Below are 56,364 nucleotides of genomic sequence, written 5' to 3'. Positions count from 1 at the left end.
CGCCGGAGATCGTGGCGGCGGCGGGAGTGACGCGTGGCGCGCTCTATCATCATTTTGAAGACAAGAAGGCGCTTTTTCGCGCGGTTATCGAATGCGAGGCGAAAGCGGTGGGCGAGGCCATCGAGGCGCGCTCGGCGTCTTACGACGCGCCGCGTGCCACGCTGATCGCCGGTGCCTCGGCCTATTTCGATGCGATGAGGGCGGAAGGGCGCACGCGGCTGCTGCTGATCGAGGCACCTGCCGTTCTCGGCTTGTCGGCGACCGCGGCGATCGATGCAGAGAATGCGGAAGCGACGCTGCGGGCAGGGCTTGCAGCCATGCTTCCGAAGGCCGGCGCTATGCTCGAACCGCTGACGTCGCTGCTATCGGCGGCCTTCGATCGCGCGGCGATCGCGATCGAGGCGGGCGCTGAGAGGCGGCATTACGAACAGGCGATCGCTGTTCTACTCGACGGCCTCGCCGATCATCTGTGGCGGTAGCTCGACGAGCGGCGCCGGCACATCCCAACTCTTCTCCGGCGATTTGCAGAGATCGGCAATGACGCAACGCTCGCATTCGGGCCGGCGCGCCTTGCAGGTGTAGCGACCATGCAAGATCAGCCAGTGATGGGCGTGATAGAGGTAATGCTTCGGGATCACCTTCATCAGCCGCGCCTCGACCTCGTCTGGCGTCTTACCGGGGGCAAGCCTGATGCGATTGGCGATGCGGAAGATGTGCGTATCGACGGCCATCGTCGCCTGGCCGAAGGCCATGGACAGCACGACATTGGCGGTCTTGCGGCCGACGCCCGGCAATCTCACCAGTTCGTCGCGCGTCTCCGGCACCTTGCCGCCGAACTGGTCGACCAGCATCTGCGAGAGCGCGATAACGTTTTTCGCCTTGTTGCGGTAGAGGCCGATCGTCCTGATGTAATCGCGCAGCCGCTCCTCGCCGAGATCGAGCATTTTTTCCGGCGTATCGACAGCCTTGAAGAGCGCGCGCGTCGCCTTGTTGACGCCAACATCGGTCGCTTGCGCCGAAAGTGCCACGGCGACGACGAGCGTGAAGGGGTTGGTGTGCTCGAGCTCGCCCCTCGGTTCCGGCCGCTGCACCGAGAAGCGACGGAAGATTTCCTCTCGCTCGGCCAGTGAATAGGCGGTGCGCACCGCTGCGGCCGATTTGCGGCTGACGATCACTTTCGTATCCTGGGGCGTCTTGGTAACGGATTTGAGTTTCGGATTTGCCATGGAAACTCTATACTCAGCAGCCATGATGGAAAGCAACGCCGACAGCTCCAACGAGCAGCCTGTTTTCGCTGCCGAACTCTTTCCCCACCGGTCACTTGGCCGCCGGGGCTTCAAGGTGCTGCTTGCCCTGTCCGGTGCCGTCTGCTTCCTCTACGGCATGTTCTTCATCGCGACAGGCGCCTGGCCGATAGGCTTCTTCTTCGGACTGGATTTCGTGCTTCTCTACGGCGCCTTCTGGCTGAATTACCGCTCCGGAAAAGCGCGCGAACAGGTGACGGTGTCGCGTATGGACGTGTCGGTGCGCAAGTTTACGCCATCCGGACGGATGGTAGAGCATCATTTCAATCCGTTCTGGGCACGCTTCCTCGTTCGCCGGCACCAGGAGATCGGCATTCTTTCCATGCATATCTTCGGTGAGGGCCGGCGCACGGATATTGGCTCCTTCCTCAATCCCGACGATCGCGAAAGCTTCGCCAAGGCCTTCAAGGGAGCACTGGCGACGGTCAAGCAGCGGATCTGAGCTAGAGCGGTTCAGCTTTTCACGGAAGCGCAGAACCGCTCTAGCTTTTGCTTTTACGCAATTCCGGACGGAAAACCGCTTCGCACTTTTCCTGGAATTGCTCTATCCAGCGGCTACGCAAGAATCGGGTGGTTTGCTCACCCCCTATTGACTATCTCCTTGTGACAAGGAGAAAGACGATGAATATGATTGCCAACCTGCAGACAGACATCACGCCTGACGGCCCTGATTATGACATTGTCCGTCGGGTAATCGAACTCATCACCGAGGATTACCGCGACCAGCCTTCGCTGGAGGCGATCGCGGCACGGCTCAACCAGTCGCCGACCCAGCTGCAGAAGACCTTCACCCGGTGGGCCGGCCTGTCGCCCAAGGGCTTCCTGCAGGCGGTGACGCTCGACCACGCCAAGCGATTGCTGCGTGGGGAAGACATGCCGTTGCTCGAGACCTCGATTGAGGTCGGTCTCTCCGGGCCGAGCCGCCTGCACGACCTCTTCGTCACGCATGAGGCGATGTCGCCCGGAGAATGGAAGGCGAAGGGCGGTGGTCTCACCATCCGCTACGGCTTCCACATCTGCCCCTTCGGCGTGGCGTTGATCATGGTGACCGACCGCGGCYTTGCCGGCCTTGCCTTCAGCGATTCCGGCGACGAGCGGGCCTGCCTCGAGGATATGACTTGCCGCTGGCCGAATGCCGAATATGTCGAAGACCTGCAGGCGACGGTTCCCTATGCCGCCCGCATCTTCGAGCCCGGCAAATGGTCCTCGGACCAGCCGCTGCGTGTCGTGTTGATCGGCACCGACTTCCAGGTGCGCGTCTGGCAGAGCCTGTTGAAAATCCCGTTCGGCAAGGCGGTCACCTATTCCGATATCGCCAACGATATCGGCCGGCCGACGGCGCAACGCGCCGTTGGTGCGGCGGTCGGGGCAAACCCGATCTCCTTCGTGGTGCCCTGCCATCGGGCGCTCGGCAAGAATGGCGCGCTGACGGGCTACCATTGGGGCCTCACCCGCAAACGGGCGATGCTCGGCTGGGAATCGGCGCACGCCTGAGCGGGTTTCCTGGGCGGAGGCCGGTCGTTCGCCGCTTATCGCTCCGGCAGTTCTCCCTGCTGGGGAGAAGTGGCAGACGGTGATGTCTCGGCCAGTTCCAGCAATGCCCGGGCAGCACTTTCGTCGGTGATCAGCGTGTTGCAGCCGATGCGCTTGATCGTCGCACGGATTGCCACGGCCCGATGGGCGCCGCCGGAGGAGAGCACGATGTGCTTGGCCTCCTTCAGCGTGTCGAGATCGACGGACATGACGCGCCGATTGATCGAATGATCGACCGAATTGCCGTCCTTGTCGAGGAAGTTGAACATCGTGTCGCAGACGCAGCCGGCATCGATCAATTGCTGCAACTCGGCCTTTGATATCCAGCCCTCCGACAGCGAGGTCGAATGCGGGCCGATATCGCCGCAGCTGACGATCGCGAGATCGAGGTTCTCGGCGAGGCGATAGATCGTGTCCAGCCCGCATTTCTCGATCAGATTCCGCTTGGTCTCGATGGAATCGACGAGAAGCGGCGCCAGGAACATGTAGCATTCGGCGCCGAGCTGGTTTGCCAGCCGCCATGTGTAATCGATCGGGTTCGTCTGGTGCACGGCGACGATGCCGCCGAGCAGCGAGACGACCTTGCAATTGGCGCGGCGCGGCGGCCGGAAGCTCGACAGCGAGGCGGTCATGGTGCGGCCCCAGCCGACGCCGATGGTATAGTCGTCGGGGATGGCTTCGGAGAGGAACTGGCCAAGCGCCAGGCCGACATTTTTAGCCAGCGAATTGACGTCACCATTGACCGGCGCAGGGACGACGATCGCCTCGTCGAGGCCATAGGCACGCTCCAGCTTCACCGAAAGTTCAACGCAGTCCCCGATCGAATCGTTGATCCAGATCTGGACTTCGCTGCGCTTCATCGCCTCGTCGAGCAGGCGGATCACCGTCGTGCGGCTGATGCCGAGCTGTTCGGCGACGTCCTTCTGGGTCAGGCCCTCGTTGTAATAGAGCCATGCCGCCCTTAGCCGCAGCGAGGATGCCTCCGAATAGGCCGTGTGCGTGCCGCGTTTGAGCTTGACCACATCTCCTCCGCACGATTTCCTGCCCTAGATCCCTCATGGGATGAAAGGCCTTAGCGACGCTTTTGTTGCCGGGGATAATGACGGGTGTGACACTTATGTCAATTGAAATGCACAAATGTCCTTGACTTTTCGTTAGGCGAATGGCGATAGTCCGGGTGACACACGTCGTTCTTGTCCGTCCGAGGAGGACATAGTGCGGGCATGCCGAAAGTCACGACCGGCCTTCCAGCCGCAAGCGGCGTCGCTTGCGTTCGGGAACACGGCTACCGTCCTTCACGTTTGTGAATCATCCGTGACGGATGCGCGCATTTTCGCCTGCAGCATGCAAACAACCTGTCGGTAGATCACCTTTGCCCGGCGGAACTCGCGCCGGTCGCAGCCCAAGTTCAACAAGGATTATTGACCATGACATCCAAGCTTGACCAACTCCGCGAGATTACCACCGTTGTCGCCGATACCGGCGACATCGAAGCCGTCGCACGCCTGAAGCCTGTGGATTGCACGACGAACCCGAGCATCGTGCTCAAGGCTCTCGGCACGCCGATGTTTGCTGACGCCATCAAGGAAGCCGTCGCCTGGGGCAAGAAACAGGGCGGCAATCCCGAAGCCGTTTCATCAGCCGTCGCCGATCGTCTCGCCATCTCCGTCGGCGCAGCCCTGGTGAAGCTCGTCCCAGGCCGCGTCTCGACCGAAGTCGACGCCGATCTTTCCTTCGATACCGAGGCTTCGCTTGCCAAGGCGCGCGCAATCATCGCCGCCTACAAGGATCGCGGCATCGGCCAGGACCGCATCCTCATCAAGCTCGCTTCCACCTGGGAAGGCATCCGCGCCGCGGAAGTCCTGCAGAAGGAGGGCATCGACTGCAACCTGACGCTTCTTTTCAGCAAGGCCCAGGCGATCGCTTGCGCCGACGCCAAAGTGTTCCTGATCTCGCCCTTCGTCGGCCGCATCCTCGACTGGTACAAGAAGTCGACCGGCAAGGACTACACTGCCGAGGAAGATCCGGGCGTCATCTCCGTCCGTGAAATCTACAACTACTACAAGGCGAACGACATCAAGACGATCGTCATGGGCGCCTCCTTCCGCAGCGCCGGCGAAATCGAAGCCCTTGCCGGCTGCGACCGCCTGACCATCAGCCCGAACCTGCTCGACGAACTGGCCAAGGATGAAGGCAAGCTGGAGCGCAAGCTCTCGCCGGACAGCCGCAAGCCGGATCCGAAGGTCTCGGTCGACGAGAAGACCTTCCGCTGGATGATGAACGAAGATGCGATGGCGACGGAAAAACTCGCCGAAGGCATCCGCGCCTTCGCCAAGGATCTGGGAACGCTGCGCACCATGGTGCAGAAGGAACTGCAGCTCGCCGCCGCCTGATAAGGCACGGCATGCATTCGGAGGCGCGGCTGCCGGCTGGCAGGCGCGCCTTTTTCGTGGTGTTATCAAGCGCATATGCTGTCGGAGACCGATATGGCGGATGAGGAACGAGCAAATTCGCTGGCGGCATTTGCCTACAAGCATGYGAGCTTCATCATCGCCGCCCTTGCCGGACTGGTGGTCTTCCTGCTTCTGACGTCGCGCGACGTCAGCGCCGGCAACATCCTGTTCGGCTGGAATGTCAGCGCTGGCGTTTTTGTCGCTCTCAGCTGGCGCAAGATGCTGCGGGCGACGGTCGAAAGCATCCGGAAACGCTCCGCGGATCTCGACTTCTCCGACACCGTCCTCTTGGCTCTTTCGATCGGTGCGGCACTTGCCAGCATCGCGGGCATCGGCTTGGAGCTCCACTCGATCAAGGAGGCGGCCCCTGACGTCGCGCTGGCGCGGGCAGGTGCCGCGGTTCTGACGATCCTGATCTCCTGGATCTTCCTGCATACGCTCTTCACCATCCACTATGCCCATTATTTCTATGGCGGGGCGGACGAGGAGGGCGGGCTCAAGTTTCCCGACGGGATTGAAGAGCCCGGTTACTGGGATTTCCTCTATTTCTCCTTCACCATCGGCGTTGCCGCACAAACGGCGGATGTCGCGGTCAGTTCGACCAGCATGCGCAAGCTGACGCTGTTGCATGCCGTGCTATCGTTTCTGTTCAATACGACGATCCTGGCGCTGGCGATCAATGTAGGGGCGAGCCTGCTTTAGACATCAAAAAGCAGAACACGATGCCATGCGAAAACCGCTCACACTTTTAGGCATCATGCTCTCGCCGCCGCCCTGAAGAAGGACTCGAACTCGGCCAGGTCGCCGGCGGCGACATCCGAAATCGCCCAGAACACGAGCCCGCCATCCGACCATTGCATCATGTTGTAGCCGTCATGCACCGTCGTCGTCTGCGCGGCCGATGCCGCCGGCCAGATGAACAGGTTGATGACATGGCCATGGCGCCGGTAGACGAGGGCCGCAACGGCGCGATCACCGATATAGTCGACACGTCCGCCGACCAGCGGAAAGCCATCCTTGGCGAGATCGCTGACCGGCGGCGAGAAATCGATCTTGCCGTTAAACCAAGGTTTTACTGTATGCTGATCCGAGGTCAGCACGTCGGTCAGATGATCGGCCATCATCGACCTGACATGGCTTGCCATGATCTGGTCCTGCAAAAGCACGGTCTGCGACGGCGCGTTGACAAATAGGATGGCGCCTGCCGCCAGGACGGCGAGCGAAGGCACGAAGCTCCATTGCCGAATGAAATCCAAGGCACGGCGCCAGACAGGCGCCTGGCGCGGCGGGGACAGGCTGGACGCCGCCGCTGCCTGTTCGAATGACAACATCGACAGGACCTGCGAACGCAGTGCCTCCGGCGGTCGCCACTTGACGCCATCCTGATCGATGATCTCTCTCACGGCACGGACCCTTTCCATCTCCGCCCTGCAATGCGCGCAGGTGGCAAGATGATCCTCGAATTGCGCTGCATGGGCGGAATCCAGCTGGCCATCGACAAAGCCGTGCAGCATGACGCGCCATTCCGGGCAGCTTTTCCGTTGGGCTTCACTCATCCTGCGGTCTCGCTCTTGTTGCATGCATCCCAGGCTTCGCCAAAGTCACGCCGCGCCCTGGCAAGCCGCGACATGACAGTGCCAATCGGCGCATCGATGATCTCGGCGATCTGCCGGTAGGAGAGATCCTCAAGCTCGCGCAAGACAAGAATTTCCCGCATCGCCTCGGGCAACCGGCTGATAACAGCGCGCACGCGCTGCTGCTCGCTTCGCCGGATCGTTTCTGTCTCCGGCGAATCCTCCTCCGAGGCGATCTGGTACTCACCACCCTCATCAGGGTCAGCGTAGCCATCATTGCCCATAGGCTGCTCGAACCGCGCCTTGCGGCGATCCTGCTGGCGCCAGACATGGCAGCAGTTCCTCACGATGGCAAAGAGCCACGCGCGCGGATCGCCGCCACGATAGGTTTCGAAATTGCGGTAGGCGCGCAAGAACGCTTCCTGCACAATATCCTGTGCGGCATCTGCGTCGCGGCTGAGGAAGCGGGCAAAATTATAGGCCGCGTCAAGATGCGGAACGATCATGTCCTGAAAGCGCTGCATGAACTCGTGCTGCATGGTCGCATCCGCCGTCGAAGCGATCGGATCGCTGCTCGATTTTTCCGAGACCATGAGGTGCAATAGGCGGCCCACGCCGCCGAGAAACTCCGCTAGCGTTGATGGCCGAATGCGGGTTCTTGACGCGTGCCGGGCCAACAGCAGCGTCCAATCGGTCGATCCGACGGGATAGGTGATCTGAGCGTTTGTCATCATCCTCCCTGCCTCAACAGCAGCCGAATTTAGGCGTGAGACCGGCAGGCATGCAATGCGGTCCCTTGCCGTCTAGACCGATCGGCACGCGGTTTTATTCCACGCCGGCGCCGATTTTTCTGCACGCAGCGGGATACCGGTCGCGCGCGATAGAAATTACGTTTGTTTTTCAATCACTTGAAGAAATAGCGCTGGAGATCGGGAATAAGCGTTCCTTGCCGGCGATCTAGTTCGTCAGCGAGGACATATGAGCAATAGCCGTCTTCGCCACCAGAAATGCCATCAACAAGAGGAGGCATATTCATGTTTACCATGTCACGTCGCGCCGTCCTGGGGTCGGCTGCTGCGGCTGCTGCATTCGGGCTGTCGTCGAAGCTTGAATTCGTCATGCCGGCATTTGCTGCAACACCGCTGGAGCCGACGGTCGGCTTCTATAAATTCAAGGTCGGCGATATCGAGATCACGGCAATCTACGACGGCATCTGGAGAAAGCCGCATGACCCGGCCTTCATCAAGAATGCCTCGATCGAGGATACCAAGGAGGCGCTATCGAAAGCCGGGCTTACCACCGAGTTCATGCCGATCCCGCTGACTGTCGTGGTCCTGAAGCTCGGCAACCGCCTGATCATGATGGATGCCGGCTCGGGCGTCGGCCAGTGGCAGGAAAATGCCACCCATCTGCCGGCGAACATGGCCGCGGCGGGGATTGACTACAAGAAGATCGATACGATCATGATCTCGCATTTCCATCCCGACCATGTCTGGGGACTGATGGAAAAGGGCACCAACAATCCCGTCTTCCCGAATGCCGAACTCATCGTCAATGCCGACGAATACAATTGGTGGACCGCGCCCGGCCGCGTCGAAAAGCTCGCCGAAGGCCGCAAGCCGGCAGGCAAGCGCATCGCCGAGGTCTTTCCGAAATGGAAGAACTGGAAGCTCGTCGCCGATGGCGCCGAAGTCGCACCCGGCGTGCAGCTTGTCGCCGCGCCCGGTCACACGCCCGGCCATTCGACCTATCTTGTCGCCTCCGGCAGCAAGCAACTGCTCGTCTCGGCCGATATCATGTATGTGCCGGCGCTGCTCGCACCCCATCCTGAATGGCAGGGCAGCTACGACCAGGATGGGCCGACGGCCATCGACACGCGCCGCCGTCTTGTCGACCGCATCATTGCCGACAATATCGCGATTTGCGGCTCACATTTCCCATTCCCTGGCTCCGGCACCTTTGTCAAGGACGGAAGCGCCTATGGCTTCACGCCGACAATCCAGGCCTGAAAGGCCGAAAGGAGATCACCATGACGAAATATGCAATTCTCGGATACATCTGGCTTTGCGCTATATCCGCAGGCTTCTCCGCGGTGACGGCGCTTCCCGCCTTTGCAGTCGACAACATGCAATCGACAGACGCTCCCGACCTGACCTCGGTGCGGGCCAAGATCGATGCCAAGGACTATGCTGGTGCGTTGGCAGAGCTTCGCGGCCTTGCAGAAGACAACCAGCAGGCGGATGTCTATAATCTGATGGGATATACGCTGCGCAAGACGGGCGACTACAGAACGTCGCTGACCTACTATACCAAGGCGCTGGAGCTGCAGCCAGATCACAGGGCAGCGCGTGAATATCTCGGCGAACTCTATGTCGAGACGGGCGAGATGGCGAAGGCGGAGGAGCAGGTGTCATCGCTGAAGCAACTTTGTCCGAGCGGCTGCGAGGAACTCGAAGACCTGCAAGAGCTCATCGCGGCCAAGGGCGGCAATTGACCCGCATATGAACGCAAGAACAGGCGGGAGAGCCGCCTGCTCTTCTAACTGGAGGGTATGATGGAAAACGCGTCAAGCCGGCCCCGACTGGCTGATCTTATTCTTCTCCTGGGCAGGCTTCTGCTGTCACTGATCTTCCTGCACGAAGGTTGGTCACTCGCGGCAGATATCACCTCGACCATCGACACTTTCGCGAAACTGGGGCTGTCGGCACCGATCGCGCTTGCCACCATCGCCCTTCAGATCGGCGCCGGCCTTTCCGTTGCGACAGGGCTCCTCAGCCGGCTTGGCGCACTGGCGCTGGCGCTCTTCTGCCTGGCGACCGCCTTGCTCTTTCACACGAATTTTGAGAGCCAGAACGAGCTGCTGCATTTCGAGAAGGACCTGGCGATTGCCGGCGGTATGTTCGTCCTGGTAGTTTCGGGTGCGGGATCGATATCGATCGACAAGCTGCTGAGAACGCAGACAAACAGAATGCCTCCTTGGCTCAGGACGGTGTTGTCGTGAATGCGCACCGAAATCCGAAGGCGTAACGAATTTCGCGAGTACTCAGTGGCGCAATAAAACCGAATAAAACCGAACAAACAGAAGCGTCGATGCGGGCTACACTTTTGGCGACAGGTCAGGAGTGTGCCAGTGATGTCTTCCGCGCAAAACAATCAGCAAAAGCCAATTCTCGTCTTTCTCGCAAAAGACGCTGCCTGCGACATCGTCTCGAAATTGAATGAGAACGGATATGTCGCGGCGGCCGTGTCCGCGGTGCCGGAACTGTTCGACGCCTTGCGTTCGGACCGATATTTTCTGGTCGTAACGATGCGATCGGATATCGACATGGTCCGAAACATCAAGCCGATACCGGTCATCAATCTGGAGGTGTTCTTCCACACTGTCCAGTCGGCCACAAAGTCCGTCCGCTCCTCGAAGGAGTTCGACAGCGATGCATTTCTAAGAAGGATCGCGGCCCTCACGGAGTCAAGGACAGGCAGGGTTAGTGCAGTCCGAAGAGATCCGGCCGCAAACGAGACAGTGATTGCAAGCACGGCGAAGGCATCCCGGTGGCGGGCCGCCACATCTCTTTTGTTGAGTCGCCGCGCCGCGCCCAGCGCAGAACGAGCGGATTAGACGTGGGCGCATTCTCATCGCCGACAGACCGGTCTTCGCTCGATTCAGATCCCGATGACCCGGCGCGCGCGCTCTGGCCGGCCACGCTGGGCCACGTTGCCGACGGATCCTATGGGCATCTTTCTACCGGGTTTCGTCGGCTTGAAAGCGTCATTCCGAAACCAGAACTTCTGACTTGGTGCGGGTGTCTTCTCATGTTTCAGTTGCTCGGGGCAGCGTCAGCGAGCGGATATATCATCACGGCACTGTTCGTGCTCGTGGCGATCGGTCGTCTCGCCAGAAACGTTCTCCATAAGCTCACCGCACGGCTTCCGAAGCGCTCAGCGTTGAAGCATTACACGACGGCGATCGTCTCTCTGGTGTTCTTTTGCCTGCTGGTCGTTCGGATGTGTTTCATCGCCACCGTCATCATCGATAGCGCAATCCGAGGTGACCATGTGGAAGTCAGTGGCGACCCCGAAAGGCAGTTTTGACGGCGGACTCCGGGTCGGAAATCACGCAACATATCTCAACATTATCGAATATAGCATTGCACGATACTTGATATCCTAAAGGCGAAGCCGTGTCGGTGCGGCGACAGATCGTGTGGTGTCTGATGTCCGGGAGATTAACCACTGCGGTTGACAGTGGCCGAGGCCGCCTGATGTAGACACGGTGAAACGTGGTAATTTCGCGCCGAGAGACATCTCCCGGCAAGAGAACGAATGACGATGGCATATGAAATGGCAGTTCCCAATCAGGCTCATATCCTCATCGTCGAAGACGATCCCGCAATCGCAGATATGCTGGTGGACCTAGTTCGAACCAGCGGCTTCGAGGCCTCGTCGGTGGAGAGCGGCGCGGCTATGGATCGAATGATGGCGCGACAGCAATTCGATCTCATCGTCCTCGATGCGATGTTGCCGGGCGAGGACGGCTTCAGCATCTGCAGGCGGCTTCGTGCGTCGTGCTCGGTGCCAATCCTGATGCTGACGGCACTCCAGGAGGATATCGACCGCATTCTCGGCCTGGAGCTCGGAGCCGATGACTATGTCACGAAACCATTCAACTCCCGCGAGCTGCTGGCCCGGATCAAGAGTATTCTCCGCAGAGCGTCATATGCTCATCATCAGGAGGAAGCACTTGGACCGATGATGTTCTCGGGATGGCGCATCGATCCAAAAAGCCGTCAACTCCACGACGCCGATGGAGCGCAGGTTTCCATGACAACCGCGGAGTTCGATATCCTCCTGGCCTTCTGCTGCAATCCCAACAAGGTTTTGACTCGCGAACAGCTCTTGTCGATGACACATGCCGGATCAGCGGGGCCGGTCGAGCGTAGCATCGACGCCCACATCAGCCGGGTCAGGCAAAAGATAGAGCCAAATCTGAAAGATCCGTCGTTCATAAAGACGGTGCGGCTGGGCGGTTATCTTTTCGCATCCAAGGTAGAGCGTCTCTCTTGAGAAATTTCCGGCGGGCTTCGATCCAAAGCCAGATCCTCATATTGGCGACCTTCCTTGTCGTGCTCGTTTCCGTGGTGGCAACCGCCATGGAGCCCTATATCTACGGCCGTCATGATCGCGGCTTTCAAAACGGCCTGTTTGCTGCCAGAGCGGCGATGGTCGCGGAGCAATTTGCCCAGGCAAATTCAGCGCAAGATGAAGGCGCCGTTCTCACGAGAGCAGCAGCGCTCGGCGTTGGGGTCGAAAAATTGTCGCTAGACCGGCCGCTCGCCGGCAAACAGCAGATGGTATCTCCAGGCGAGCTGGTGGCGCGTATCAACACAATGCTCGCCGACAATATTTTCGCGGCATTTCATCGCTTCGTCATCGGTCAATCACACCCTGATGTCCTGACTGTCGGAATTGATGACAAGCGCGCCCTTGTCTTTCAACTGCCAGTTTTTCCCAGCTATGTGTGGTTTGTTCCAGCCGCGGCGAGCGGATTTTTAAAAATCGTCATCCCATTGGTGCTGCTCGCATATTTCAGCAGCCGGCTCATCACCGAACCTCTGAGGCACTTTGCCGCCGCTGCAAAACGAGCGAGCATGGAGGGCAGCTGGGAAAAGCCTTTCGAGCCGGACGGCGCATCCGAGATTCGAAGTCTGGCGGAATCGCTGAACGTTATGAGCGATCGAATCCAGAGCATGGCAGAGGATCGAACAAGAATGCTGAGTGGCGTGGGTCATGATCTCAGGACACCGCTGACGAGATTGCGGATGCGTGCCGAGCGTTCCGGCGAGCCCGAGCTTCGCAGCCTGATGCTGACCGATATCGCCACCTTGAGTTTCATGATCGACGAATGCTTGGCCTATTTCAAAGACGCATCCACTGCGGAGGCTGATCGAAAGGTCGATATCTCAAGCCTGCTGCAGACGATTGCGACAGACTTCTCCGACATGGGCATCGATGTGAGCTTCACCGGTCCGCGGCGACTGGCGTTTATCTGCAAACCTCAGGCCCTTACTCGGGCAATTACCAATCTGGTCGACAATGCGTCTCGTTATGCAAAGCAAGTCGAAATCGATCTGCGAGAGAGCGACGATGGCGGGATCAAAATATCGGTGGGCGACAACGGCCCTGGTTTGACCGATGAGGCCAAGGCGAAAGTTCTGGAGCCGTTCTTCAAAGTGGATAAATCCCGCCAGATCAGTGCCAAAGGCGGTTCTGGGCTTGGGCTCGGCCTTCCGATCGCCAAAGGGATCGTCACCAAAGCGCACAATGGACAATTGACGTTGTTGGACAGGAAGCCAACCGGCTTGGTCGTCGTGATCGATCTTCCCGCCCCTCAGGGGATCCAGCCCGGAGGCTCGCCGTCGATCCCTTCATCACATTGACTTACTGCCCGTCGTGGCGTCGTCACGCGTCGCGCTGCCTTCGCAGCAAAAGATGGCTCGCGAACATTTCCGCATATCATAGCAAACACAGCAACATTCGAATTCCATAAAACCGGTGCCAGCAGATCCCATGCCATTCGGCATTTCCAAAGCTGGAGCCAAGTCATTGATAAAAAATCTGAAAATCGGCGTTGCAGTGATGCTCGCCTGTTCGAACGTTGCCGCATGCACGACCCCTGACCCCACGATTTATTCCGGACTTGCTTCGGCATCACAGCTCCAGCCGAACACTGAGGATAAAACCGGCCGCGTGCCGTATCGCTATCGGACGAAAGTCAACTGGAGCCAATACAATCGGATCATCGTCGATCCCGTTACCCTCTATAGCGGTCCTGACAGTCAGTTCGGCAAGCTTGCGGAAAAAGACAGGATCTTCCTGGCCGACTACATGCAGGCTCAATTCACTGAAAAATTGAAGACGCGCTTTGCGATCGTCAGCACACCCGCTCCGGCAACGCTCAGATTGCATCTGACACTGACGGGGGCGAAGGCGACGACCGCGGTACTCGGAACGGTCACGCGCATCGATGTTGCAGGCGGATTGTACAACACCGTTCAGGCCGCTCGCGGCCGAGAAGGTTCGATGACCGGTTCGGTGAATTATGCCGTGGAGGTCTATGATGCTGCGAGCAATCGTCTCCTGTCTTCCTATGTCACCAAGCAATATCCCAATGCAATGAATATAGGCGCAAGCTTCACGGCGATGGACGCCTCCATGGTGGGCGTCCGCAAAGGTGCCGATGCTCTGCTTGCCGAGTTGAAATAGGGGATAGGAGCAAAAGACCTAGCCGTGTTCCATGCACGGCCGAACTAGCCGAGACGTTCGACAACAGAGAGGAAGGGCCGCATGCAGAAGTGATGCGGCCCCGATGTCTTCAAGCGGCTCCGCAACCGATCAGAGGATCGCCTGACCGGCCATCAGCGCAAGGACAAGGAAGATGAGGAAGATCACAAGCGCGATGCCGAAAAGAACGCGGGCGATCGTCGCGGAAGCTGCGGAGACGCCCGAGAAACCGAAGAAGCCGGCGATGATCGAAATCACGAAAAATATCAGAGCCCATTTCAGCATGACATCATCCTTTGCGTTTGCCTGGGAAAGACGCAGCAACCGGGAAAATGTTCCAGATCGCTTGAATGGAATGGCGATCTCTGTGAAGCACCTCCCGGTGCTACTGATGGGCATTGCGTCGAATTTCGTACCCTTGCTTTTCCCGCCGGTTCAGCCGTGATTGATCATCACGTGGCGTACGGCGGTGTAGTCCTCCAGTGCGTAGACCGACATGTCCTTGCCGTAGCCCGACTGTTTGAGGCCGCCATGCGGCATCTCGTTGACCAGCATGAAATGCGTGTTGATCCAGGTGCAGCCATATTGCAGGCGGGCGGCGGTCTTCATGCCGCGGCCGATATCCTTGGTCCAGACGGAGGAGGCCAGGCCGTAATCGCTGTCGTTTGCCCAGGCAACGGCATCATCGGCATCGGAGAAGCGGGTGACCGAGACGACCGGGCCGAAGACCTCGCGGCGGACGATTTCGTCGTCCTGCAGGGCGCCTGCGATGACGGTCGGCGTGAAGAAGAAGCCCTTGTCGCCGGAGACCTTGCCGCCGGCAGTGATCTCCATGTGCTTGTGCTCGGAAGCACGGGCGACGAAGCTCTCGACGCGGTCGCGCTGGCGCCTGGAGATCAGCGGGCCGATCTCGTTTTCGGTATCATCGGCCTGGTTGAAGCGGATGCTCGAGACGGCCGAGGAGAGGTCGGCGACGAAATTGTCGTAGACCTTGGCATCGGCATAGATGCGGCAGGCGGCCGTGCAATCCTGGCCAGCATTGTAATAGCCGAAGGTGCGGATGCCTGCGACGACGGCATCGATATCGGCATCGTCGAAGACAATGACCGGGGCCTTGCCGCCGAGTTCCAAATGGGTGCGCTTGACGGTCTTGGCAGCGGCCTGCAGCACCTTCTTGCCGGTTGCGACATCGCCGGTGATTGAGATCATGCCGATCTTGGCATGATTGATCAGGGCGTTGCCGACACTTTCGCCACGGCCGAGAATGACGTTGACGACGCCTTCGGGAAGGATTTCGGAGAGCAGCTTGGCCATCTTCAGCGCCGTCAGCGGCGTCTGCTCCGAAGGCTTGAAGACGACGGTATTGCTGCCAGCGATGGCCGGCGCCAGCTTCCAGGCCATCATCATCAGCGGATAGTTCCACGGCGCGATCGAGCCGACGATGCCGATCGGGTCACGGCGGATCATCGAGGTGTGGCCGGGCAGATATTCGCCGGCCGCCGGTGCGTGCAGGTTGCGCACAGCGCCGGCGAAGAAGCGATAACAATCGACGATCGCCGGGATTTCGTCGTTCAGCACGGCATTGATCGGCTTGCCGCAGTTCAAAGCCTCCAGTGTGGCGAAGCCGACGGCATCCTTCTCGATCGCGTCGGCGATCTTCAGCAGGTAGCCGGAACGCTCGCCAGGCGTCGTCTGCGACCAGCTTGTGAAGGCTTTTTCGGCGGCATCGATGGCGGCGTCGACCTGGGAGAGCGAGGCTTCCGGAAGGTCGATCACTGTCTCGCCCGTCTTCGGGTTCAGGATGTGCTCTTCCGTCTCCGTGCCTCTTTCGAAGCGGGAACCGATCAGCATTTGGATATCCATGATGTTCTCCCTGTTATTTGCCAGCGCCGGCGATCTGGTCGCCATCGCGGGTGAGGTAATAGGCTGCCAGGATTGGCAGGAAGGTGACGAGCACCACGACCATGGCGACCACATTGGTGACAGGGCGCTGGCGCGGGCGGATGAGTTCTTCGAGCATCCAGATCGGCAAGGTCGATTGTTGGCCGCCGGTGAAGGTGGTGACGATGACCTCGTCGAAAGACAGGGCGAAGGCAAGCATGCCGCCGGCAAGAAGAGCGGTGCCGATATTCGGCAGGATGACATGACGGAAGGTCTGSAAGCCGTCGGCGCCGAGATCCATCGAGGCCTCGATCAGCGAGCCGGATGTGCGGCGGAAGCGAGCGACCGCATTGTTGTAGACGACGACCACGCAGAAGGTGGCGTGGCCGAGCACGATGGTCCAGACCGAAAACGGAATGTCGAACAGGCTGAAGGCGGAGCGCAGGGCAATGCCGGTGATGATGCCGGGAAGGGCGATCGGCAGGATGACCAGCAGCGAGATCGCCTCGCGTCCGAAGAACTTCGTCTGGCTGACGGCCGCAGCACAGAGCGTGCCGAGGACCAGCGCGATCGCCGTGGCGATGACGGCGACCTGTACGGAAAGGCCGAGCGCCGACCAGACATCCGGCCGGTTCCAGGCGACGGCAAACCACTGCAGCGTCAGCCCGGGCGGCGGCCACTGATAGCTCTTCTCTTCGGTCGTGAAGGCATAGACGAAGATCAGCAGGATCGGCAGGTGCAGAAAGAGCAATCCGACGGCTGCGGCGATCTTCAAGGTCAGTGGCGATGTCCTGTGGTCAGAGCGCATCGAAAGCCCCCATTTTCCTGGCGAGCGACAGATAAAGCGCCATGATGATGATCGGCACGACGGAGAAGGCGGCGGCGAGCGGCACATTGCCGGCCGTTCCCTGCTGGGCATAGACCGCCTGGCCGATGAAGAGCCTGGACGAGCCGATGATCTGCGGGATGATGTAATCGCCCAATGTCAGCGAGAAGGTGAAGATCGAACCGGCGACAATGCCGGGGAGCGCTAAGGGCAGGAGCACGGTGCGGAAGGTCTGGCGCGGTGTGGCGCCGAGATCCGCCGAGGCCTCGATCAGGTTACCGGGCACCCGCTCGAGGGCCGCCTGCGTCGGCAGGATCATATAGGGGAGCCAGATATAGACGAAGACGATGAAGGTGCCGAGGTAGCTGACCGACAGTGAGTTTCCGCCGATGACGGGCAGGTTCAGGATGGCATCGAGCAGCCAGGAGAGATGGAGCTTTTCGAAGATCCAGGTGAGGATGCCCTCCTTGGCGAGGATCAGCTTCCAGGCGTAGATCTTGACGAGATAGCTCGACCAGAGCGGCAGCATGACGCCGAGATAGAAGAGCGCCTTCCATTTGCCTTGCGCATAACGCGCCGCATAGTAGGCGATCGGGAAGCCGATCAGGGCGGCAGCGATCGTGACCAGCGCCGACATCACCAGGGTGCGGATGATGATGTCGAAATTCGCCGGATTCAGCAGCTGCGCATAGGTCGAGAGGGTGAATTCGGTATTCACCAGCCCGGAGAAATCGTCGATCGAGAAGAAGCTCTGCAGAAGCAGGGCGATCAATGAGCCGATATAGATGATGCCGAGCCAGAGCAGCGGCGGCGTCAGCATCAGGAAGAGCAAGAGCTTCGGGTGCCGCCAGAAGGCATCCGACAGTTGGCCGAAGAAACCGCCACGCCCCGGAAGGATCGAAGTCTTGCCGCCTGTGATGGTGAGCGCCGTCATGCCGCATCATCCATGTAGTGGATATCTGCCGGTTGCCAGGCGAGGCGGATACCGGCGCCGAGATCCGGCACTGGCGCGCCGGCCGGCAGCATGACATGCAGCCGGCTGCCCTTGAGGTCGACGCTGAGACGCGTGGCCGCGCCGAGGAAACTTGCATTTTCAACTTTCGCCTCGACGCCATCGCTTGCCAGCCGGATCGCCTCGGGGCGGAGGCTCGCCCAGCGTTTCTCGCCGCCAAGCAAGGCCATCAAATCAGGCGCGATGACGTTCGACGAGCCGACGAAATCGGCGACGAAGCGGGTCCTCGGGCAGCGGTAGATATCCTGCGGGGTGCCTTGCTGGACGATGTTGCCATCGTTGAAGACGGCGACGCGGTCGGCCATGGACAGCGCCTCGCCCTGATCGTGGGTGACGAAGACGAAGGTGATGCCGAGCGCGCGCTGGAGGCTCTTCAATTCTTCCTGCATCTGCTCGCGCAGCTTCAGGTCGAGCGCGCCGAGCGGCTCGTCGAGCAGCAGCACCTTCGGCTTGTTGACGAGCGCGCGGGCGAGCGCCACGCGCTGCCGCTGGCCGCCGGACAACTGACCGGGGCGGCGGGCGCCGTAGCCCGGCAGCTTGACGAGTTCGAGGGCATCGCCTGCCGCCTTCATCCGCTCCGCCTTGCCGACGCCCTTGACCATCAGCCCGTAGGCAACATTGTCGAGGATGTTGAGATGCGGAAAGAGCGCATAGTCCTGGAACACGGTGTTGACGTTGCGGCGATAGGGCGGAACGCCGTCTGCCGTTTCGCCGAAGATCTGGATATGGCCCGCGGTCGGCTGCTCGAAGCCGGCGATCAATCTCAGGCACGTCGTCTTGCCGGAGCCGGATGGCCCGAGCATGGCAAAGAATTCGCCCGGCGCGATCTCGAGATCGACGCCGTCGACGGCGCGAACCTGGCCGAAATGGCGTGATACCTGTTGGAAACGGACGGCGGATGTCATGAGGGCTCCGGGTCTTGAGATGCACTGAACGGGTGAGATTCTTGCAGACGCAAAAACTCCTCCCCAACCCCTCCCCAGAAGGGGGAGGGACTTAACCTTCAGCACCCTCCGGATACAACCTTACTGCTGCATACAGCAGGGACGAGGCGGCGCCGCTGAAGCCCCTCCCCCTTGTGGGGAGGGGTTGGGAAGGGGTCCTACGCTACAACAGTCCCCTCAGTGAGAACGCAAGTCACCGTCCGCCGATCACGCCGATATAATCCGACACCCAGCGATGATAGGGCACGCATTCGCCCTGCGTCGTGCATTTGGCGACAGGGGTTTTCCAGAACTTGATCTTGTCGAAGTGATCGAAGCCGTTGGTGGCGCAGCCGGTATCACCCATCAGTTCATTGCCCTTGCAGGCCGCAGGAACGGAGGGCACGGCGCCGAACCAGGCGGCGGCGTCGCCCTGGACCTTGGCCTTCAGCGAATGTTCCATCCACATATAGGCGCAGTTTGGATGTTCGCTGTCGGCATGCAGCATGGTGGTGTCGGCCCAGCCGGTGACGCCTTCATCCGGAAAAGCGGAGGCGATCTTCTGCTTGTCGGCCTGCAGCAGGTTCACCTGGAAAGGCCAGGAGCCGGAGGCGACGACGCCTTCGTTCTTGAAGTCGTCGATCTGGATCATCGCGTCGTGCCAGTAGCGGGAGACGAGCTTGCGTTGGCCGCGCAACAGGTCGAGGGCGGCCTTGTACTGGTCCTCGTTCAGCTCGTATGGGTCCTTGATGCCGAGATCCGGCTTGTGGGCCATCAGGTAGATGGCGGCATCGGCGATGTAGATCGCGCCGTCATAGGCCTGGACGCGGCCCTTGTTGGACTTGCCGTCGGGCAGTGTCTGCTCCTCGAAGACGACGTTCCAGCTGGTCGGCGCCTTGTCCTTGAAGGCATCGGTATTGTACATCAGGACATTCGGTCCCCAGAGATAGGGCACGCCGTAATGCACGCCACCGACCGTATACCACGGTCCGTTCTGCAGGCGCTCGTCGACGGTCTTGAAGCTCGGGATCAGATCGGTGTTGATCGGCTGTACACGCTTGCCGGCGATGAGACGGAGCGAGGCGTCGCCCGATGCCGTGACAAGATCGAAGCCCCCTTCGTTCATCAGCGACACCATTTCATCCGAAGTGGCGGCGGTCTTGACGGAAACCTTGCAGCCGGTCTCCTTTTCGAAATCGGTGACCCAGTCGTAGTTCTTGTCGGTTTCGCCGCGTTCGATATAGCCGGCCCAGGCGACAATGCTGACCGCGCCTTCGCCCTTGCCCAAGGCCTTCAGCGGTTCGGCGGCGATCACCTGCGTCGCGAAGCTCAGGCAGGTGAGCGCCGCCGTGCAGGATTTCAACAGATTCGTCATCATCCGTCTCCCGGTTTGCCACTTTCTGTGGCGGTTTGTTCCCGGATGAAAAGGTGACGCGAAAAAGCCGCTTTCGCAAATTCATTTATCAGAAAGACGGTATCGGAAATTCCGATATCAGCGGATGCGGCCGGATCTTAAGGTTTCGGCGATACCGACGAAGTCGCGCGCCGCCTGCGGCAGGCTGGAGCCCTTGCGCCAGACCATGCCGACCTGCACGACCGGCAGCGAACCGGAGACGTCGCGGCTCTCGATGCGGTCGCCTTCCAGCGACCATGGACGGTAGACGAGATCGGGAAGCAGGGCCACGCCAGCGCCTGTTGCAACCAGGCTGCGCACCGCCTCCACCGAGCGGGTGCGGAAGGCGACATGCGGGCGAGCGCCGAGTGCTGAGAGCAGCTTGCCGGTATTCTCCTCGATTTCGTCGACCGTCAGCATGATCAGCGGTTCGCGGGCGATGTCGGCGACCGAGATGATGTCGGCCGATACCAGCGGATGGCCCATCGGTAGCCATAGTCGATAGGGCGAGGTCTCCAGGATCTCCGCCTGCAGCGCCATGCGGTCGCGCAGGTTTGATATCACCATGACGGCGACATCAAGTTCGCCGCCGACCAGGAGATGTTCGAGGTAACCACCATTGTCCTCGATGGCGCTGACCTCGATGCCCGGACAGGCGCGCCGATATCGCGCCAGCAGGTCGGAGAGGACGTAGCCGGCGACAAGCGAGGTGACGCCGATGTTCAGCGTGCCGGAGAGGGCGCTTTGCTGGCCGGAAAAGCTGGTCCGTGCATCGGAGACGGAGGCCAGGATCTTCGTCGCATGACGCAGGAACTGGTGGCCGTTATGGGTGATCGTCAGGCCGCGCGGATGGCGCTCGAAGAGTTCGACGCCGAGGTCGGTTTCGAGCTCCTTTAGTGCTTCCGTCACCGAGGATTGCGAGATCGAAAGGTTCTGTGCGGCTCGCGTCACCGAACCCTGTTCGGCGACGGCGACGAAATATTGAACCTGGCGAAGCGTGAAGGCCATGGGCGTTTAGAGCATGGCGGAATAGGCCGTGGCAAGCGGCCCAAAAAAGCGGACCTTTTTTGGTGTTTTCTCAAAATGGCGCAGGCTTCACACGCCCACTTAAACTTTCGGAAACGTCATTTCTTTAGCGTTCTCAACACTTGTCCTGCGTTGGAGTTTCAGATGGCGGAGCAGTTGGCGTGAAGGCCTTACTGCGCATCTTCCGGCCTTCCCGGAAATTGGCAATCATCATCGGTGGAGTCGCTCTTCTGGCGGGCGTTTCCGGCGGCGCGGCGGTCTATGTCGGCAAGGACAGGCTGATCGGTGCAACTGGTGGTGGCTACGGGCTCGAATGCAGCGACGTCAACCTGGTGACGATCCGGAAGCAGGACCACGTCTGGGTGCGCAAATACATCAAAACCGAACCGACCGACGGGATGACGCGCGTCAAGACCGCGCTTCGTGTCGCCCAAGCCGTTTATGCCGCGCAGAAGCCGGATCTGGTCCAGGTGGTGGTGCTCGACGAGAACGGCCCGACCTTGCGTGCGGATATTCGCGGCCGGGCGATCGGCGCCGATGTCGTCTATATCCCGCATCCCGACAAGACCGTTCCCGGCCTCGACGACAAGTCCTATACGGCGCGCTACTACGACGGCAAGGCCAGTGAAAACGGGCTGTTCTTCGGCGAGCGGATTGAGATGCCACTCGACGAGATCGCCATGATCAGCGCTGGTTTCAAGGACCCCGAGGATTGCGTCGACCCGGTCGCGGTTGGATCGACGAAGAACGGGGAAAAGGGCAAGGAAAAGAAGCCCGCAGGCGGCACACATGGCGCAGCACCGGCAGCCGAAAGCGAAGCGGCGCCTGCCGAGAACGCGGGTGCCGATGTGGTGGCGGAGGCGCCGGCCGAAGAGCCGCCGGCGGAAACTGCACCATCTGAGGCCCATTGAACGAACAGCATGAAAAAAGCGGAGTGCCGGCTACAGCGCCGCGCGTCTTTTCGGACGCGCAAAGGACGCTGTAGCACTTTGAGTTGCTGCATAATTTATCCTTAAATCGATCCCGATTTAAGGAATTATGCAGTTGCACCCCGCTTCGATTTTTTGCTTTTCTTCCGGTCAGTCGGCTTTGCTGCGGCGGGCCGGGAAGAGGATGACGTCGCGGATCGACGGCGCATTGGTCAGAAGCATGATGAGACGGTCGACGCCGATGCCGAGGCCACCGGCCGGTGGCATGCCCTGGTCGATGGCGTCGAGGAACTCCTCGTCCAGCTGCTTTTCCTTTTCGCCGCGGGCATGCGCCTGTTCGAGCTGCTCGACCATGCGGCGGCGCTGCTCTTCGGGATCGTTGAGCTCCGAGAAGGCGTTGCCCAGTTCCCAGGCGTTGCAATAGGTCTCGAAGCGCTCGACCAGGCGCGGCTCGCCCGGCACCTCCTTGGCGAAGGGCGAAATGTCCTTCGGGAAATGCGTGACATGCGACGGCTGGATCAGTGTGGATTCGACCTTTTCCTCGAAGATGAAGGCGAGGCATTCGCCCCAGGTCCAATCTTTCTCGACCGCAAAACCGGCAGCCTTGGCGGCAGCGCGCGCCTCTTCATCGGTCTTGATGGCGAGGAAGTCGATGCCGGTCGCTTCCTTGACGGCATCGGGCATCGGCACGCGCTTGAACGGACCCTTGAAGGACATGGTCTTGTCGCCGAAGGGGAATTCCGTCGCGCCGTGGATGGAGAGCGCCAGGTTTTCGAACAACCGCTCGACGAGGTCCATGATGTCCTCGTAATCGGCATAGGCCCAGTAACACTCCATCATGGTGAATTCGGGATTGTGCCGGGTGGAGACGCCTTCGTTGCGGAAGTTCCGGTTGATCTCGAAGACCTTGTCTGTCAGCCCCGACACCAGCGTGCGCTTGAGGAAGAGTTCCGGCGCGATGCGCAGGTACATGTCGAGTTTCAGCGTGTTGTGATGGGTCTTGAACGGCTCGGCGGTGGCGCCGCCATAGACCGAATGCAGCATCGGCGTCTCGACTTCCATGAAGCCGTCATTTTCCATGAAGCGGCGGATGCCAGAGAGGATCTTCGAGCGCTGCTGGAAGCGGAGCTTCGAATCCTCGTTGGTCATGATGTCGAGATGGCGCTTGCGATAACGCAGCTCGATGTCAGAGAGACCGTGCCACTTCTCGGGCATCGGCAGCAGCGACTTCGTCAGCATGGTGATCGTCTGCGCGTTGATCGTCAGCTCGCCACGCTTGGTGCGGCGCACGATGCCGGTGACGCCGATGATGTCGCCGATGTCGATCATCGGCAGCAGGGCGCGGGCTTCCTCGCCGGTGACATCCTTGTGCGAGAAGATCTGGATCTTGCCGGAGGCGTCATGGAGATCCATGAACATGCCGGAGTTGCGCGAGGAATAGACGCGGCCGGCGACGGTGACGATATCCTGCGTCTCGGTGTCCGGCTCCAGGCTCTCGTATTTCGCGGTAAGCTCGGCATTGCCCATCGTGCGGTGAAAATGCGCCGGATAGACCTCGCCGACCTGCTCGCGCAGCAGCTTCAGCTTCTGGGCGCGCACTTCCGTCGCGTCGGAGGAAAGGGTGTTTTCGGTCTTGTTGTCAGCCATTGTCGAAATCCTCTGACTGTTCTTATTTCGAGCCGACGAGGGCGGCGACCGCCTGCGAGGCGAGCTTCAGACGCTGACGCACGACGGACCGGCCGAGGATCGCCATGGAATCGAAAAGCGGCAGGGAACGCGATGAGCCGGATACGGCGACGAAGAGCGGCGAGACCACGACCTTCAGCTTCTTGCCCATGCGGTCGGCGATCGCGCGCAGCTCCGCCTCGATCGTCTCGACGTTCCATTCCAGGATCTTTTCGAGATCCGGCTGAACGGTGTTGAGGATCTCGAGGATCTCCTCCGGCGGTGACTTGATCTTGGCGAAGTCGGAAGGCTGCAGACCGAGATCGGACTTCAGCAGGAAGCCGGCGAGATCGGGCAGTTCGCCGAGCTTGGAAATGCGCGTCTGCGACAGGCGCAGACCTTCCTTCAGACGGTCGTTTTCCATCGCCCAGGTCAGCACACGCGCCTGGAACTCCTCTTCGGACAGCTTCTCGCGGATCCAGCGGCCGTTGAGCCAATCGAGCTTTTGAATGTCAAAGATCGCACCGGCCTTGGAGAGGTTTTCCGGGTCAAACTTCTCGGAGAGCTCGTCCATCGTCAGGAGCTCTTCGCCCTCGGCGATCTGGACGAAGAACAGACCGAGGAAGTTCATCAACGCTTCCGGAATGTAGCCAAGCGCGGAATAATAGGAGATCGAGGTCGGGTTCTTGCGCTTCGACAGCTTCGACTTGTCGGCATTGCGCATCAGCGACAAGTGCATGAAGACCGGCTGGTCCCAGTCGAAATAGCGATAGAGAAGGATGTGCTTCGGCACGGAGGCCAGCCATTCTTCGCCGCGTGCGACGTGAGTGATCTTCATCAGATGGTCGTCGATGACGTTGGCCATATGATAGGTCGGCATGCCGTCGGCCTTGATGAGGACCTGCATGTCGACCGAATCCCACGGAATGGAGACATCGCCGTAGACGCCGTCCGTGAAGTCGCAGGAGCCTTCGGCCGGAATCTTCATGCGGATGACGGTCGTCTCGCCGGCGGCCATGCGCGAGGTGACTTCCTCGGCCGTGAGGTTGAGGCAGAGACCATCGTACTTCGGCGGCTTGCCGGCGGCCCGCTGGGTTTCGCGCATCTGCTCCAGCCGCGCGGGTGTGCAGAAGCAGCGGAAGGCATGGCCCTTGTCCAGCAATTCCTGCCCGTAAGGCTGGTACATTTCCTTGCGGTCGGACTGGCGATAGGGGCCGTAGGGACCGCCGATATCAGGGCCTTCCTTCCATTCCAGCCCGCACCATTTCAGTGCGTCCAACACCTTCGTTTCGAATTCCGGGGTCGAGCGCGTCGCATCGGTATCCTCGATACGCAGGATGAACTCGCCGCCGTGCTTCTTGGCGAAAAGGTAGTTGAAGAGAGCGATGTAAGCGGTGCCGACATGCGGCTCGCCGGTCGGCGAGGGAGCGATGCGAACGCGGACGCCGGTAGCTGTCCCGGAAACTGTCATTGTGTGTGCCCGTCAATGATGCCGGACGGCTTTCATGGGGAAAGCGACGTTCGGCCGGAAGGATGCAGATATCTTCATCGGCAAACCGGCCGGAAAAGGGCATGCGCCCGCACTATCCGCCGATCGTCCGTTCGGCTGGCCTTAGGCCATATTCAACCGGGCGCGTCAAGAAAAACCACGCCTGCAAAGGCCTGATGGTGGTGCGTGAGGGCGCGTCGGTTCCGCCGCGCCCTCGTGCCCAAGCCTCAATGCGCGGCGTCGCGTTTTCGCTTGCGGGCGTTGCGTGCGATCATGTTCAGCACCTCGACCAGCGCCGAGAAGGCCATGGCGGCATAGACGTAGCCCTTCGGCACATGGAAGCCCATGCCTTCGGCGATCAGCGTCGTGCCGATCATCAGCAGGAAGGCGAGCGCCAGCATGACGATCGTCGGGTTCCTCTCGATGAAGTTGGCAAGCGGGGTCGCGGCAACAAGCATGACTGTGACGGCGGCGACGACGGCGACCACCATGATCGGCAGATGAGGCGTCATGCCGACGGCGGTGATGATGCTGTCGACGGAGAAGACGAGGTCGAGCAACAGAATCTGGCCGATGGCCGATGCAAAGCCTGTCGTGGCCGACTTGGCGATGAAATCCTCTTCATGGTCCACGGGGTCGACGCTGTGGTGAATTTCCTTGGTGGCCTTCCAGACGAGGAACAGACCGCCGGCAATCAGGATCAGATCCTTCCAGGAGAAGCCGTGGCCGAAGGCTTCAAACAGCGGTTCGGTCAGCTGCACGATCCAGGCGATGGTGCCGAGCAGGACGAGACGCATGACGAGCGCAAGACCGATGCCGATCTTGCGGGCCTTCTCGCGGTGTTCGGGCGGCAGTTTGTTGGTGAGAATGGAAATGAAGATCAGGTTGTCGATCCCGAGAACGACTTCCATCACCACCAGCGTGATGAGCGCCACCCAGGCGGCCGGATCCTGAATGAGCGTCATGATTTCCTGCATCAGCGTATATCCCTTTCGCGTCACATGCGTGAATGACGCTCGCAATGTAATGTTGCCGGCCTGCCAAGCAAGCGCAGCAAGGGGTATACGAAACCGATGTGACTTTTATTCCCTAGAACAGGATTTAAGGCCGGGTCGGCCTTAAATTTGAATCCTGTTCTAAATTAAAGAGTTGGAGCATGACGTCGTCCGAAAACCGCTCGCACTTTTCGGCATCATGCTCTGATCGGCAACCAGATTTCGGTGACGCCCATGCCCGTATAGGGGTCGAAGCGCTCGTCATAGCGTTCGAACATGTCGGGTGTCTCGCCGTGCTCCAGGCCCGAGGTCGGCCACCATGCGCCAAAAATCCGGTTCATCGTCGCCGGAATGCCGGAGACGTGGCCGCGATGGGCAAAGACGACGTAGCGCTGGCCTGGAAGTTTGAGCGTTGCAAAATCTCCCGGCAGATCGTCGGCATCGGAGATTTCGACCGCGGCCATATAGCGGAATTTCTCCGCTTCGCCGTCGATATGCGTGCAGATGCCGTAGGCGACATTGCCTTTCTGACCGGAGATATGACCGAAATGGGCATTGAACTTCTGCCAGAGAGAGGGAATGGCGGCGTTGCCGCCATAGGGGTAAATCTCCTGCAAGCCGGCAAACAGCATCGGTTGGAGGGTTTCGAAGCGGGGCGGTTCGAGGTCGTTGAGGTGGGCAGGGTCCATTCTGATCGGCTCCAGCAAGACAAGGTTACGGGCGTGCCCCTGTCTGCGCACCGCATCCGGCGTCATGCCGAACTGGTCGCGGAAGGCACGGGTGAAGGCCTCGTGCGAGCCGTAGCCCGCGCAAAGCGCAACCTCGAGAATGGTGGATGAACCGCCGACCAGTGTGGGCACGGCGCGGCTGAGGCGCCGCCCTCTTATATAGCCGCTGATCGAGTGACCGGTGACGAGCCCGAAGACGCGCGACAGATGGTAGCGCGACAATCCGGCTGCTTCCGATATCTCTTCCAGCGATATATCGCTTTCGAAATGGCTCTCGATGAACCAGATCGCCCGTCCGACGGCGCTCATCCTCACTCTCCTACAGCGCCGCGCGTCTTTTTGAGAGGCGCAAAGGACGCTGTAACACTTTGAAGTGCTGCATAATTTTATCCTTAAATCGATTCCGATTTAAGGAATTATGCAGTGTTGCAGCTTCTTCCTTAAAGAAATGCCGACAGCCGGATTTGATCGCTATTGCGGGATTTTGGCCGATGGAGTGCGGCGGTCTAGGGTGTGGTCAGGCGGTCTCGTGCCGGCGCACGCCATAGGCGGCCATGAAGACCCGGATGGCGCCGCGGATGACGCGCTCGATTTCGTCACGCGGCGGCGGCTCTTCCATGCTTCCAAACAGGCGGAGTTTGAAGAAACTACCGCTGGCGAGATCGAGAAACTGGCCGGCGGCGAGATCGATGTCGTCGATCTCCAGCCTGCCTTCGGCGATGTGCCGTTCCAGGAAGTCGCGCATGATGGTGCGCAGGTTTACCGGGCCCTTGAAGAAGCGTTGACAGAGCACCGGCATGCGGTCGCGAACGCCGAGAACGGTGCGCATCGCGTTGATGACCTTCTCATCGGTCATGTGGGTGACGAAGCTTATCCCGAATTCGTACAGGCCGGCTTCGGGATCGTCATGTTCGGCAAGCGCCGTGCGCACGGCCGCCACGAAGGCGGCGCGCTCGGTCTCGATCATCGCCGAAAACAGCTCTTCCTTGTTGGTGAAATAAACGTAGAGCGTTCCCTTGGAGACTCCGGCCTCGCGCGTCACGTCATTCATGCTGGCGGCGTCGAAACCCATCTTCATGAAGACGCGCTTGGCGCCGGCGAGAATCTGCTGGCGCTTGGCCGGATCTTCGCCTGCGGCAAATCGGCCTCCGGCAGCGGGAGGKCTGAATACAGCGGCGTGGTCGAGTTTCAGCGTCATGTCCTCTTAACCGTGTTTACGGTTTCGCATTTTCTTTAAAGAAATCGAACCGATTGGTTCTATACATCTTGATATGACGATAAAACAGGTTTAAGTCAACTGAACCGAACCGTTCAGTTCGATTATCTACTCCAAGATCGGTAAAGTGGTTATGTCGAGCAACCAGAAGAGCAACGTCGCGCGTATCGTCAGCGAAGACGCCGGGACTGAAGAGGTAAAGGCCGAGGTTGCGGCCGTTGCAGAAGCTCCGACGGCGGAAGCCCGCGAAGTACCTTCCGCTCCCGCGCAGTCGGCGCCGGCTTCGGTCGCCGCCGCACCTGCGGCAGCAAAGAAGCGCCGCAGCCCGGTGCTGCCGATCGTCGTGCTCGCCCTTCTCGCAGGCGGCGGCTGGTATGGTTACGAATGGTGGACGAACGGCCGCTTCATGGTGTCGACCGACGACGCCTATATCGAAGGCGATATCGCAACGATTTCGCCGAAGGTCACGGGCTACGTCGCGAAGGTGAACGTTGTCGCCAACCAGGAAGTCAAAGCGGGCGACGTGCTTGCCACGCTTGATAACGGCGACTATCAGAACGCCCTCGACTTGGCCCAGGCCCAGATCGTCACCGAACAGCTTTCGCTGCAGCGTATCGACGCGCAGATCGAAGGCGCGAATGCGAGCCTCGTGCAGGCGCAGGCGCAGAAGGTGGCACTCGAAGCGGCCGTTCGTGGTGCCGAGATCACGCAGAAGCGCCAGAGCGACCTTCAGGCGAAGTCGGTCGGCACCGCCGCCGATCTCGACAACGCCAATATCGCCCTCGACCAGGCCAAGGCCAATCTTGCCGGCGGCGACGCCAACATCACCGCTGCACAGGCCAACATCACCATCCTCCAGGCCCAGCGCAAGGAAGCGGAAGGCTCGGTCCGTTCGCTGGAAATCTCGCGCGACAAGGCCATCCGTGACCTTTCTTTCACCGTGCTCAAGGCGCCTTATGACGGCATTGTCGGCAACCGCTCCGTCCAGGAAGGCGACCTGGTCTCTCCCGGCCAACGCCTGATGGCACTCGTTCCAGTGCGCCAGCTCTACATCGACGCCAATTTCAAGGAAACGCAGATCCAGCATCTGGTGCCGGGCTCGAAGGTCAACGTCCAGGTCGATGCCTATAGCGATCATCCGGTTGTCGGCACCGTCGAATCGATCTCACCGGCCTCCGGCTCGGTGTTTTCGATGCTGCCGCCCGAAAACGCCACGGGCAATTTCACCAAGGTGATTCAGCGGGTGCCAGTGCGCATCGCGCTGCCGCAGGATGCGCTCGACAGCGGGCGTCTGCGCGCGGGCCTGAGCGTCGTCGTCGACGTCGACACCCGTACGGCGCCGAGCAAGTAAGCCTTTAGAGCAAGTCCAGCAAAAGTGTGCAGCGGTTTTGCACCCGGAATTGCGTGAAAACAAAGAGATAGAGCAATTCCGTAATTCGAAGAAAAACGGAATTGCTCTGGAAAGGCGGAGGTGGTCTGATGGCCGGGAGCGCGACAGCAACAGCGGGGACGATTCCGGCAGCGCCTGCCCATGCCGACGAGCGCATGGATCCGAAGAAGCTCATCGCCTTCTTCGCGATGGTGCTCGGCATGTTCATGTCGATCCTCGACATCCAGATCGTTTCGGCCTCGCTTGCGGAGATCCAGGCCGGCCTTTCGGCCGGCAGCGACGAGATAGGCTGGGTGCAGACGTCCTATCTGATCGCGGAAGTGATCATGATCCCGTTGTCTGGCACGTTGGYGCGCATCATCTCGACGCGTTATCTCTTCGCGATCTCGGCCGCCGGCTTCACCATGGCGAGCGCGCTGGCGGCGACGGCGACGAATATCGACCAGATGATCGTCTATCGCGTCATCCAGGGCTTCATCGGCGGCGGCATGATCCCGTCGGTCTTCGCGGCCGCCTTCACCATCTTCCCGCCGTCGAAGCGTAGCATCGTCTCGCCGATCATCGGCCTGATCGCGACGCTGGCGCCGACTATCGGCCCAACGGTCGGCGGTTATCTCAGCCACGCCTTCTCCTGGCATTGGCTGTTCCTCGTCAATATCGTTCCCGGCATCATCGTCACGATCGTCACCTGGAACTTCATCGATTTCGACAAGCCGGAACTGTCGCTCTTCAAGAAGTTCGACTGGTGGGGGCTGATCTCGATGGGCGTGTTCCTCGGCGCGCTGGAATATGTGCTCGAAGAGGGCAATTCGAACGATTGGTTCAACGACAGTTCCATCACCATCGCAGCGGTTGCCTCCGGCGTTGCAGCCATCGTCTTCTTCTATCGCGCCTTCACGGTGGATTTCCCCGTCGTCGACCTGAAGGCTTTCGCGAACCGGAATTTTTCCTTCGGCTCGGTGTTTTCTTTCGTCATGGGCATCGGCCTCTATGGCCTCACCTATATCTACCCGGTCTATCTCGGGCGCATCCGTGGTTATGACTCATTGATGATCGGCGAGACGATGTTCGTCTCCGGGCTTGCGATGTTCTTCACCGCGCCGATCGCCGGCCGGCTGTCGACCAAGATGGACCTGCGCCTGATGATGGTGATCGGCTTCGTCAGTTTCGCTGCCGGCACTTTCATCATGATGCATCTGACGGCGGATTGGGATTTCTACGAACTGTTCATCCCGCAGATCCTGCGTGGCTTCGGGCTGATGATGTGCATGGTGCCGATCAACAACATCGCGCTCGGCACGATGCCGCCCTCGCGCATGCGCGGCGCGTCCGGCCTGTTCAATCTGACCAGAAACCTCGGCGGCGCCGTCGGCCTTGCCGTCATCAACACCGTGCTCACCAATCGGCAGGACGTGCATTACGAGCGGCTGCGGGAGAATATGGATTGGGGCAATCCGGCGGCGATCGACCAGATGAACAACATGGCCGCCAATTTCAATACCTATGGCATGGATGGCGCCTCGGTCGCGATCAAGCAGATGGTCGGTCTTGCCACCAAGCAGGCGATCATCCTCTCCTTCAGCGACGTGTTCCTGATCCTGACCGCACTCTTCCTTGCCATGATCCTCGGTGTCGCGATGATCAAGAAACCCGCGCCGCAAGGCGGGGGAGGCGGGGGCGGCCACTGACCTCCGGCCTGCCGCCCCTTGAAAAGGCCCTCTTCGGAGGGCCTTTTTGTTTGCTGTTTTTTGGCCTCCGTGCCATCAGGCAGATAAGCGCTGGCCGGATCGGTGCGAAGCGGACCGCACCGGAAAACAATGCGGAAATTGGCCTATTCGATTTTTTGATTTACGTACATCAAAATTGGCGCTAATGGTCTCGTCAGGAGGAATGATGAGGCCAACAGTTCACGATATCGCCGCTGCCGCCGGTGTCAGTCTCGCGACTGTCGACCGGGTTCTCAATCAGCGCCCCGGTGTGCGCCACGTCACGCGGGAAAAGGTCGAGACCGCGATCCGCGAGCTTGGTTATGTCAGAGACGTCGCCGCCGCCAATCTTGCCAAGGGGCGCACCTATCCGCTGGTCTTCATCCTTCCGGCCAGCGACAATTCCTTCATGTACGGGCTCAATGCCGAAATCCGGCAGGCCGCTCTCCGCTCGCCGGCCGAGCGTACCGATATCCGCACCATCGAGGTGCCGGCCTTCGATCCGGCCGCCCTCGTCTCCGTGCTCGAAGGGCTTTCCCAGGAAAAACCTTGTGGCATCGCACTGGTCGCGACCGATGCGCCTGAGGTGCGCGCCGCCGTCGACCGGCTGGTGCGCGAGCGCTTTCCCATCGTTACCCTGGTTTCCGATCTCACGGGCTCGCTGCGCCATCACTATGCCGGCGTCGACAATATCGCGGCCGGCCGTACAGCCGCCCGACTGCTCGGTCGATTTCTTGGGCGGCGAAAGGGCGAGATCGCTGTGCTCGCCGGCTCCATGCTGGTGCGCGATCATCGCGAGCGGCTGGAGGGCTTTAGCGCAATCATGGCCGAGGAATTTCCTGATCTGGCGATCCTGCCGGTTCTCGAAGGCCGCGACGATCCCGAGGTCGCCCACATGCTCGTCGCTGACGCGCTTTCGAGGAATGCCGGAATCATCGGCGTCTACAGCCTCGGCGCCGGCAATCGCGGCCTGATCCGGGCGCTGAAGGAGAAGGCCGTCGACCGCATACTGACCGTGATTGCCCACGAGCTGACCGCCCATACCCGTGCAGCACTCATCGACAACACGATCGACGCGATCCTCAACCAGGATGCCGGCCATGAGGTGCGCAGCGCAATCCGCGTGCTGAAAGCCAAGGCGGACGGGCTTGCCGTCATCGAAGCGCAGGAGCGCATCCGCCTCGACATATTCCTGAAAGACAATCTGCCGTAACGGCAAAGGGAGAAATACCACATGTATCTGGGTCTCGATCTCGGAACCTCCGGCGTCAAGGCGATGCTGATCGACGGTGATCAGAAGATCGTCGGCTCGGCCAATGGTTCGCTCGACGTCTCGCGTCCGCATTCCGGCTGGTCGGAGCAAGAGCCGGCCCACTGGGTGCGCGCCACGGAGGAGGCTGTCGCCGGCCTCAAGGCAAAACATCCGAAGGAGTTAGCTGCGGTCAAGGGCATCGGCCTTTCCGGCCAGATGCACGGCGCAACGCTCATCGATGCCTCCGACAAGGTCCTGCGCCCCTGCATCCTCTGGAACGACACCCGCAGCTATGTCGAGGCCGCGGCACTCGATGCCGATCCGCGCTTTCGCGCGCTCACCGGCAACATCGTTTTCCCCGGCTTCACGGCGCCGAAGCTCGCCTGGGTCGCAAAACATGAGCCCGATGTCTTCGGCAAGATCGCCAAGGTGCTCTTGCCGAAGGACTACCTGCGTCTTTGGCTGACTGGCGAATATATCTCGGAAATGTCGGATTCTGCCGGCACTTCCYGGCTCGACACCGGCAAACGCGCCTGGTCCTCCGAACTGCTCGCCGCCACCAAGCTTTCCGAGGAGCAGATGCCGGCGCTTGTTGAAGGCACCGAGCAGGCCGGCAAGCTGCGGTCCGAACTGGCGGCGCAATGGGGTATATCAGGTGATGTCGTCGTCGCCGGTGGTGCCGGCGACAATGCGGCTTCGGCCTGCGGCATGGGCACGGTCAGCGATGGCGCCGCCTTTGTCTCGCTCGGCACATCAGGCGTACTTTTTGCCGCGAACGGCTCGTATCTGCCGAAGCCGGAAAGCGCCGTGCATGCCTTCTGCCACGCGCTGCCGAACACCTGGCACCAGATGGGCGTCATCCTGTCGGCGACCGATGCACTGAACTGGCATTCCGGTGTGACCGGCAGATCGGCCGCCGATCTTACCGGCGAGGTCGGCGACACGCTGAAGGCGCCCACCGGTGTCACCTTCCTGCCTTATCTCTCCGGCGAGCGCACACCGCACAATGATGCCGTCATCCGCGGCGCCTTCATCGGCCTCGAACACGAAAGCAGCCGTATCGTTCTGACCCAGGCAGTGCTCGAAGGTGTCGCCTTCGCCATTCGCGACAATCTCGAAGCGCTGCGCTCGGCCGGCACCGGCATATCCCGGGTCACGGCAATCGGCGGCGGTTCGCGCTCGCGTTACTGGCTGGCGTCGATCGCGACCGCGCTCGGCGTTCCGGTCGACCTGCCGGCCGACGGCGATTTCGGCGCGGCCTTTGGCGCAGCCCGCCTCGGCCTGATCGCAGCAACGGGGGCAGATCCCATTGCCGTCTGCACGCCGCCGGTAACAGCCGGAACGATCGAGCCGGTGTCGGCACTGAGCGGCGCTTATGAGGATGCTTACAAGCGCTACCGCGCGCTCTACCCGGCGATCAAGTCGCTGGCGCATTGATATTTGGGCAGCCGCCGATCCGCCTGCCTGCACCCTCTCCCCAAGGGGAGGAGAGACCAGCAGCGGCGCCTCTTTCCCTCTCGCCAGCGGGGAGAGGGTAGGGTGAGGGGCCCCACGGAACAACAGACAAGAGTGAACCCAAGGAGAACCAACATGAGCACCGGATTTTTCGGCGATATCCAGAAAGTAAAATACGAGGGCCCGGACAGCACCAATCCGCTGGCCTTCCGCTACTACCAGCCGGACGAGATCGTCATGGGCAAGCGCATGGAAGACCATCTGCGCTTTGCGGTGGCCTATTGGCACACCTTCACCTGGCCGGGCGGCGACCCGTTCGGTGGTCAGACCTTCCTGCGTCCGTGGTTCGAGGACACGATGAAGGCCGCCAAGCTCAAGGCCGACGTCGCCTTCGAATTCTTCTCGCTGCTCGGCTCGCCCTATTACTGCTTCCATGACGCCGACGTGCGTCCTGAGGGCAAGAACTTCGCCGAAAACACCAAGAACCTCAACGAGATCGTCGATTATTTCGCCGAGAAGCAGGCCGCAACCGGCACCAAGCTGCTCTGGGGCACGGCGAACCTCTTCTCCCACCGCCGCTATATGTCGGGCGCTGCGACCAATCCGGATCCTGACGTCTTTGCTTTCGCAGCTGCGACGGTAAAGACCTGCATCGATGCCACGCAGAAGCTCGGCGGCGAAAACTACGTGCTCTGGGGTGGTCGCGAAGGTTACGAGACGCTGCTCAACACCGATATCGGCCGCGAGCTCGACCAGCTCGGCCGCTTCCTCCACCTCGTGGTCGAATACAAGCACAAGATCGGCTACAAGGGCACGATCCTGATCGAGCCGAAGCCGCAGGAGCCGACCAAGCACCAGTATGATTACGACGTCGCGACCGTCTATGGCTTCCTCAAGAAGCACGGCCTTGAAAACGAGGTGAAGCTCAATATCGAGCAGGGCCACGCGATCCTTGCCGGCCACTCCTTCGAGCACGAGCTGGCGCTTGCCAATGCACTCGGTATCTTCGGCTCGATCGACATGAACCGCAACGACTACCAGTCCGGCTGGGATACCGACCAGTTCCCGAACAATGTTCCGGAAATGGCGCTCGCCTATTACCATGTTCTGGCAGGTGGCGGATTCAAGACCGGCGGCACCAACTTCGACTCGAAGCTTCGCCGTCAGTCTCTCGACCCGGCGGATCTGCTGATCGGCCATATCGGCGGCATGGATTGCTGCGCCCGCGGCCTGAAGGCCGCCGCCAAGATGATCGAGGACAAGGCTCTGTCGCAGCCGCTCGCCGATCGTTATGCCGGCTGGGAATCCGCCGAGGCGCAGAAGCTCTTCCGCGGCGAGTATTCGCTGGATGAGATCACCCACTATGTCGAGAGCCACGACGTGAACCCGCAGCCGAGATCCGGCAAGCAGGAGCTGCTGGAGAACGTCGTCAACCGTTACGTTTGATGAAGCGCGCCGGCGGTCATCGACCGCCGGCGCAAGCCTCTTCGGCCGGGCGAGGGCGCAAAGCCTTCAGCCTCTATCGGTTTACCGTTTCGACCAGTTGCGCGATGGGGCTGAGACGGAGTTTCGAACCACCAGATCCGGGCGCAGCAGGATTTCCGTTTCGGTCGGCCGGCCATCGGACAGGAGTTCGAGCAGCAGCGCCATCGCCTGCTTGCCGATTGCCGTTCTCGGCTGGCGGATCGTGGTCAGCGGCGGCGATATGAAGACCGCCTGCGGCACGTCGTCGAAACCGGTCACCGAGAAATCCCGCGGAATATCGTAGCCTCGCGCGCCGAGCCCGATCATGACGCCGATCGCCGTCTGGTCGTTGACGCACATGAAGGCCGTCGGAAGCGTGTCGCGCATGAAAAGCTGTTCAACCGCATGCCGCCCGCTTTCGATCGTGCCGTCACCTTCGAGCACGATCCTGGTGTCGGGCGGGATGCCGGCGGCGTCGAGACCGGCATCGTAACCCATCCGGCGCCTGGTATAGGCAAGCCGGGTGCGCGAATCGCCGATGAAGGCGATCTTGCGATGCCCTTCGGCCAACAGCAGGTCCACCGCTTTCCGAGCGCCCTCGGTATCGTCGACGCCCACATAGGGAATGCCGCCGTTGAAGACGGGCTCGAAAACACCGACGCTCGGCGGCAGCCGTGCGGTCATCGTCTGATGCCCGAACGGCAGGATACCGGTGAAGAGGATCAATCCGGCCGCCTGGTTGGAATTGAAGAATTTCAGATATTCCAGACCGCGCTGGGCATCGTTCTGCGTGTGGCCGATCAGGATGCCGTAGCCGTGCGCGCGGGCTTCGTTCTCCAGCCCGACGAGAATGTTGGAGAAATTGGGATCGCCGATATCGGGCGCCACGACAAGGATCATGTTGGAGCGGCCGAGCCTCAGGCTGCGCGCCATGGCATTGGTGGTATAGCCGGTGATGGCGATCGCCTGGTTGACCTTGAGGCGCGTGGAGTTGGCGACCTTCTCCGGCATGTGGATTGCCCGGGAAACCGTCGCGATAGAGACCTCGGCGATCCGGGCGACGTCTTCGATGGTTGCGGGCGTGGAATTCGACACTGAGCTCTGCCTTGGGCTGTCTTCGCCGCGACACTACACAGACTTGTCGAGAGGTCAAAGGCAGGCTTCAACTGATCTGTGTAAATCAACGATGTAAACCTTTACACGATGTATGTAAAGGTTTACATAAGGCTTCAGAGCGGACGGGGAGCCGCTTTGGGGAGGATCAGATGACCGTGGAGATCGCCGACACCGCACCCGTGGTGCTGTCCGCCAGGCGCATATGCAAATCCTTCAGTGGAGTGCAGGTCCTCTTCAGCGTGAACTTCGATCTCCGCGCCGGCGAAATCCATGCGCTCATGGGTGAAAATGGCGCCGGCAAATCCACGCTTGTCAAGGTTTTGTCCGGTTTCGAACAGCCGAGTTCCGGCGAAATCCTGCTCGACGGCAAGCCCGTCGTCCTGCCGCCCAATGGCGCCGCCGAGGCGCTGGGCATCGTCATCATTCACCAGGAATTCAACCTTGCCGAACATCTGACCGTGACGGAAAGCCTCTTTCTCGGGCGCGAAGTCACGCGTTTCGGCATGCTCGACCGCAAATATATGCGGTCGGAGACACGCAAGGTTCTCGACGTGCTCGGTTCGCATGTCGATGAGAATGCACTGATCAGCACGCTTTCCATCGCCGACAAGCAAATGGTCGAAATCGCCAAGGCGATCAGCCGCGATGCGCGGGTGGTGTTCATGGACGAGCCGACCGCGGTGCTGTCGCGGGAAGAGACCAATATGCTGTTCAAGCAGGTTCGCAAGCTTCGCGACCAGGGTACCAGCTTCGTCTTCGTGTCCCACAAGCTCGACGAGGTGATGGAATTGACCGACCGCGTCACGGTGCTGCGCGACGGCCAGTGGATCAAGACTTCGGCGACGTCCATTCTGGACGGGGAATCGATCGCACAGCTTATGGTTGGCCGCGAACTCTCCAGCCTCTATCCCGCCAAGGTCGAGCCTGATGTCGACGAGGAGATTGTCCTCAGCGTCGCCTCGGTGTCGACGGGCTATGTAAAGGATGCGAGCTTCGAGGTGCGCAAGGGCGAGATCATCGGTTTTTCCGGCATGATCGGCTCGGGCCGCACCGAGCTGATGGAAGCGATCGCCGGATTGCGGACCCGTCTCGAGGGCGAGGTGGTCATCAAGGGGGAAACTGTTCCCTCCGGCGACGTGCATGCCGCCAATCGCTGCGGGCTCGCCTACATGACCAAGGACCGCAAGTCGAAAGGCCTGCTGCTGCGCTCCGGCATGGTGACCAATCTGACACTGCAATCGCTCGGAAGGCACGCTCGTCACGGCTATCTGAGCCCGGGCAGCGAAGCGGCCGCGATGGCAAAGGCCAAGCGCCGCTTCGATATCAGGGTTCGCGACGGTAATATCGTCGCCGGCCGGATGTCGGGGGGGAACCAGCAGAAGCTGCTGCTGGCCAAGGTCATGGAGACCGAGCCTCAGATCATCATCATCGACGAGCCGACGCGCGGCATCGATGTCGGCACCAAACAGCAGATCTATCATTTCATCTCGGCGCTCGCCCGGGACGGCCGGTCGATCATCGTCGTGTCCTCGGAGATGCCGGAGGTCATCGGCCTCTGCACGAGAGTGGCGGTGATGCGCGAAGGGCGTATCGTCGGCGTGCTCGAAGGAGACGAGATTTCCGAGCAGGAGATCATGCGTTACGCCGCCGGGCTCAAGAAGAAGGCGGCCGCCTGAAGGCTGAAGCAGGGCTTTGCCGATCAGGAGGACACATAAGATGCCCAGAAAATATGGGACGGGAGGTTGGTTTTGGAAATGAGTGTCAACGAGGAGACCAGGGAAATCCGGCGCCGATCCTGGCGGGATGTCGACCTGCGTGCGGTCGCACCCTTCGTCGCCCTTGCGCTGCTGCTGATCGTCGGAGCCCTGGTCAATCCGAATTTCATCGGCATTACCAACCTTGCCAATGTCGCGACGCGCAGCGCTTTCATCGCCATCATCGCGGTCGGTGCGACCTTCGTGATATCAGCAGGGGATCTCGACTTGTCTGTCGGCTCGATGGTGGCCTTCGTCGCCAGCCTGATGATCCTGCTGATGAATTCGGGCGCCATCGCAAACCCGGCTTTGATGCTGACGGTCGCGGTCGTCTTCACGATCGTCGCCGRCGCGCTCTGCGGTCTGGCAAACGGCCTGATCACGACGGTGGGCAGGATCGAGCCCTTCATCGCGACGCTCGGCACGATGGGTATCTATCGCGGCCTGACGACATGGCTGTCCCAGGGCGGCGCGATCACGCTTCGCTCCGCCGATATCCAGACGCTCTATCGCCCTGCTTATTTCGGCAATGTCGCCGGCATACCCGTGCCGATCGTGGTGATCCTGGCAGTGACGGCGGTTGCGGCCTTCATCCTCTATCGCACCCGCTACGGGCGCCACGTCGTCGCTGTGGGATCAAACAGCGATGTCGCCCGCTATTCAGGTATCGCGGTCAATCGCGTTAGGACGATCGCCTTCGTCATCCAGGGACTGTGCGTCGCCATCGCCGTGCTGCTCTATGTTCCCCGTCTCGGCTCGACGTCGGCGACGACGGGCATCCTGTGGGAGTTGCAGGCGATCACGGCCGTCGTCGTCGGCGGCACGGCGCTCAAGGGCGGCGCGGGCAGGGTCTGGGGCACGATCTGCGGCGCCTTCATTCTCGAACTGGTCGGCAACATCATGTTGCTTTCGAATTTCATCAGCGAATATCTGATCGGCGCCATCCAGGGTGCGATCATCATCATCGCCATGTTCGTCCAGCGCTCGCTGGTGCGCAAATCATGAATTGACCGGGCTTGCAATTGATCGGGCTTACAGGGCGTCCGGTCCCGATATGGAAAAGTCCCTGAATTATTGGGAGGAAATAGCATGCGTAAATTGATGTTGGGCCTGGCGGTTGCGGCGGTGACCTTCGCCGGCGCCGCTCACGCCCAGGACAAGAAATTCACGATCGGCGTGTCCATTCCGGCGGCCGACCACGGCTGGACGTCGGGCGTGGTGTTCCATGCCGAACGCGTTGCCAAGCTGCTGATGGCCGAACATCCCGGTCTCAACGTCATCGTCAAGACCTCGCCGGACGCCGCAAGCCAGGCCAACGCCGTGCAGGATCTCGATACGCAGGGCATCGACGCCCTCGTCATCCTGCCGTCGGATCCGGATCCGCTCGTCAACGCCATCAAGGAAGTCAAGGGCAAGGGCAAGTTCGTCGCCCTCGTCGACCGTGCGCCGAGCAACAACGACAATTCCGTGCGCGATCTCTATGTCGCCGGCAACAACCCAGCTCTCGGCGAAGTCGCCGGCAAGTACATCAAGGACACCACGCCGGATGCCGAAGTGGTCATCATCCGCGGTCTGCCGATCCCGATCGACCAGCAGCGCCAGGACGGCTTTGACAAGGGCATTGCCGGCTCGAACGTCAAGGTTCTTGACCGCCAGTACGGCAACTGGAACCGCGACGATGCCTTCAAGGTCATGCAGGACTATCTGACCAAGTACCAGAAGATCGACGTCGTATGGTGCCAGGACGACGACATGGCCGTCGGCGTTCTGCAGGCGATCGAGCAGGCCAAGCGCACCGACATCAAGTATGTCGTCGCCGGCGCCGGCTCAAAGGACATGGTCAAGAAGGTCATGGATGGCGACAAGCTGATCCCGGTCGACGTTCTCTATCCGCCGGCAATGGTCGGCACAGCGATGGAGCTGACGGCGGCGGCACTTTACGACCAGGTCCCGGTTCAYGGCAGCTACATCCTCGACGCGACGCTCGTCACCAAGGACAATGCCAAGGACTTCTACTTCCCGGATTCTCCGTTCTGATCCATTCATTGGAGATGTGCGCCCATTCGAAAGGATGGGCGCATTTTTTATGCTTCAATAGAGCGGGTGGCCGAAAATGCTGCACGTACCTCTTGCCCGCCAAAGCCCATCATGATTAGCTCGCCGCCATATCGCATCTGGCTTCGCGCCAAATCACGAGCCAAGGGCGAGGAGGCGCCTTGCTCCCGTCAAATTGCGTGCTACAACACTTCAGAAACGTTTACGGTCGATATTCAGGGAGGAATCTGACATGAAGACGATCAAGGGCCCCGGCCTTTTCCTTGGCCAGTTCGCGGGCGATACTGCTCCTTTCAACTCGTGGGACGCGATCACCAAATGGGCGGCCGACATCGGTTACAAGGGCGTCCAGGTGCCGACCTGGGCCAGCCAGCTGATCGATCTGAAGAAGGCCGCCACGTCCAAGGACTATTGCGACGAATTCGCCGGCAAGGCGCGCGAAAACGGCATCGAGATCACCGAACTCTCCACGCATCTGCAAGGACAGCTCGTCGCCGTTCACCCGGCCTATGACGAAGCCTTCGACGGGTTTGCCGCACCGGAGGTGCGCGGCAATCCGAAGGCGCGTCAGGAATGGGCTGTCGAGCAGGTCAAGATGGCGCTGACGGCATCCAAAAACCTCGGGCTCAAGGCGCATGCGACCTTCTCCGGCGCGCTTGCCTGGCCCTTCATCTATCCCTGGCCGCAGCGTCCTGCCGGTCTGGTCGAGACCGCCTTCGACGAACTCGCCCGCCGCTGGACGCCGATCCTCAACCATGCGGACGAGAACGGTATTGATGTCTGCTACGAGATCCACCCGGGCGAAGACCTCCATGACGGCATCACCTTCGAGATGTTCCTGGAGCGGGTGAAGAACCATCCGCGCGCCAACATGCTCTACGATCCCTCGCACTACGTCCTGCAGTGCCTCGATTATCTCGACAACATCGACATCTACAAAGACCGCATCAAGATGTTCCACGTCAAGGATGCTGAGTTCAATCCGACCGGTCGCCAGGGCGTCTACGGTGGCTATCAGGGCTGGGTCGAACGCGCCGGCCGGTTCCGTTCGCTCGGCGACGGCCAGGTCGATTTCGGCGCGGTGTTCTCGAAGATGACGGCGAACAATTTCGACGGCTGGGCCGTGGTCGAATGGGAGTGCGCGCTGAAGCATCCGGAGGACGGTGCCCGCGAAGGCGCCGAATTCGTTGCCGCCCATATCATCCGCGTCACCGAAAAAGCCTTCGACGATTTCGCCGGCAGCGGCACGGATCAGGCGGCGAACCGGCGGATGCTGGGGCTCTAAGCTTCTATTCCCTTCTCCCGAGTGGGGAGAAGGTGCTCGTAAGGGCAGATGAGGGGGATGAGGCGCGATAGCGACGAATGCCTTGAGCGACAAGCGAAAGGCATATCTGTCGCCAGGCCCCCTCATCCGGCCCTCCGGGCCACCGACCGGGGTTGAGCCACGGGGCTCAACCCGTCCTTCGAACCCCCGAGGGGAGAAGGGAAGAAAAATTCAGGAGGAATCAATGGCAATCGAAGCATCATCCGAACAGACACGTGAGCCGCGCATCCGGCTCGGCATGGTGGGCGGCGGCGCGGGCGCGTTTATCGGCGCGGTGCACCGTATCGCGGCACGTATCGACGATCAGTACGATCTCATCGCCGGCGCGCTGTCGGCTTCGCCCGAAAAGGCGATCGCATCCGGCCGCGACCTCGGCCTCGATCCGTCGCGGACCTATTCCAGCTATCGCGAGATGGCGATCCGCGAGGCGAAGCTGAAGAATGGCATCGAGGCGGTGGCAATCGTCACGCCGAACCATGTTCACTACGATGCGGCCAAGGAATTCCTGAAGCGCGGCATTCATGTCATCTGCGACAAGCCGCTGACATCCAACCTTGCCGATGCGAAGAAGCTGAAGAAGATCGCCGACGAGGGCGGCGCGCTCTTCGTGCTGACGCATAATTACACCGGCTATCCGATGGTCCGCCAGGCGCGGGAGATGGTTGCGAATGGCGAGCTCGGCGACATTCGTGTCGTCCAGGCCGAATATCCGCAGGACTGGCTGACGGAAGCAGTCGAGCAAACCGGCCAGAAACAGGCCGCTTGGCGCACCGATCCGGCGCAGTCCGGCGTCGGCGGCTCGACCGGCGATATCGGCACGCATGCCTACAATCTTGCCGCTTTCATCACTGGCCTGGAACTCGACAGCCTTGCCGCCGATCTCGACAGTTTCGTTCCGGGCCGCCGGCTGGACGATAATGCGCATGTCATGCTGCGCTTCAAGGCGAAGGGCTCGGAGAAGCCGGCCAAGGGCATGCTCTGGTGCAGCCAGGTTGCGCCCGGCCATGAAAACGGCCTGATGGTGCGTGTCTACGGCACCAAGGGCGGGCTGGAATGGACCCAGAAGGACCCGAATTACTTGTGGTACACGCCTTTCGGCGAGCCGAAGCGGCTGATCACTCGGGGCGGCGCCGGTTCGGGCGCTGCTGCCGGCCGTGTCACGCGCGTGCCATCAGGGCATCCGGAAGGTTATCTCGAAGCCTTTGGGACGATCTATACGGAAGCCGCGCATGCGATCAACGCCCGCAAGAAGGGCAAGGCCGTCGACAAGGCGGTGGTCTATCCCACAGTCGATGACGGCGTGAAGGGTGTGGCCTTCGTCGAAGCCTGTGTCGCGTCTTCGAAGAAGAACGGCGCCTGGATCAAGGTGTGAATTTACCGATCCGCGTGGCCCAATGAAAAACGCCGAGGCGATCTCAAGTCGCCTCGGCGTTTTATTTTATTTTTGGTCAGGCAGCAGCGGTGCGGCCACGCTTCAGTAGGTTATCGACGCTCAAGGGTCCGGCGCCTGCCGCCACCAGATAAAGAAACACGAAGCAGAACAGGATCGCCGCAACGCCGCCGTTCTGTGCGGGGTAGATGCCCTTCGAGGCGTGCCCGATGAAATAGGCGAAGGCCATCAGGCCGGAGAGCACGAAGGCTGCGATACGGGTCTGGAATCCCACCAGGACCAGGAAGCCGAGGGTGAGTTCGAGCAGCCCGGCAATCCAGGAGAGCGAGCCCGCGGGCGGCACACTTGCCGCAGCCGGAAAATGCAGGATCTTCTGTGTTCCGTAGCTGAAAAGTACAAGTGACGAGACAATGCGCAACAGGCTCAGCAGATGAGGCTGCAGCGAATGGACCGAAGAGAGCATTGGATTCCTTTCATATTTGTGATGCCATTTCCCCGTGTAAGGATCGCGGTCTCAACGGCCAAATCACGACTGCTGACATTGCCGTTATGAGGGCAGCTCCGTGGTGGGGGAGGGGCGGCTGCAACGGCGGTGCAGCTGTTCTGTTTTTCCTCCTGCAACGTTGCAGTTTTTCTTCCGGTCAGCCTGTACTTTGCCTTCGGGCTTGGCTAAATCCGGCGCAAACGGCTCAACCTGAGAGATAGGATTTACAGATGATCGATCCGAAGAAACTCGCGGAGCGCTTTCCCGGCGAGTTCACTTTCGGCGTTGCCACCGCTGCCTTCCAGATCGAAGGCGCCAGCAAAGCCGATGGCCGCAAGCCATCCATCTGGGATGCTTTCTGCAATATGCCTGGCCGCGTCCATAATCGCGATAACGGCGACGTTGCCTGCGATCACTACAACAGGCTGGAACAGGACCTCGATCTCATCAAGGAAATGGGTGTCGAAGCCTATCGGTTCTCGATTGCCTGGCCGCGCATTATCCCCGAAGGCACGGGTCCGGTGAACGAGGCCGGCCTCGATTTCTACGATCGGCTGGTCGACGGCTGCAAGGCGCGCGGCATCAAGACCTTCGCGACGCTCTACCACTGGGATCTGCCTCTGTTGCTCGCCGGCGAGGGCGGTTGGACGGCGCGCTCGACCGCCTATGCGTTTCAGCGCTATGCCAAAACGGTGATGAACCGCCTTGGCGATCGCCTCGACCGGGTCGCGACCTTCAACGAACCCTGGTGCATCGTCTGGCTCAGCCATCTCTACGGCATCCATGCTCCGGGCGAGCGCAACATGCAGGCCGCCCTTCACGCCATGCACTACATGAACCTTGCCCACGGTCTCGGCGTCGAGGCGATCCGCTCGGAAGCCCCAAATGTGCCCGTCGGGCTTGTGCTCAACGCCGCTTCGGTCATTCCCGGCTCCGACAGCCCGGCCGATCTAGCCGCCGGCGAGCGTGCGCATCAGTTCCACAACGGCGCCTTCTTCGATCCCGTCTTCAAGGGCGAGTATCCGAAGGAATTCGTCGAGGCGCTCGGCGACCGCATGCCTGTCATCGAAGATGGCGACTTGAAGCTTATCAGCCAGAAACTCGACTGGTGGGGCCTGAACTACTACAAGCCCGAGCGGGTCACTGATGATGCCGAACGCAAAGGCGATTTCCCCTGGACGGTGGAAGCGCCGCCGGCAAGCGACGTCAAGACCGATATTGGCTGGGAAATCTATGCGCCGGGCCTGAAGCTCTCGGTCGAGGACCTCTACCGTCGCTACGAACTGCCGGAATGCTACATCACCGAGAACGGCGCCTGCGACAACACCGATGTCATCGACGGCGAGGTCGACGACACGATGCGCCTCGACTATGTCGGCGATCACCTCGAAATTGTTGCCGGCCTCATCAAGGACGGCTATCCCCTACGCGGCTATTTCGCCTGGAGCCTGATGGACAATTTCGAATGGGCGGAAGGCTACCGCATGCGCTTCGGTCTGGTCCATGTCGATTATGAGACCCAGGTGCGTACGGTAAAAAAGAGCGGCAAATGGTATCGCGAACTCGCGGCCAAATTCCCGAAGGGCAATCATAAGCCGGGTTAAGGGGTGCGTCCTCAGGCGGGGCACAAAAATAGCTCGTCAGAAACCTGCAACAGCCGGTTGCTTAAACGTTTTTGAACCCTTGGCTGGCAAAGTCCGACGGTCAGGGAGTCGTAATGCAGACAGCCGGAAAGTCGCAGAGCAAAGGATCGGGAGTAAGCCGTCACATCACCGTCACCGGCGTGCTTTTCTCCTTCGCGGTCATCGTCGCAGTCGTCACCGTCATGGTGCTGACGGCGCTCGAACGCGTGGCTGAAAATGCCAATCTCCTCGATGACGAGCGCTCGCGCGAAACGACGGTCGGCGCGCTGAAGACCTTCGAAGATCAGCTCGGCGCGACGCTCGACGATTACGCCGCCTGGGACGACGCCGCCGTCAACGTCTACGCGCCTGACGGCATGGCCTGGACGGTGAGCAATTACGGCGAGATGTCGGTCAACAGCTCGCTGTTCGACATGGCGATCGTCATCAATGGTGAGAAGCAGGCGATCATGGCCTATCGGGACGGCAAGCCGATGGAGGAGCCGCTCACGGATTTCTTCGCGCCGTCGCTCTGGAGCCTGCTCGACACGGTGAAGGCGGCCGGTCCGGCCGATCGTCCCCAGGCGATCGGTTTCGTCACCACCAAACGGGGCATTGCCGCCGTCGGCGTGGCACTGGTTCGGAAAAAGTCCGGTGCGCTTGATGTGCCCGCCGGCCAGCACCGCTACCTCGTTTTCGCCCGCCATCTCGATGACGACAGGGTGACTGCTCTCGGCCAGACCTATGTCATCGGCGGGCTGAGGCTGGCGCCGCCGAGCTTTGCGGCCGACTATCGCGTACCGATCGTCGATCCGACGGGGGCAACGCTCGGCAAGCTCGTCTGGGCCTCGCGTTCACCCGGCGATATCGCCTATGCACAGGTGCGACCGATGGTCATCCAGGCGCTCGGCCTCGTCGGATTGTTTTTCGCAGTGCTGCTGGTCATCGGCTGGCTTGCCGGCCGCCGCCTGAAGGCGGAGGAAGGCAGCGCCCGCGAGGAGGCGCTGCGCGACAGGCTGAGCGGCCTTTCCAATCGCGACGGCCTCGGTCTCGCCGTCGATCGTTTTGTCGTCGAGGCACGCCAGACCAAGCGCAACGTGCTGCTCCTCTATCTCGACCTTGATGGCTTCAAGGAAGTCAATGACAGCTATGGCCACGGCACCGGTGACCAGTTGATCCGCGCGGTCGCGGCCGGGCTCGACGTGCTCATTCCGCAAGGTGCGGTTCTTGCCCGTATCGGCGGCGATGAATTTGCGATCGCCTTTCTCTCCAACAGCGAGAATGCCGCCGCCCTGCAGCTTGCCGAGCAGATCCTCGATTTTCTCGTCGAGCCATTGGAGATCGGTCGCCGTGTCGTCGTCGTCGGGGCAAGCATTGGTATCGCCATGTCGCCTTTCGGGGCGATCGGGCGTGAGGAGCTGGTGCGCCGTTCCGACCTTGCCATGTACAAGGCGAAGGAGGCCGGCCGCGCGCGCATGACGCTCTACGACCCGTCGATGGACGCCGATCGAGAGCAGCGCAATGCGCTGGAGCTCGATCTCCGGATCGCCATCGAAAGCGGCGACCTGACGCTTGCCTACCAGCCGCTGATCGATGCGGCGACGCATGCGATGACCGGCGTCGAGGCGCTGGTGCGCTGGAACCGTCCGGGCCATGGCCCTGTTTCGCCCGAGCTGTTCATCCCGATCGCCGAGACCAGCGGCCTCATCGAATCACTTGGCCTGTTCGTGCTGCGCAAAGCCTGTGAGACAGCCAAGCAATGGCCGGACCTCAACGTCTCGGTCAACGTCTCGCCCGGCCAGTTCCGCAATCCCGCCTTTACCGACTATGTGCGCTACGTGCTGAAGCAGACGGAGATCGAGGCCGGTCGTATCACGCTCGAGATCACCGAAGGCTACATGATCCAGAATCCGCAGCGCACCCGCCAGTCGATCGAACGGCTGAAGGGGCTGGGGGTCAAGGTGGCGCTCGACGATTTTGGCTCCGGCTTCTCCTCGATCGGTTATCTCAGGCAGTTCGGCTTCGACCGCATCAAGATCGACCGCTCGCTGGTCATGGGTGTCAACGAGGACAAACGCCAGCGCGAGATGCTGCAGGCGACGGTAGCGCTTGCCCGCTCGCTCGACATTCCGGTGACGGCCGAAGGCATCGAGACCGAGGAGCAGGCGATAGCCATGCGCCTGTTCGGCTGCGACTGCCTGCAGGGCTATTGGTTCGGAAAGCCTGTGACATCAGACCTTATCACCGAGATGCTGAACGAGCGGCGTGCAGCGGAGCCGGAAGCTCGGCGCCGCATCAGCGCTGTCTGACTGGTGGGCCTGATCCTCAGACAGCAAGGCTGTTCCAACCGGAATCCCGGCTTAGCTGCCGATATGTCGCTGGCCACGCTTTTTCGCGAGGGCGATCTGGTGCTGCCGCTGACGGTAACGCAGCCGGTCTTCCTCCGTGCGCTTATGATAGCAGTGGCTGCAGGAAACGCCTTCCTCGTAGAGCGGTGAGGTGATTTCTTCTGCGGTGATCGGGTTGCGGCAGGCATGGCACAGCCTGTGTTCGCCTTCCTTCAGACCGTGCTCGACGGAGACGCGCTCGTCGAAGACGAAGCAGGCGCCATCCCAGAGGCTTTCCTCCTGCGGCACTTCCTCCAGATATTTCAGGATGCCGCCCTTCAGATGATAGACCTCGTCGAAGCCCTCAGCCTTCATGAAAGCGGTGGCCTTCTCGCAACGTATGCCGCCGGTGCAGTACATGGCGACCTTCGGCTTGTTGTGCAGGCCGGGATTGCTGCGCACCCAATCGGGAAATTCACGGAAGGTCTTGGTCTTCGGGTCAAGCGCGCCGCGAAAGGTGCCGATTGCCGTCTCGTAATTGTTGCGGGTGTCGATGATGATCGTATCGGGATCGGAGATCAGCGCATTCCAGTCCTTGGCCGCCACATAGGTTCCGACCACCTTGTTGGGGTCGATGTCCTCGACGCCCATGGTGACGATTTCCTTCTTCAGCTTCACCTTCATGCGCAGGAAGGGCATTTTCGAGGCGCGGCTTTCCTTGTGCTCCAGACCTGAAAATTCCGGCTGGGCGCGCAGGAAGGCGAGCGCGGCGTGAATGCCGGCATCCGGGCCTGCGATCGTGCCATTGATGCCCTCGTGCGCCAGAAGCAGCGTTCCCTTGACGCCGTTCTCCTCGCAAAGCGTCTGCAGCGGTGCCTGCAGGCTGGCAAAGCGCGGCACGGAAACGAAATGGTAAAGTGCGGCCACGAGGAACGGGCTGGTGTGTGTCAGGCTGTCGGTCATGGGCCGGAAATACAGAAAATCAGCGGGCGGCGCAATTGCCTTCGCCGGTGGCGGCCTTGACAGGTAATCGATTATCCCTGCGCCTGCCATTCGGAAAACGGCCGCACGCCGAAGCTCCGGTCGGGGTCGGCGTCGAGAACGCTGATGAACTCGATCGAGTGCCCGTCCGGATCCTTGAAATAGATCGACAGCGCCGGCATCCAGCCGAGAACCACCGGCTCCGTTACCGGTTCACCGGTAAAGCCGAGAGGTTCCACGCCCTTTGCCCTGAGAATGTCAGGCGCCTGCAGCACGCCATCGGCGGTCATGTGGAAGGCGATGTGCAGCCGCATCTTCAGCGGCCCGGTTCCGGTTTCCCAAAGGCCGAGCATACCGGTCTTCCTGTCGTCCACCCAGAGGAAAGTGACTTTGCGCTCCTCGAACGACGCTGCGAGTTCGAGCCCGACGACATCGCGGTAGAATTCCGTAGAGGTCTTGAGATCGGCAACGGTCAGATGTGTTTCGTAGAGCCCGAGTACCTTCGGCATCGCGGCATTTTCGGCGGTCATTTTTTCCTCGCGGATCAGGTCTCTGCTTGTTTGACCACCGCAAGCTAGGACCTCAAGATTGGTTGAGGTCAACAGGGTTCTTTGTGATATTGCAGGAAATGCAGAGCAACGCGCAGGCACTTCCAGTTTCGCTGTCTCTCAACTCCCGGCCATCAGCCAGAGAAGCTCGATGCGCTGGGCTTCCTCGTCGGCATCATCGGCGAAGACGGCTTCGGCTTTGATCAGCGCTTGCCGCCGGTCTTCCTGCTGGCGGAAGATGATGATGTCGAGCAGATGCGTCAGGTCGTCATTGCGAGTGAAGAGCTGCGGTTCTGCCTCGACCAGTTCGGAGAGTACGGTGAGATCATGGATGTGGCCGAGATCCTCGACGAGTTCGCTGGCCGCATCGCGCTTGGCCTTCATCGCGCCCGGCCAGATGTCGCGCAAAAGGGCATGGTAGAGCCGATAGTCGTAGGTGCGTTTGCGCAGATCGTGGAAATCGTCGGCCGATGCCTCGCCGTGACAGGCTGTAAGCGCGGTCTTGGCCTTCAGCGCGATGCGGCGCCAGCTCTTCGCCAGCATGCGTGCATTTTTGCGGTGGCCGCCATCAAAGGAGACGGCGTCTAAGGCGGCGATCGCCTCCTTCAGAACGTCGGAGGTTTCCGCGAGCCGCTGTTCCAAGCCGCTTTCGGCTTCCGCCATCCAATCACGGCGGCCTTCGAGGATGGTGACGATGCGGCCGAGCGCCTCGCTCTCCTCGTTCCCGCGGGCTGCATGCTGCAGATATTGGGCGGTGCCGATGAGGGCGGTAGCGTCGCGGATCGCCGAAAGCGAGTTTGCGGCATCGCGCAGCCTCGCATTTTCTTGGGCTTGGAAATCCGGAATTTCGCGGGCCACGAGGCGGTAGAGCGAGCGTAGTCGCTTCAGGTTCCTGCGGAAGGAATGGATCGCCTCATGCGCGCCGTCCGGGCGCTTCCTGAGGACAGTGATGGCGTGTTCCAGCTGCTTGGTGGCGACGCTACGGAACGCTTCGGTGAAATCGGCGTCAGGCCGAATGCGATAGGCCATGCCTGTCGTGCCCGTATTCTGTGGCAAGGGCCTGGTTGGAATAGCGGAAGTCCCCGGTTACTTCGCGGCCGAGCCAAGCGGGCAGGGCCGGATCGTCGGTTTCCGCCGTCATCTCCACCTCGGCGATCACCAGTCCGCGATGCTCGCCGGTAAAGACGTCGACTTCCCAGACGAAACCCTCATGCGGAACGCGGTAGCGCGTCTTCTCGATGACGACGCCGATCGCGTTCAGCAGCAACTCTTCGGCATCGGCGATTGGGATATCGTATTCGAATTCGTCACGAGTGATGGTGCTGCGGCCGATCTTGATCGTCAATCTCGCCTTCCTGCCGTCGAGGATGCGCACCCGCACGGAACGGTCGTCCATCGAGGCGATGTAACCCTGCCTGAGGACAGACTTCGTCTCGACGGCGGAACGCCATCCATCGCTGCGTACAAGAAACTTCCGCTCGATTTCTTTCGCCATGCCGGTGAACCTTTTGTGACGATTGCGGCACGGTAGCCCACTTTCCAGGCATTTCATACCCTTCTTGTGATGCGGTCCGGTTTTATCTCGACAAGGTTCCGCGGGGGCGTTATTCGGGATGCAAATTCAATCGTTTCAAGGAAGTCGCACGACCATGGGCGAGAAAACAGAGAAGCTCCTTTCCATCCTGAAACTCCAGCCTGTCGTTCCGGTATTGATCGTCGACGATGCGAAGTCAGCGGTGCCGCTCGCCCGCGCGCTCGTCGCGGGCGGGCTGAAGGCGATCGAGATCACCATGCGCACGCCGGCGGCACTCGAAGCCGTGCGCGCCGTCGCTGCCGAGGTCGAGGGCGCCGAAGTCGGCGCCGGGACGATCCTGAATGTCGCCCATTGGGAAGCCGCCGTCGCCGCCGGTTCGAAGTTCATCGTCAGCCCCGGCACGACGCAAGAGCTGCTCGATGCCGCCGCCGATTCCGACGTGCCGCTGCTTCCGGGGGCCGCGACCGCCAGCGAAGTCATGGCGCTGCGGGAAGAAGGCTACCAGGTATTGAAGTTCTTCCCGGCGGAGCAGGCCGGTGGCGCCGCTTATCTCAAGGCGCTGTCCTCGCCGCTTGCAGGCACGTTGTTCTGCCCGACCGGCGGCATTTCGCTGAAGAACGCCCATGATTATCTCTCGCTGCCGAACGTCATCTGCGTCGGCGGCTCCTGGGTGGCGCCAAAGGAACTGGTTGCAGCTGGCGACTGGGCTGGCATTACCAAGCTCGCGGCAGAGGCGGCAGCGCTGAAGGCCTGAGTTTTGGCAGGGGGCGGGCGAACCTCACGGCTCAATCCCGCTCCCCCTATTTGTATTTCAGCCGTCGCAAACCTATGTTCTCCTCCAGTTTCAAACAGGGAGACGACGAGGAATGTTCGACGCAAAGAAGCTTCTCGACCAGTTCTTGGGTTCACAGATGCCGGGTCTTGGCGGTTCCGTCCGCGATAGGGCCGGCGACGCCGTGCAGACGGCAAAGAACAATCCGCTGGCGACTGGCGCCATTGCCGCCGTACTTCTCGGCACCAAGACCGGCCGCGGTATTGCCGGCAATGCACTGGCGATCGGCGGTCTTGCCGCCATTGCCGGTCTCGGCTACCAGGCCTACAAGAATTACCAGGCGGGGCAGGCGCCGGCAGCCCCCTCGGATGCGCCGTCGGCAAACAACCCGGTTCTCCTGCCGCCGCCTGCCGAGTCCGGTTTCGGGCCGGCGTCGCCTGCCGGCAGCAACGAATTCGTGCTGGTGCTGATCCGGGCGATGATCGCCGCCGCCAAGGCCGACGGCCATATCGACGATGCCGAACGCGCCCTCATCATGGACAAGGTCAAGGCCGCGGACGTCACCGGCGAGGCTGCGGCCTTCATCGAGCAGGAACTCGCTTCGCCGACGGATATCGATGCGCTCGTTGCTGCCGCGACGACGGAAGAACAGCGTGTCGAGCTTTACACCGCCTCGCGGCTCACCATCGACCCGGATTCGCGCGCCGAGCGCGGTTATCTCGATCTGCTTGCCGGCCGCCTCGGACTTGCTGACCAGCTGGTCGACCATATCGAGGCAACGGTGTCCTCCGCCAAGGTGACCTTGTCACAGTGACATCTAAAGCATGTCGCGCAAAAGTGTGCAGCGGTTTTGCGACAACGACATGCGTTGAAATAAGGGCCTAAAGCGCAACGCGCTTTAGGCCGGTTGCCTTTGTCGGGCGGCTGGCCTATCCACTCTTCCGAAAAGGGGAGTGGACATGCGCGATCTTGCAAATTTCAAGGGCTGCCCGGCGCCGAAGCCGGTCACGCTGAAGGGCCATTTCGTCACCGTCGAGCCTTATCGGCGCGCCGAACATCTTGAGGCGCTGTGGGATGGGCTTGGCGGCATGGGCATCAATCCGCTGCTTCTCTATTTCGCGCAGGACGACTTCTCCGGTATCGACGATTTCGCCAGCTGGCTGGAAACCGTCAACACCAAGTCCGGCTGGATCACCCATATCTTCCGCGACAATGCCACCGGCAAGATTGTGGGCATGGCGAATTACATGCGCGCCGACCCGGCAAACGGCGTCGTCGAGATCGGCGGGGTGGCACATGGGCCTGAGATGAAGCGGTCGCCGCTTTCGACCGAGGCGCATTATCTGATGGCCAAGCATGTCTTCGAGGATCTCGGCTACCGCCGCTACGAATGGAAATGCGACAATAAGAATGAGGCGAGCAAGACGACGGCCGCCCGTTACGGCTTCGGCTTCGAAGGCGTCTTCCGCCAGCACATGATCTCCAAGCATCGCAACCGCGACACCGCATGGTTCTCGATGATCGACAGTGAATGGCCGCTGATCAACGATGCCTTCGAAGCCTGGCTTTCGCCTGAGAATTTCGATGCCGAGGGCAACCAGATCCGCCGCCTGCAGGACATCCGCGCCGATCTTGAAAAGGAAAGGCTGGTATGAGCCCGGAAAGCCGCTCGCAGGCGACCGCCGCTGGCATCATCCTGCTTGGCGCCGCCCTCGTCATCTATTTCCTGCCGACCATCGTGCTGTGGATCGGCAATTTCTCGCCGACGCTGGCGATCGTCGTCGGCATCTGCCTGATCATGGCGTTTTTCGCAGTTTTCTGGCTGCGGGCGCGCTACCAGCGCAGCCGGGGGAAATAAGTCTACAGCATTGCGCAATTCCGGACGCAAAACCGCTGCGCAGTTTTGCTGGAATTGCTCTAGCCCTGCAGCGAGGCCCCGAGCAGCAGGGCGCCCATCAGCATGACGAGCACGGCGCCGAGGATTTCGATGGCGTTGCCGATCCAGATCGAGGCGGTCGAGCCGCGTCCGGAGAGGCGGACGGCCGCACTCTTGGCGGTGACGGCAAGTGTGGCAAGCAGGGAAACGGTGATCGCCGTGCCGAGCGACATGGCGGCGACCGAAAGCACGCCGCCGAGATAGAGCCCGTTGAGCAGCGAGAAGGTCATGACCAGCAATGCGCCGGAGCAGGGGCGCAGACCGACGGCCACGATCGCCGACCAGGCCTCGCGGGCGCTGAACCTGTCGCCGGCGAGCAGGGACGGATCAGGCACATGGGCATTGCCGCAGGTCTCACAGACCATGCCGGGAACGAAGGTGTGGCCGGCTTCCACAGCCTGCGCCTTGCCGTTGAAGGCATAGGCCTGGCGTTCGGCGGCATTGTCCTTCCAGTCGAGCATCATGCTGACCGGACCGGCCGGCGTCGCCATCAGCCGGCGGCGCGGCATGTTGCCCACCAGCGACCGCAGTTTGCGGAACAGCAGCCAGCCGCCGAAGAGGATGACCATGACGAAGCTTGAGATCTCCATCGCGTGGGTCGCCGCCGTCAACGTAATGCCGGTGCCGCGCAGCACCAGCCAGGCGCCTCCGACCAGCGCCACCGCCATCACGCCCTGGACGAAGGCCGAAATGAAGGAAATCACCACGCCGCGCTTCAGCTCCACCTCGTTGGCGATCATGTAGGAGGAGATGACCGCCTTACCGTGGCCCGGGCCGGCGGCATGGAAGACGCCATAGGCGAAAGAGAGGCCGATCAGCGATGCCAGCTGCCAGGGGTCTTGGCGCATCGCCTTCAAGGCACCGGTCAGCGCCCGGTAGAAGGCTTGCTGCTCGTAATTGACGTAGAGAAATAGTGGCGCAAACGGCCCGCCAGTCGGCTGGAAGCTCGGCTCCGCCGTGCCGATGCCAAGCGGCGATTGCGCATGAGCGAGGCTTGCAGCCGTTACCAGCGCAAGGGTCGCAGCGGAAAGGATGAGGGGCAGGCGTTTCGTCAGCATGTGACCTCCAGCCGGGTGGCGAAGAGTTTGGACATGTTGGTGCCGGTGGGATCGTTGAAGAAGGCGTCCGTCAGCGACTGTTTGTTTTGCGAGATCACCTCGTCGGCATCCGGCCGCACCACCTGATGTTTGCAGGCCTTGAAGCCGTCTCCGACGATCGCAAGCTCGTTGTCTGTCGGAAAATCGATCGAGGTGTAGAGCGTCGGATCGTAGACGCCGAAAGTGAGCCTGCCCTTCAGCGGCATCTTTTCCACCGGCTTTACCGCGAAGAACATCAGCAGTTGGCCATCCTTGTAGTCGACATGGATGATGTCGGGCTTCTGGACGGTGATGTTTTTCCCGTTGATCGTCAGGTTCATGTAGTAGTCGTAATCAGCAAGCGACTTCTTGACCGTGTTGCCGACGTCGGTCAGCTCGTTCGGCTCCAGCTTCAGGTCGGTGTTCTTGTCGAAATCCATGACCACGGAGGACGAAAAGACCTCGTCGAAGCGCCAGACGTTGCGCAGTTCCTCGACACTGCCGTCCTTGCCGGCCACGACTTCGAGACGCGCCTCCACGAAGATGTGCGGATGAGCAAAGGCGGCGGTCGGCGCCAGCGAAAGAAGCGCGGCGATCAGTATTTTCGAATGTCTCATCTATCTCGCTGCCCTGTTCGCTGCCCCTGACTTCTTGCCAGAAATTGGGACGGAATTGGGACCGGGCTCGGCATCGGTTTCGCGGGGCCGGATGTTGATGCAGGGCGGAATGTCGCATCGCTTCGCAAGGGCACTGCGCTAAAGCATGTCGCGATCTTTCAGATTCGCTTGCCACGCTTTGCATCTTTGGTTCTTCGCATGCCTTTAGCGCAAAACCGCTGCACACTTTTGCGCGACATGCTCTACGGATGCTTCTTGAACCAGTTGTGCAGGTAGTCGACGAAGATCCTTACCTTGGCCGGCAGGTAGCGCCGGTGTGGATAGACGGCATAAATGCCGCGGTCGGTCGGGATGTAATCGTTGAACAGCGTGACCAGTTCGCCGCTCTCGATCGGCTTGCGGGCGATGAAATCCGGGATGAAGGCTATGCCGATGCCGGCGAGTGCTGCGCGTAATGTTGCATGCGGACTGTTGACCTCTATCGGTCCGGATACGGCGACGGCGAATGAGGTGTTGTCGGGATTGTGGAAGCGGATGCTCGCCTGGGTGCGCGCGTTGGTGTCGACGATGAAGGGGACGTTGGAAAGGTCCGTCGGATGCTCGAGGTTGGGATGACGCTCGAGAAACTCGGGGGTGGCGCAGATATGGATGCGGAAATCCGAGATCTTGCGGGCGATCATGCCGGAATCTTCGAGCTTGGTGATGCGGATCGCCACGTCGAAGCTTTCCTCGATCAGATCGACGAACCGGTCATCGGCGGCGATCTCCAGTGAAAGATCCGGGTTCTCCTTGGCGAAATCGATCAGCGACTGGCCGACATCGGCATCAACGAAGGTGCGCGGCACGGAAATGCGTAGCCGTCCTTTGAGCTGTGCATTGTTCTCACGCACGAGATCGGCGAGGTTGTCGATCTCCTTTAAGATATCGGAGGCGGTGCGGTAATAGGTATGGCCGGCTTCGGTCATGGAGAATTGCCGGGTGGTGCGGTTGAGTAGCAGGGCGCCGAGCTCATCTTCCAGTTCGCGCACATATTTGGAGAGCAGCGCCTTTGAGCGGCCGGTGCGTCTTGCCGCGGCGGAGAAGCCTTCGGCCTCGACGACATCGATGAAGGCACGTATGCGGGTCAAGGTATCCATGGCACCCCTCAGGCTGTTTCGGAATGTTGAACAAATTGGCTCGTCTTGTTCAATTATTTTTTTAGCCCGAGATCAAAAAATCGCTTGATTATGAAGGCGAATATTCTTATTTCCCACTCAGCCCAAAGTCGCACGTGCCCATGGGTGTCCGCCGAACCCTCGAATTGGTGAGGAAATCGGTAAGGTACCTGGAATTAACC

The 56,364-nt window shown here is 60.8% G+C and carries 55 protein-coding genes (1 of these 55 only partly in view); 30 read left to right on the top strand and 25 right to left on the bottom strand.

Features of this window, described 5'->3' with window-relative positions; all coding sequences use genetic code 11:
• Window positions 1-479: the 3' portion of a TetR/AcrR family transcriptional regulator gene (locus AC1D1Z_RS10885; RefSeq protein ID WP_018243653.1), read on the top strand. Its footprint begins 100 nt before the window's first position; the window shows 479 of its 579 coding nt (coding positions 101-579); its start codon lies beyond the left edge, outside the window; the stop codon is at window positions 477-479.
• Here the strand turns inward: AC1D1Z_RS10885 and nth are convergent.
• Complete coding sequence (gene nth / locus AC1D1Z_RS10880; RefSeq protein WP_197728265.1) at window positions 444-1,250, bottom strand: endonuclease III; 807 nt, start codon at window positions 1,248-1,250, stop codon at window positions 444-446. The two genes, AC1D1Z_RS10885 and nth, sit on opposite strands and share 36 nt — an antisense overlap.
• On the opposite strand from nth, the gene AC1D1Z_RS10875 reads away from it, so the two are divergent.
• Window positions 1,249-1,746 (top strand): DUF2244 domain-containing protein, encoded by a 498-nt coding sequence (locus tag AC1D1Z_RS10875; protein ID WP_018243651.1) that lies wholly within the window; start codon window positions 1,249-1,251, stop codon window positions 1,744-1,746. The two genes, nth and AC1D1Z_RS10875, sit on opposite strands and share 2 nt — an antisense overlap.
• A gap of 179 nt (window positions 1,747-1,925) precedes the next feature.
• A complete protein-coding gene (locus tag AC1D1Z_RS10870) occupies window positions 1,926-2,798 on the top strand; it encodes a methylated-DNA--[protein]-cysteine S-methyltransferase (protein WP_477850481.1) in 873 nt (290 codons plus the stop codon).
• 35 nt (window positions 2,799-2,833) lie between these two features.
• On the opposite strand, the gene AC1D1Z_RS10865 is transcribed toward AC1D1Z_RS10870, so the two are convergent.
• Window positions 2,834-3,859 (bottom strand): sugar-binding transcriptional regulator, encoded by a 1,026-nt coding sequence (locus AC1D1Z_RS10865; RefSeq protein ID WP_065278088.1) that lies wholly within the window; start codon window positions 3,857-3,859, stop codon window positions 2,834-2,836.
• A gap of 405 nt (window positions 3,860-4,264) precedes the next feature.
• Here AC1D1Z_RS10865 and tal point away from each other — a divergent pair, with 405 nt between their 5' ends.
• Both tal and AC1D1Z_RS10855 read left to right on the top strand, forming a co-directional pair.
• Entirely contained in the window at window positions 4,265-5,230 is a 966-nt protein-coding gene (gene tal / locus AC1D1Z_RS10860; protein ID WP_018445996.1) for a transaldolase, read from the top strand.
• A 93-nt stretch (window positions 5,231-5,323) separates the two neighbouring features.
• Entirely contained in the window at window positions 5,324-5,992 is a 669-nt protein-coding gene (locus tag AC1D1Z_RS10855; RefSeq protein WP_477850478.1) for a DUF1345 domain-containing protein, read from the top strand.
• A gap of 53 nt (window positions 5,993-6,045) precedes the next feature.
• Here the strand turns inward: AC1D1Z_RS10855 and AC1D1Z_RS10850 are convergent, their stop codons facing one another.
• The gene (locus AC1D1Z_RS10850) at window positions 6,046-6,846 is read right to left on the bottom strand and encodes an anti-sigma factor family protein (RefSeq protein ID WP_130653088.1); all 801 of its coding nucleotides are present in this window, start codon (window positions 6,844-6,846) and stop codon (window positions 6,046-6,048) included.
• Window positions 6,843-7,598 carry a sigma-70 family RNA polymerase sigma factor gene (locus AC1D1Z_RS10845; protein ID WP_018243645.1) on the bottom strand — a complete coding sequence of 252 codons (756 nt, stop codon included), beginning with the start codon at window positions 7,596-7,598 and terminating at the stop codon, window positions 6,843-6,845. Before AC1D1Z_RS10845 ends, AC1D1Z_RS10850 begins: the two co-directional genes overlap by 4 nt.
• 300 nt (window positions 7,599-7,898) lie before the next feature.
• Here AC1D1Z_RS10845 and AC1D1Z_RS10840 point away from each other — a divergent pair, with 300 nt between their 5' ends.
• From AC1D1Z_RS10840 to AC1D1Z_RS10805, 8 genes are all read left to right on the top strand, one after another.
• Window positions 7,899-8,873: an MBL fold metallo-hydrolase gene (locus AC1D1Z_RS10840; RefSeq protein ID WP_130653087.1), complete on the top strand. Its 975-nt coding sequence runs from the start codon at window positions 7,899-7,901 to the stop codon at window positions 8,871-8,873.
• A 20-nt stretch (window positions 8,874-8,893) separates the two neighbouring features.
• Complete coding sequence (locus tag AC1D1Z_RS10835; protein ID WP_130653086.1) at window positions 8,894-9,358, top strand: tetratricopeptide repeat protein; 465 nt, start codon at window positions 8,894-8,896, stop codon at window positions 9,356-9,358.
• Window positions 9,359-9,415: 57 nt separating this feature from the next.
• Window positions 9,416-9,865 (top strand): DoxX family protein, encoded by a 450-nt coding sequence (locus tag AC1D1Z_RS10830; RefSeq protein WP_130653085.1) that lies wholly within the window; start codon window positions 9,416-9,418, stop codon window positions 9,863-9,865.
• A 123-nt stretch (window positions 9,866-9,988) separates the two neighbouring features.
• Window positions 9,989-10,480, top strand: coding sequence for a hypothetical protein (locus AC1D1Z_RS10825; protein ID WP_018243641.1), 492 nt, complete (start codon window positions 9,989-9,991; stop codon window positions 10,478-10,480).
• A 194-nt stretch (window positions 10,481-10,674) separates the two neighbouring features.
• A complete protein-coding gene (locus AC1D1Z_RS10820; RefSeq protein WP_018243640.1) occupies window positions 10,675-10,953 on the top strand; it encodes a hypothetical protein in 279 nt (92 codons plus the stop codon).
• 231 nt (window positions 10,954-11,184) lie between these two features.
• Window positions 11,185-11,925: a response regulator gene (locus AC1D1Z_RS10815; RefSeq protein ID WP_018243639.1), complete on the top strand. Its 741-nt coding sequence runs from the start codon at window positions 11,185-11,187 to the stop codon at window positions 11,923-11,925.
• Window positions 11,922-13,298 (top strand): sensor histidine kinase, encoded by a 1,377-nt coding sequence (locus AC1D1Z_RS10810; protein WP_130653084.1) that lies wholly within the window; start codon window positions 11,922-11,924, stop codon window positions 13,296-13,298. Before AC1D1Z_RS10815 ends, AC1D1Z_RS10810 begins: the two co-directional genes overlap by 4 nt.
• 166 nt (window positions 13,299-13,464) lie before the next feature.
• Window positions 13,465-14,124, top strand: a complete 660-nt coding sequence (locus tag AC1D1Z_RS10805; RefSeq protein ID WP_477850488.1) for a DUF3313 domain-containing protein — start codon at window positions 13,465-13,467, stop codon at window positions 14,122-14,124.
• A 129-nt stretch (window positions 14,125-14,253) separates the two neighbouring features.
• Here the strand turns inward: AC1D1Z_RS10805 and AC1D1Z_RS10800 are convergent, their stop codons facing one another.
• From AC1D1Z_RS10800 to AC1D1Z_RS10770, 7 genes are all read right to left on the bottom strand, one after another.
• The gene (locus AC1D1Z_RS10800) at window positions 14,254-14,427 is read right to left on the bottom strand and encodes a DUF1328 domain-containing protein (RefSeq protein WP_130653083.1); all 174 of its coding nucleotides are present in this window, start codon (window positions 14,425-14,427) and stop codon (window positions 14,254-14,256) included.
• 150 nt (window positions 14,428-14,577) lie between these two features.
• Window positions 14,578-16,005: a gamma-aminobutyraldehyde dehydrogenase gene (locus AC1D1Z_RS10795; protein ID WP_130653082.1), complete on the bottom strand. Its 1,428-nt coding sequence runs from the start codon at window positions 16,003-16,005 to the stop codon at window positions 14,578-14,580.
• A gap of 13 nt (window positions 16,006-16,018) precedes the next feature.
• Window positions 16,019-16,831: an ABC transporter permease gene (locus tag AC1D1Z_RS10790; protein ID WP_477850469.1), complete on the bottom strand. Its 813-nt coding sequence runs from the start codon at window positions 16,829-16,831 to the stop codon at window positions 16,019-16,021.
• Window positions 16,821-17,783: an ABC transporter permease gene (locus tag AC1D1Z_RS10785; protein WP_130653080.1), complete on the bottom strand. Its 963-nt coding sequence runs from the start codon at window positions 17,781-17,783 to the stop codon at window positions 16,821-16,823. Before AC1D1Z_RS10785 ends, AC1D1Z_RS10790 begins: the two co-directional genes overlap by 11 nt.
• Complete coding sequence (locus tag AC1D1Z_RS10780; protein ID WP_028733933.1) at window positions 17,780-18,766, bottom strand: ABC transporter ATP-binding protein; 987 nt, start codon at window positions 18,764-18,766, stop codon at window positions 17,780-17,782. The genes AC1D1Z_RS10785 and AC1D1Z_RS10780 overlap by 4 nt, the downstream gene beginning before the upstream one ends.
• Window positions 18,767-18,998: 232 nt before the next feature.
• Window positions 18,999-20,159 carry an ABC transporter substrate-binding protein gene (locus tag AC1D1Z_RS10775; RefSeq protein ID WP_130653079.1) on the bottom strand — a complete coding sequence of 387 codons (1,161 nt, stop codon included), beginning with the start codon at window positions 20,157-20,159 and terminating at the stop codon, window positions 18,999-19,001.
• 117 nt (window positions 20,160-20,276) lie between these two features.
• Window positions 20,277-21,185: a LysR family transcriptional regulator gene (locus AC1D1Z_RS10770; RefSeq protein WP_018446011.1), complete on the bottom strand. Its 909-nt coding sequence runs from the start codon at window positions 21,183-21,185 to the stop codon at window positions 20,277-20,279.
• A gap of 179 nt (window positions 21,186-21,364) precedes the next feature.
• On the opposite strand from AC1D1Z_RS10770, the gene AC1D1Z_RS10765 reads away from it, so the two are divergent.
• A complete protein-coding gene (locus AC1D1Z_RS10765) occupies window positions 21,365-22,114 on the top strand; it encodes a hypothetical protein (RefSeq protein WP_130653078.1) in 750 nt (249 codons plus the stop codon).
• A 168-nt stretch (window positions 22,115-22,282) separates the two neighbouring features.
• Here the strand turns inward: AC1D1Z_RS10765 and lysS are convergent, their stop codons facing one another.
• The 5 genes from lysS to AC1D1Z_RS10740 form a co-directional block, all read right to left on the bottom strand.
• Entirely contained in the window at window positions 22,283-23,779 is a 1,497-nt protein-coding gene (gene lysS / locus AC1D1Z_RS10760) for a lysine--tRNA ligase (protein WP_130759660.1), read from the bottom strand.
• A gap of 22 nt (window positions 23,780-23,801) precedes the next feature.
• Window positions 23,802-25,268: a glutamate--tRNA ligase gene (gene gltX / locus AC1D1Z_RS10755; RefSeq protein WP_018243629.1), complete on the bottom strand. Its 1,467-nt coding sequence runs from the start codon at window positions 25,266-25,268 to the stop codon at window positions 23,802-23,804.
• A gap of 245 nt (window positions 25,269-25,513) precedes the next feature.
• Window positions 25,514-26,263 (bottom strand): TerC family protein, encoded by a 750-nt coding sequence (locus AC1D1Z_RS10750; protein WP_026188530.1) that lies wholly within the window; start codon window positions 26,261-26,263, stop codon window positions 25,514-25,516.
• Between the two features lie 215 nt (window positions 26,264-26,478).
• Complete coding sequence (locus tag AC1D1Z_RS10745) at window positions 26,479-27,318, bottom strand: AraC family transcriptional regulator (RefSeq protein WP_018446016.1); 840 nt, start codon at window positions 27,316-27,318, stop codon at window positions 26,479-26,481.
• Between the two features lie 208 nt (window positions 27,319-27,526).
• A complete protein-coding gene (locus AC1D1Z_RS10740) occupies window positions 27,527-28,207 on the bottom strand; it encodes a TetR/AcrR family transcriptional regulator (protein ID WP_477850463.1) in 681 nt (226 codons plus the stop codon).
• A 151-nt stretch (window positions 28,208-28,358) separates the two neighbouring features.
• Between AC1D1Z_RS10740 and AC1D1Z_RS10735 the strand changes: the two genes are divergently transcribed.
• From AC1D1Z_RS10735 to xylA, 5 genes are all read left to right on the top strand, one after another.
• The gene (locus tag AC1D1Z_RS10735) at window positions 28,359-29,576 is read left to right on the top strand and encodes an HlyD family secretion protein (RefSeq protein ID WP_130653076.1); all 1,218 of its coding nucleotides are present in this window, start codon (window positions 28,359-28,361) and stop codon (window positions 29,574-29,576) included.
• Window positions 29,577-29,704: 128 nt separating this feature from the next.
• Window positions 29,705-31,303 (top strand): DHA2 family efflux MFS transporter permease subunit, encoded by a 1,599-nt coding sequence (locus AC1D1Z_RS10730; protein WP_477850461.1) that lies wholly within the window; start codon window positions 29,705-29,707, stop codon window positions 31,301-31,303.
• 205 nt (window positions 31,304-31,508) lie between these two features.
• The gene (locus tag AC1D1Z_RS10725) at window positions 31,509-32,534 is read left to right on the top strand and encodes a LacI family DNA-binding transcriptional regulator (RefSeq protein WP_130653075.1); all 1,026 of its coding nucleotides are present in this window, start codon (window positions 31,509-31,511) and stop codon (window positions 32,532-32,534) included.
• 21 nt (window positions 32,535-32,555) lie between these two features.
• Window positions 32,556-34,010, top strand: coding sequence for a xylulokinase (gene xylB / locus AC1D1Z_RS10720; protein WP_477850458.1), 1,455 nt, complete (start codon window positions 32,556-32,558; stop codon window positions 34,008-34,010).
• A gap of 153 nt (window positions 34,011-34,163) precedes the next feature.
• Window positions 34,164-35,474, top strand: a complete 1,311-nt coding sequence (xylA, locus tag AC1D1Z_RS10715) for a xylose isomerase (protein ID WP_130653073.1) — start codon at window positions 34,164-34,166, stop codon at window positions 35,472-35,474.
• Window positions 35,475-35,555: 81 nt separating this feature from the next.
• On the opposite strand, the gene AC1D1Z_RS10710 is transcribed toward xylA, so the two are convergent.
• Entirely contained in the window at window positions 35,556-36,587 is a 1,032-nt protein-coding gene (locus AC1D1Z_RS10710; RefSeq protein WP_028733942.1) for a LacI family DNA-binding transcriptional regulator, read from the bottom strand.
• Between the two features lie 170 nt (window positions 36,588-36,757).
• Between AC1D1Z_RS10710 and AC1D1Z_RS10705 the strand changes: the two genes are divergently transcribed.
• From AC1D1Z_RS10705 to AC1D1Z_RS10685, 5 genes are all read left to right on the top strand, one after another.
• Window positions 36,758-38,284 carry a sugar ABC transporter ATP-binding protein gene (locus AC1D1Z_RS10705; RefSeq protein ID WP_018446022.1) on the top strand — a complete coding sequence of 509 codons (1,527 nt, stop codon included), beginning with the start codon at window positions 36,758-36,760 and terminating at the stop codon, window positions 38,282-38,284.
• Between the two features lie 78 nt (window positions 38,285-38,362).
• Window positions 38,363-39,367 carry an ABC transporter permease gene (locus AC1D1Z_RS10700; RefSeq protein WP_477850455.1) on the top strand — a complete coding sequence of 335 codons (1,005 nt, stop codon included), beginning with the start codon at window positions 38,363-38,365 and terminating at the stop codon, window positions 39,365-39,367.
• 84 nt (window positions 39,368-39,451) lie between these two features.
• Window positions 39,452-40,399: a substrate-binding domain-containing protein gene (locus AC1D1Z_RS10695; protein ID WP_018072728.1), complete on the top strand. Its 948-nt coding sequence runs from the start codon at window positions 39,452-39,454 to the stop codon at window positions 40,397-40,399.
• A gap of 250 nt (window positions 40,400-40,649) precedes the next feature.
• On the top strand, window positions 40,650-41,702 hold the full coding sequence (locus tag AC1D1Z_RS10690) for a sugar phosphate isomerase/epimerase family protein (RefSeq protein ID WP_012759029.1): 1,053 nt from the start codon (window positions 40,650-40,652) through the stop codon (window positions 41,700-41,702).
• Window positions 41,703-41,925: 223 nt separating this feature from the next.
• Window positions 41,926-43,113: a Gfo/Idh/MocA family protein gene (locus AC1D1Z_RS10685; protein ID WP_130751426.1), complete on the top strand. Its 1,188-nt coding sequence runs from the start codon at window positions 41,926-41,928 to the stop codon at window positions 43,111-43,113.
• Window positions 43,114-43,189: 76 nt separating this feature from the next.
• On the opposite strand, the gene AC1D1Z_RS10680 is transcribed toward AC1D1Z_RS10685, so the two are convergent.
• Window positions 43,190-43,594: a DoxX family protein gene (locus tag AC1D1Z_RS10680; RefSeq protein WP_018243616.1), complete on the bottom strand. Its 405-nt coding sequence runs from the start codon at window positions 43,592-43,594 to the stop codon at window positions 43,190-43,192.
• Window positions 43,595-43,845: 251 nt separating this feature from the next.
• Between AC1D1Z_RS10680 and AC1D1Z_RS10675 the strand changes: the two genes are divergently transcribed.
• Window positions 43,846-45,219 carry a GH1 family beta-glucosidase gene (locus AC1D1Z_RS10675; RefSeq protein WP_130653071.1) on the top strand — a complete coding sequence of 458 codons (1,374 nt, stop codon included), beginning with the start codon at window positions 43,846-43,848 and terminating at the stop codon, window positions 45,217-45,219.
• A 113-nt stretch (window positions 45,220-45,332) separates the two neighbouring features.
• A complete protein-coding gene (locus AC1D1Z_RS10670; protein WP_130653070.1) occupies window positions 45,333-47,546 on the top strand; it encodes a putative bifunctional diguanylate cyclase/phosphodiesterase in 2,214 nt (737 codons plus the stop codon).
• A gap of 51 nt (window positions 47,547-47,597) precedes the next feature.
• On the opposite strand, the gene trhO is transcribed toward AC1D1Z_RS10670, so the two are convergent.
• The 4 genes from trhO to AC1D1Z_RS10650 form a co-directional block, all read right to left on the bottom strand.
• Window positions 47,598-48,527, bottom strand: coding sequence for an oxygen-dependent tRNA uridine(34) hydroxylase TrhO (gene trhO / locus AC1D1Z_RS10665; RefSeq protein WP_130653069.1), 930 nt, complete (start codon window positions 48,525-48,527; stop codon window positions 47,598-47,600).
• A gap of 71 nt (window positions 48,528-48,598) precedes the next feature.
• Window positions 48,599-49,075 (bottom strand): VOC family protein, encoded by a 477-nt coding sequence (locus AC1D1Z_RS10660; protein WP_130653068.1) that lies wholly within the window; start codon window positions 49,073-49,075, stop codon window positions 48,599-48,601.
• A gap of 138 nt (window positions 49,076-49,213) precedes the next feature.
• Window positions 49,214-50,122 carry a CHAD domain-containing protein gene (locus AC1D1Z_RS10655; protein WP_477850449.1) on the bottom strand — a complete coding sequence of 303 codons (909 nt, stop codon included), beginning with the start codon at window positions 50,120-50,122 and terminating at the stop codon, window positions 49,214-49,216.
• Entirely contained in the window at window positions 50,100-50,588 is a 489-nt protein-coding gene (locus AC1D1Z_RS10650; protein WP_018243610.1) for a CYTH domain-containing protein, read from the bottom strand. Before AC1D1Z_RS10650 ends, AC1D1Z_RS10655 begins: the two co-directional genes overlap by 23 nt.
• A gap of 154 nt (window positions 50,589-50,742) precedes the next feature.
• Here AC1D1Z_RS10650 and AC1D1Z_RS10645 point away from each other — a divergent pair, with 154 nt between their 5' ends.
• From AC1D1Z_RS10645 to AC1D1Z_RS10630, 4 genes are all read left to right on the top strand, one after another.
• Window positions 50,743-51,381, top strand: a complete 639-nt coding sequence (locus AC1D1Z_RS10645) for a 2-dehydro-3-deoxy-phosphogluconate aldolase (protein ID WP_018243609.1) — start codon at window positions 50,743-50,745, stop codon at window positions 51,379-51,381.
• A 112-nt stretch (window positions 51,382-51,493) separates the two neighbouring features.
• Window positions 51,494-52,213, top strand: coding sequence for a tellurite resistance TerB family protein (locus AC1D1Z_RS10640; protein ID WP_130653066.1), 720 nt, complete (start codon window positions 51,494-51,496; stop codon window positions 52,211-52,213).
• A 145-nt stretch (window positions 52,214-52,358) separates the two neighbouring features.
• Complete coding sequence (locus AC1D1Z_RS10635) at window positions 52,359-53,054, top strand: GNAT family N-acetyltransferase (protein ID WP_130653065.1); 696 nt, start codon at window positions 52,359-52,361, stop codon at window positions 53,052-53,054.
• The gene (locus AC1D1Z_RS10630) at window positions 53,051-53,257 is read left to right on the top strand and encodes a hypothetical protein (RefSeq protein ID WP_130653064.1); all 207 of its coding nucleotides are present in this window, start codon (window positions 53,051-53,053) and stop codon (window positions 53,255-53,257) included. Before AC1D1Z_RS10635 ends, AC1D1Z_RS10630 begins: the two co-directional genes overlap by 4 nt.
• A gap of 59 nt (window positions 53,258-53,316) precedes the next feature.
• Here AC1D1Z_RS10630 and AC1D1Z_RS10625 read toward each other — a convergent pair whose 3' ends face one another.
• The 3 genes from AC1D1Z_RS10625 to AC1D1Z_RS10615 form a co-directional block, all read right to left on the bottom strand.
• Window positions 53,317-54,393, bottom strand: coding sequence for a nickel/cobalt transporter (locus tag AC1D1Z_RS10625; protein WP_018243605.1), 1,077 nt, complete (start codon window positions 54,391-54,393; stop codon window positions 53,317-53,319).
• Window positions 54,387-55,028 (bottom strand): DUF1007 family protein, encoded by a 642-nt coding sequence (locus AC1D1Z_RS10620; RefSeq protein WP_018446031.1) that lies wholly within the window; start codon window positions 55,026-55,028, stop codon window positions 54,387-54,389. The genes AC1D1Z_RS10625 and AC1D1Z_RS10620 overlap by 7 nt, the downstream gene beginning before the upstream one ends.
• Before the next feature lie 242 nt (window positions 55,029-55,270).
• Window positions 55,271-56,164 carry a LysR family transcriptional regulator gene (locus AC1D1Z_RS10615; protein ID WP_018446032.1) on the bottom strand — a complete coding sequence of 298 codons (894 nt, stop codon included), beginning with the start codon at window positions 56,162-56,164 and terminating at the stop codon, window positions 55,271-55,273.
• Window positions 56,165-56,364 lie beyond the last annotated feature (200 nt).

Source organism: Rhizobium sp. P1_E1, from assembly GCF_056406015.1.
This window is presented reverse-complemented; position numbering and strand designations above follow the sequence as displayed.

Excerpts from the sequence above, each read along its gene's own strand:
- AC1D1Z_RS10875 (WP_018243651.1), top strand. The coding sequence starts at position 1,249 with ATGATGGAAAGCAACGCCGACAGCTCCAACGAGCAGCCTGTTTTCGCT.
- nth (WP_197728265.1), bottom strand. The coding sequence starts at position 1,250 with ATGGCTGCTGAGTATAGAGTTTCCATGGCAAATCCGAAACTCAAATCC.
- tal (WP_018445996.1), top strand. The coding sequence starts at position 4,265 with ATGACATCCAAGCTTGACCAACTCCGCGAGATTACCACCGTTGTCGCC.
- AC1D1Z_RS10850 (WP_130653088.1), bottom strand. The coding sequence starts at position 6,846 with ATGAGTGAAGCCCAACGGAAAAGCTGCCCGGAATGGCGCGTCATGCTG.
- AC1D1Z_RS10845 (WP_018243645.1), bottom strand. The coding sequence starts at position 7,598 with ATGATGACAAACGCTCAGATCACCTATCCCGTCGGATCGACCGATTGG.
- AC1D1Z_RS10840 (WP_130653087.1), top strand. The coding sequence starts at position 7,899 with ATGTTTACCATGTCACGTCGCGCCGTCCTGGGGTCGGCTGCTGCGGCT.
- AC1D1Z_RS10835 (WP_130653086.1), top strand. The coding sequence starts at position 8,894 with ATGACGAAATATGCAATTCTCGGATACATCTGGCTTTGCGCTATATCC.
- AC1D1Z_RS10830 (WP_130653085.1), top strand. The coding sequence starts at position 9,416 with ATGATGGAAAACGCGTCAAGCCGGCCCCGACTGGCTGATCTTATTCTT.
- AC1D1Z_RS10820 (WP_018243640.1), top strand. The coding sequence starts at position 10,675 with ATGTTTCAGTTGCTCGGGGCAGCGTCAGCGAGCGGATATATCATCACG.
- AC1D1Z_RS10815 (WP_018243639.1), top strand. The coding sequence starts at position 11,185 with ATGACGATGGCATATGAAATGGCAGTTCCCAATCAGGCTCATATCCTC.
- AC1D1Z_RS10800 (WP_130653083.1), bottom strand. The coding sequence starts at position 14,427 with ATGCTGAAATGGGCTCTGATATTTTTCGTGATTTCGATCATCGCCGGC.
- AC1D1Z_RS10795 (WP_130653082.1), bottom strand. The coding sequence starts at position 16,005 with ATGGATATCCAAATGCTGATCGGTTCCCGCTTCGAAAGAGGCACGGAG.
- AC1D1Z_RS10785 (WP_130653080.1), bottom strand. The coding sequence starts at position 17,783 with ATGACGGCGCTCACCATCACAGGCGGCAAGACTTCGATCCTTCCGGGG.
- AC1D1Z_RS10780 (WP_028733933.1), bottom strand. The coding sequence starts at position 18,766 with ATGACATCCGCCGTCCGTTTCCAACAGGTATCACGCCATTTCGGCCAG.
- AC1D1Z_RS10775 (WP_130653079.1), bottom strand. The coding sequence starts at position 20,159 with ATGACGAATCTGTTGAAATCCTGCACGGCGGCGCTCACCTGCCTGAGC.
- AC1D1Z_RS10770 (WP_018446011.1), bottom strand. The coding sequence starts at position 21,185 with ATGGCCTTCACGCTTCGCCAGGTTCAATATTTCGTCGCCGTCGCCGAA.
- lysS (WP_130759660.1), bottom strand. The coding sequence starts at position 23,779 with ATGGCTGACAACAAGACCGAAAACACCCTTTCCTCCGACGCGACGGAA.
- gltX (WP_018243629.1), bottom strand. The coding sequence starts at position 25,268 with ATGACAGTTTCCGGGACAGCTACCGGCGTCCGCGTTCGCATCGCTCCC.
- AC1D1Z_RS10750 (WP_026188530.1), bottom strand. The coding sequence starts at position 26,263 with ATGCAGGAAATCATGACGCTCATTCAGGATCCGGCCGCCTGGGTGGCG.
- AC1D1Z_RS10745 (WP_018446016.1), bottom strand. The coding sequence starts at position 27,318 with ATGAGCGCCGTCGGACGGGCGATCTGGTTCATCGAGAGCCATTTCGAA.
- AC1D1Z_RS10735 (WP_130653076.1), top strand. The coding sequence starts at position 28,359 with ATGTCGAGCAACCAGAAGAGCAACGTCGCGCGTATCGTCAGCGAAGAC.
- AC1D1Z_RS10725 (WP_130653075.1), top strand. The coding sequence starts at position 31,509 with ATGAGGCCAACAGTTCACGATATCGCCGCTGCCGCCGGTGTCAGTCTC.
- xylA (WP_130653073.1), top strand. The coding sequence starts at position 34,164 with ATGAGCACCGGATTTTTCGGCGATATCCAGAAAGTAAAATACGAGGGC.
- AC1D1Z_RS10705 (WP_018446022.1), top strand. The coding sequence starts at position 36,758 with ATGACCGTGGAGATCGCCGACACCGCACCCGTGGTGCTGTCCGCCAGG.
- AC1D1Z_RS10690 (WP_012759029.1), top strand. The coding sequence starts at position 40,650 with ATGAAGACGATCAAGGGCCCCGGCCTTTTCCTTGGCCAGTTCGCGGGC.
- AC1D1Z_RS10685 (WP_130751426.1), top strand. The coding sequence starts at position 41,926 with ATGGCAATCGAAGCATCATCCGAACAGACACGTGAGCCGCGCATCCGG.
- AC1D1Z_RS10680 (WP_018243616.1), bottom strand. The coding sequence starts at position 43,594 with ATGCTCTCTTCGGTCCATTCGCTGCAGCCTCATCTGCTGAGCCTGTTG.
- AC1D1Z_RS10675 (WP_130653071.1), top strand. The coding sequence starts at position 43,846 with ATGATCGATCCGAAGAAACTCGCGGAGCGCTTTCCCGGCGAGTTCACT.
- AC1D1Z_RS10670 (WP_130653070.1), top strand. The coding sequence starts at position 45,333 with ATGCAGACAGCCGGAAAGTCGCAGAGCAAAGGATCGGGAGTAAGCCGT.
- trhO (WP_130653069.1), bottom strand. The coding sequence starts at position 48,527 with ATGACCGACAGCCTGACACACACCAGCCCGTTCCTCGTGGCCGCACTT.
- AC1D1Z_RS10660 (WP_130653068.1), bottom strand. The coding sequence starts at position 49,075 with ATGACCGCCGAAAATGCCGCGATGCCGAAGGTACTCGGGCTCTACGAA.
- AC1D1Z_RS10655 (WP_477850449.1), bottom strand. The coding sequence starts at position 50,122 with ATGGCCTATCGCATTCGGCCTGACGCCGATTTCACCGAAGCGTTCCGT.
- AC1D1Z_RS10650 (WP_018243610.1), bottom strand. The coding sequence starts at position 50,588 with ATGGCGAAAGAAATCGAGCGGAAGTTTCTTGTACGCAGCGATGGATGG.
- AC1D1Z_RS10645 (WP_018243609.1), top strand. The coding sequence starts at position 50,743 with ATGGGCGAGAAAACAGAGAAGCTCCTTTCCATCCTGAAACTCCAGCCT.
- AC1D1Z_RS10640 (WP_130653066.1), top strand. The coding sequence starts at position 51,494 with ATGTTCGACGCAAAGAAGCTTCTCGACCAGTTCTTGGGTTCACAGATG.
- AC1D1Z_RS10635 (WP_130653065.1), top strand. The coding sequence starts at position 52,359 with ATGCGCGATCTTGCAAATTTCAAGGGCTGCCCGGCGCCGAAGCCGGTC.
- AC1D1Z_RS10630 (WP_130653064.1), top strand. The coding sequence starts at position 53,051 with ATGAGCCCGGAAAGCCGCTCGCAGGCGACCGCCGCTGGCATCATCCTG.
- AC1D1Z_RS10625 (WP_018243605.1), bottom strand. The coding sequence starts at position 54,393 with ATGCTGACGAAACGCCTGCCCCTCATCCTTTCCGCTGCGACCCTTGCG.
- AC1D1Z_RS10620 (WP_018446031.1), bottom strand. The coding sequence starts at position 55,028 with ATGAGACATTCGAAAATACTGATCGCCGCGCTTCTTTCGCTGGCGCCG.
- AC1D1Z_RS10615 (WP_018446032.1), bottom strand. The coding sequence starts at position 56,164 with ATGGATACCTTGACCCGCATACGTGCCTTCATCGATGTCGTCGAGGCC.